This window comes from Streptomyces flaveus (genome assembly GCF_014647675.1).
In the GTDB taxonomy this organism is placed as follows: domain Bacteria; phylum Actinomycetota; class Actinomycetes; order Streptomycetales; family Streptomycetaceae; genus Streptomyces; species Streptomyces flaveus.
This window is the reverse complement of sequence record NZ_BMPQ01000045.1, coordinates 1-55,660: the sequence shown is the minus strand read 5'-3', so window position 1 is coordinate 55,660 and position 55,660 is coordinate 1. Positions and strand designations below refer to the sequence as shown.

Annotated in this window: 51 protein-coding genes and 1 pseudogene; 38 read left to right on the top strand and 14 right to left on the bottom strand. The window is 70.9% G+C overall.

The window, feature by feature from the left end:
* Positions 1-619: 619 nt before the first annotated feature.
* The 3 genes and pseudogenes from IEZ21_RS49195 to IEZ21_RS47010 all read left to right on the top strand — a co-directional run.
* Positions 620-1,108: pseudogene (locus tag IEZ21_RS49195) on the top strand (DEAD/DEAH box helicase); the annotation flags it as partial.
* Positions 1,008-1,604: a hypothetical protein gene (locus IEZ21_RS48565; RefSeq protein WP_194528583.1), complete on the top strand. Its 597-nt coding sequence runs from the start codon at positions 1,008-1,010 to the stop codon at positions 1,602-1,604. The pseudogene IEZ21_RS49195 and the gene IEZ21_RS48565, both read left to right, overlap by 101 nt.
* Positions 1,496-2,302, top strand: a complete 807-nt coding sequence (locus IEZ21_RS47010; protein ID WP_194528581.1) for a tetratricopeptide repeat protein — start codon at positions 1,496-1,498, stop codon at positions 2,300-2,302. The genes IEZ21_RS48565 and IEZ21_RS47010 overlap by 109 nt, the downstream gene beginning before the upstream one ends.
* A 69-nt stretch (positions 2,303-2,371) precedes the next feature.
* On the opposite strand, the gene IEZ21_RS43215 is transcribed toward IEZ21_RS47010, so the two are convergent.
* Complete coding sequence (locus IEZ21_RS43215; RefSeq protein ID WP_189327278.1) at positions 2,372-3,661, bottom strand: DUF1015 domain-containing protein; 1,290 nt, start codon at positions 3,659-3,661, stop codon at positions 2,372-2,374.
* A 72-nt stretch (positions 3,662-3,733) separates the two neighbouring features.
* On the opposite strand from IEZ21_RS43215, the gene IEZ21_RS43210 reads away from it, so the two are divergent.
* The 4 genes from IEZ21_RS43210 (at position 3,734) to IEZ21_RS43195 (ending at position 7,930) form a co-directional block, all read left to right on the top strand.
* The gene (locus IEZ21_RS43210) at positions 3,734-4,762 is read left to right on the top strand and encodes an HAD hydrolase-like protein (protein ID WP_189327277.1); all 1,029 of its coding nucleotides are present in this window, start codon (positions 3,734-3,736) and stop codon (positions 4,760-4,762) included.
* Between the two features lie 131 nt (positions 4,763-4,893).
* Positions 4,894-5,937 (top strand): FecCD family ABC transporter permease, encoded by a 1,044-nt coding sequence (locus IEZ21_RS43205; protein WP_189327276.1) that lies wholly within the window; start codon positions 4,894-4,896, stop codon positions 5,935-5,937.
* Positions 5,934-7,007, top strand: coding sequence for a FecCD family ABC transporter permease (locus IEZ21_RS43200; RefSeq protein ID WP_246568791.1), 1,074 nt, complete (start codon positions 5,934-5,936; stop codon positions 7,005-7,007). The genes IEZ21_RS43205 and IEZ21_RS43200 overlap by 4 nt, the downstream gene beginning before the upstream one ends.
* A complete protein-coding gene (locus IEZ21_RS43195; protein ID WP_189327275.1) occupies positions 7,004-7,930 on the top strand; it encodes an ABC transporter ATP-binding protein in 927 nt (308 codons plus the stop codon). The genes IEZ21_RS43200 and IEZ21_RS43195 overlap by 4 nt, the downstream gene beginning before the upstream one ends.
* Positions 7,931-7,952: 22 nt before the next feature.
* On the opposite strand, the gene IEZ21_RS43190 is transcribed toward IEZ21_RS43195, so the two are convergent.
* Positions 7,953-8,300, bottom strand: a complete 348-nt coding sequence (locus IEZ21_RS43190; protein WP_189327274.1) for an SCP2 sterol-binding domain-containing protein — start codon at positions 8,298-8,300, stop codon at positions 7,953-7,955.
* 42 nt (positions 8,301-8,342) lie between these two features.
* Between IEZ21_RS43190 and IEZ21_RS43185 the strand changes: the two genes are divergently transcribed.
* The 5 genes from IEZ21_RS43185 (at position 8,343) to IEZ21_RS43165 (ending at position 13,756) form a co-directional block, all read left to right on the top strand.
* The gene (locus IEZ21_RS43185; RefSeq protein ID WP_189327273.1) at positions 8,343-8,708 is read left to right on the top strand and encodes a hypothetical protein; all 366 of its coding nucleotides are present in this window, start codon (positions 8,343-8,345) and stop codon (positions 8,706-8,708) included.
* 7 nt (positions 8,709-8,715) lie between these two features.
* The gene (locus IEZ21_RS43180; RefSeq protein WP_189327272.1) at positions 8,716-9,531 is read left to right on the top strand and encodes a TlyA family RNA methyltransferase; all 816 of its coding nucleotides are present in this window, start codon (positions 8,716-8,718) and stop codon (positions 9,529-9,531) included.
* The gene (locus IEZ21_RS43175) at positions 9,528-10,433 is read left to right on the top strand and encodes an NAD kinase (RefSeq protein ID WP_189327271.1); all 906 of its coding nucleotides are present in this window, start codon (positions 9,528-9,530) and stop codon (positions 10,431-10,433) included. Before IEZ21_RS43180 ends, IEZ21_RS43175 begins: the two co-directional genes overlap by 4 nt.
* A gap of 247 nt (positions 10,434-10,680) precedes the next feature.
* A complete protein-coding gene (recN, locus tag IEZ21_RS43170; protein WP_189327283.1) occupies positions 10,681-12,399 on the top strand; it encodes a DNA repair protein RecN in 1,719 nt (572 codons plus the stop codon).
* Between the two features lie 214 nt (positions 12,400-12,613).
* On the top strand, positions 12,614-13,756 hold the full coding sequence (locus IEZ21_RS43165) for a glycosyltransferase family 4 protein (RefSeq protein ID WP_246568789.1): 1,143 nt from the start codon (positions 12,614-12,616) through the stop codon (positions 13,754-13,756).
* Between the two features lie 4 nt (positions 13,757-13,760).
* Here the strand turns inward: IEZ21_RS43165 and IEZ21_RS43160 are convergent, their stop codons facing one another.
* The gene (locus IEZ21_RS43160; protein ID WP_373302370.1) at positions 13,761-15,401 is read right to left on the bottom strand and encodes a PucR family transcriptional regulator; all 1,641 of its coding nucleotides are present in this window, start codon (positions 15,399-15,401) and stop codon (positions 13,761-13,763) included.
* 56 nt (positions 15,402-15,457) lie between these two features.
* Entirely contained in the window at positions 15,458-17,266 is a 1,809-nt protein-coding gene (locus IEZ21_RS43155) for a glycoside hydrolase family 15 protein (protein ID WP_189327281.1), read from the bottom strand.
* Positions 17,267-17,756: 490 nt separating this feature from the next.
* Between IEZ21_RS43155 and pyrG the strand changes: the two genes are divergently transcribed.
* The 15 genes from pyrG to IEZ21_RS43080 all read left to right on the top strand — a co-directional run bounded on the left by pyrG (position 17,757) and on the right by IEZ21_RS43080 (position 34,628).
* A complete protein-coding gene (gene pyrG, locus IEZ21_RS43150) occupies positions 17,757-19,406 on the top strand; it encodes a CTP synthase (protein ID WP_189327269.1) in 1,650 nt (549 codons plus the stop codon).
* Positions 19,407-19,487: 81 nt separating this feature from the next.
* Positions 19,488-20,114: an NUDIX domain-containing protein gene (locus IEZ21_RS43145; RefSeq protein ID WP_033324005.1), complete on the top strand. Its 627-nt coding sequence runs from the start codon at positions 19,488-19,490 to the stop codon at positions 20,112-20,114.
* Between the two features lie 197 nt (positions 20,115-20,311).
* Entirely contained in the window at positions 20,312-22,435 is a 2,124-nt protein-coding gene (locus IEZ21_RS43140) for a tetratricopeptide repeat protein (protein ID WP_189327268.1), read from the top strand.
* Between the two features lie 149 nt (positions 22,436-22,584).
* Positions 22,585-23,709, top strand: a complete 1,125-nt coding sequence (gene ald / locus IEZ21_RS43135) for an alanine dehydrogenase (RefSeq protein WP_189327267.1) — start codon at positions 22,585-22,587, stop codon at positions 23,707-23,709.
* 402 nt (positions 23,710-24,111) lie between these two features.
* Positions 24,112-25,248 carry a ParA family protein gene (locus tag IEZ21_RS43130; protein ID WP_078492046.1) on the top strand — a complete coding sequence of 379 codons (1,137 nt, stop codon included), beginning with the start codon at positions 24,112-24,114 and terminating at the stop codon, positions 25,246-25,248.
* Positions 25,233-25,838, top strand: coding sequence for a hypothetical protein (locus IEZ21_RS43125; RefSeq protein WP_189327266.1), 606 nt, complete (start codon positions 25,233-25,235; stop codon positions 25,836-25,838). The genes IEZ21_RS43130 and IEZ21_RS43125 overlap by 16 nt, the downstream gene beginning before the upstream one ends.
* A 19-nt stretch (positions 25,839-25,857) precedes the next feature.
* On the top strand, positions 25,858-27,090 hold the full coding sequence (locus IEZ21_RS43120) for a segregation and condensation protein A (protein ID WP_189327265.1): 1,233 nt from the start codon (positions 25,858-25,860) through the stop codon (positions 27,088-27,090).
* Positions 27,087-27,737 carry an SMC-Scp complex subunit ScpB gene (gene scpB, locus IEZ21_RS43115; RefSeq protein ID WP_033324012.1) on the top strand — a complete coding sequence of 217 codons (651 nt, stop codon included), beginning with the start codon at positions 27,087-27,089 and terminating at the stop codon, positions 27,735-27,737. Before IEZ21_RS43120 ends, scpB begins: the two co-directional genes overlap by 4 nt.
* Entirely contained in the window at positions 27,737-28,813 is a 1,077-nt protein-coding gene (locus IEZ21_RS43110) for a pseudouridine synthase (protein WP_189327264.1), read from the top strand. The genes scpB and IEZ21_RS43110 overlap by 1 nt, the downstream gene beginning before the upstream one ends.
* A 107-nt stretch (positions 28,814-28,920) precedes the next feature.
* Positions 28,921-29,976 carry a sigma-70 family RNA polymerase sigma factor gene (locus tag IEZ21_RS43105; protein WP_189327263.1) on the top strand — a complete coding sequence of 352 codons (1,056 nt, stop codon included), beginning with the start codon at positions 28,921-28,923 and terminating at the stop codon, positions 29,974-29,976.
* Positions 29,973-30,557 (top strand): TIGR03086 family metal-binding protein, encoded by a 585-nt coding sequence (locus IEZ21_RS43100; RefSeq protein ID WP_189327262.1) that lies wholly within the window; start codon positions 29,973-29,975, stop codon positions 30,555-30,557. Before IEZ21_RS43105 ends, IEZ21_RS43100 begins: the two co-directional genes overlap by 4 nt.
* Before the next feature lie 24 nt (positions 30,558-30,581).
* A complete protein-coding gene (locus IEZ21_RS43095; RefSeq protein ID WP_189327261.1) occupies positions 30,582-32,012 on the top strand; it encodes an MFS transporter in 1,431 nt (476 codons plus the stop codon).
* Between the two features lie 82 nt (positions 32,013-32,094).
* The gene (locus IEZ21_RS43090; RefSeq protein ID WP_189327260.1) at positions 32,095-32,853 is read left to right on the top strand and encodes an NUDIX hydrolase; all 759 of its coding nucleotides are present in this window, start codon (positions 32,095-32,097) and stop codon (positions 32,851-32,853) included.
* Complete coding sequence (locus IEZ21_RS43085; RefSeq protein WP_189327259.1) at positions 32,850-33,869, top strand: ADP-ribosylglycohydrolase family protein; 1,020 nt, start codon at positions 32,850-32,852, stop codon at positions 33,867-33,869. The genes IEZ21_RS43090 and IEZ21_RS43085 overlap by 4 nt, the downstream gene beginning before the upstream one ends.
* 3 nt (positions 33,870-33,872) lie before the next feature.
* Positions 33,873-34,628: a nucleotidyltransferase domain-containing protein gene (locus IEZ21_RS43080; RefSeq protein ID WP_189327258.1), complete on the top strand. Its 756-nt coding sequence runs from the start codon at positions 33,873-33,875 to the stop codon at positions 34,626-34,628.
* Here the strand turns inward: IEZ21_RS43080 and IEZ21_RS43075 are convergent.
* Genes IEZ21_RS43075 through IEZ21_RS43060 form a run of 4 tightly spaced genes read right to left on the bottom strand, consistent with a single transcriptional unit; the run spans position 34,548 to position 37,050 of the window.
* Complete coding sequence (locus IEZ21_RS43075) at positions 34,548-35,297, bottom strand: nucleotidyltransferase domain-containing protein (RefSeq protein ID WP_189327257.1); 750 nt, start codon at positions 35,295-35,297, stop codon at positions 34,548-34,550. The genes IEZ21_RS43080 and IEZ21_RS43075 overlap by 81 nt on opposite strands.
* A 22-nt stretch (positions 35,298-35,319) precedes the next feature.
* On the bottom strand, positions 35,320-35,763 hold the full coding sequence (locus IEZ21_RS43070; RefSeq protein WP_189327256.1) for a Rieske (2Fe-2S) protein: 444 nt from the start codon (positions 35,761-35,763) through the stop codon (positions 35,320-35,322).
* A complete protein-coding gene (locus tag IEZ21_RS43065) occupies positions 35,760-36,341 on the bottom strand; it encodes a DUF6529 family protein (protein ID WP_189327255.1) in 582 nt (193 codons plus the stop codon). Before IEZ21_RS43065 ends, IEZ21_RS43070 begins: the two co-directional genes overlap by 4 nt.
* 34 nt (positions 36,342-36,375) lie before the next feature.
* Positions 36,376-37,050, bottom strand: coding sequence for a hypothetical protein (locus tag IEZ21_RS43060; RefSeq protein ID WP_189327254.1), 675 nt, complete (start codon positions 37,048-37,050; stop codon positions 36,376-36,378).
* Positions 37,051-37,311: 261 nt separating this feature from the next.
* On the opposite strand from IEZ21_RS43060, the gene aroH reads away from it, so the two are divergent.
* From aroH to der, 5 genes are all read left to right on the top strand, one after another.
* The gene (gene aroH, locus IEZ21_RS43055) at positions 37,312-37,674 is read left to right on the top strand and encodes a chorismate mutase (RefSeq protein ID WP_033324028.1); all 363 of its coding nucleotides are present in this window, start codon (positions 37,312-37,314) and stop codon (positions 37,672-37,674) included.
* Positions 37,671-38,756, top strand: coding sequence for a prephenate dehydrogenase (locus IEZ21_RS43050; protein WP_189327253.1), 1,086 nt, complete (start codon positions 37,671-37,673; stop codon positions 38,754-38,756). The genes aroH and IEZ21_RS43050 overlap by 4 nt, the downstream gene beginning before the upstream one ends.
* Positions 38,757-38,972: 216 nt before the next feature.
* Complete coding sequence (gene cmk, locus IEZ21_RS43045) at positions 38,973-39,668, top strand: (d)CMP kinase (protein WP_189327252.1); 696 nt, start codon at positions 38,973-38,975, stop codon at positions 39,666-39,668.
* Positions 39,626-40,342: a lysophospholipid acyltransferase family protein gene (locus IEZ21_RS43040; RefSeq protein ID WP_189327251.1), complete on the top strand. Its 717-nt coding sequence runs from the start codon at positions 39,626-39,628 to the stop codon at positions 40,340-40,342. Before cmk ends, IEZ21_RS43040 begins: the two co-directional genes overlap by 43 nt.
* 74 nt (positions 40,343-40,416) lie before the next feature.
* On the top strand, positions 40,417-41,886 hold the full coding sequence (gene der / locus IEZ21_RS43035) for a ribosome biogenesis GTPase Der (protein ID WP_033324036.1): 1,470 nt from the start codon (positions 40,417-40,419) through the stop codon (positions 41,884-41,886).
* Between the two features lie 87 nt (positions 41,887-41,973).
* Here the strand turns inward: der and IEZ21_RS43030 are convergent, their stop codons facing one another.
* Complete coding sequence (locus IEZ21_RS43030; protein WP_189327250.1) at positions 41,974-42,297, bottom strand: hypothetical protein; 324 nt, start codon at positions 42,295-42,297, stop codon at positions 41,974-41,976.
* Between the two features lie 88 nt (positions 42,298-42,385).
* Positions 42,386-43,186: a DUF8842 C-terminal domain-containing protein gene (locus IEZ21_RS43025; protein WP_189327249.1), complete on the bottom strand. Its 801-nt coding sequence runs from the start codon at positions 43,184-43,186 to the stop codon at positions 42,386-42,388.
* A gap of 539 nt (positions 43,187-43,725) precedes the next feature.
* Here IEZ21_RS43025 and IEZ21_RS43020 point away from each other — a divergent pair.
* Both IEZ21_RS43020 and IEZ21_RS43015 read left to right on the top strand, forming a co-directional pair.
* Positions 43,726-44,346: a LysM peptidoglycan-binding domain-containing protein gene (locus tag IEZ21_RS43020; protein WP_189327248.1), complete on the top strand. Its 621-nt coding sequence runs from the start codon at positions 43,726-43,728 to the stop codon at positions 44,344-44,346.
* 119 nt (positions 44,347-44,465) lie between these two features.
* The gene (locus IEZ21_RS43015) at positions 44,466-45,092 is read left to right on the top strand and encodes a LysM peptidoglycan-binding domain-containing protein (RefSeq protein ID WP_189327247.1); all 627 of its coding nucleotides are present in this window, start codon (positions 44,466-44,468) and stop codon (positions 45,090-45,092) included.
* Here the strand turns inward: IEZ21_RS43015 and IEZ21_RS43010 are convergent.
* From IEZ21_RS43010 to IEZ21_RS43000, 3 genes are read right to left on the bottom strand one after another with little or no spacing between them, the layout of a single operon-like run.
* Entirely contained in the window at positions 45,034-45,711 is a 678-nt protein-coding gene (locus IEZ21_RS43010) for an ATP-binding cassette domain-containing protein (RefSeq protein WP_189327246.1), read from the bottom strand. The genes IEZ21_RS43015 and IEZ21_RS43010 overlap by 59 nt on opposite strands.
* A complete protein-coding gene (locus tag IEZ21_RS43005) occupies positions 45,708-48,701 on the bottom strand; it encodes an ABC transporter permease subunit (protein ID WP_189327280.1) in 2,994 nt (997 codons plus the stop codon). Before IEZ21_RS43005 ends, IEZ21_RS43010 begins: the two co-directional genes overlap by 4 nt.
* Positions 48,702-48,714: 13 nt before the next feature.
* Positions 48,715-49,203: a hypothetical protein gene (locus IEZ21_RS43000; RefSeq protein ID WP_189327245.1), complete on the bottom strand. Its 489-nt coding sequence runs from the start codon at positions 49,201-49,203 to the stop codon at positions 48,715-48,717.
* Between the two features lie 137 nt (positions 49,204-49,340).
* On the opposite strand from IEZ21_RS43000, the gene IEZ21_RS42995 reads away from it, so the two are divergent.
* The 4 genes from IEZ21_RS42995 (at position 49,341) to IEZ21_RS48705 (ending at position 53,094) form a co-directional block, all read left to right on the top strand.
* Positions 49,341-49,910 (top strand): MTB12 C-terminal domain-containing protein, encoded by a 570-nt coding sequence (locus tag IEZ21_RS42995; RefSeq protein WP_189327279.1) that lies wholly within the window; start codon positions 49,341-49,343, stop codon positions 49,908-49,910.
* Positions 49,885-51,186 (top strand): ABC transporter substrate-binding protein, encoded by a 1,302-nt coding sequence (locus IEZ21_RS42990; protein WP_189327244.1) that lies wholly within the window; start codon positions 49,885-49,887, stop codon positions 51,184-51,186. The genes IEZ21_RS42995 and IEZ21_RS42990 overlap by 26 nt, the downstream gene beginning before the upstream one ends.
* 181 nt (positions 51,187-51,367) lie before the next feature.
* Complete coding sequence (locus IEZ21_RS42985; protein WP_189327243.1) at positions 51,368-52,636, top strand: glycosyltransferase family 4 protein; 1,269 nt, start codon at positions 51,368-51,370, stop codon at positions 52,634-52,636.
* Positions 52,633-53,094, top strand: coding sequence for a hypothetical protein (locus IEZ21_RS48705; protein WP_308429711.1), 462 nt, complete (start codon positions 52,633-52,635; stop codon positions 53,092-53,094). Before IEZ21_RS42985 ends, IEZ21_RS48705 begins: the two co-directional genes overlap by 4 nt.
* A 406-nt stretch (positions 53,095-53,500) precedes the next feature.
* On the opposite strand, the gene ctaD is transcribed toward IEZ21_RS48705, so the two are convergent.
* A complete protein-coding gene (gene ctaD, locus IEZ21_RS42975) occupies positions 53,501-55,192 on the bottom strand; it encodes an aa3-type cytochrome oxidase subunit I (protein WP_189327242.1) in 1,692 nt (563 codons plus the stop codon).
* Positions 55,193-55,660 lie beyond the last annotated feature (468 nt).

Below are 55,660 nucleotides of genomic sequence, written 5' to 3'. Positions count from 1 at the left end.
GCCGAACAATATTTGGAGGACCTCTGGTCCCAGCGACTCGCTGGGACCAGAGGTCCTTTTTTGTTTTTCCGAAGCGCGCAGGGTACCCGTTTCTGCGCGAGAATGACTTGCGGTATCAATGACAGGAGTCACCATGTCCACCAACTCTCCCGACGAGCGACCGGAGCGCGATCAGCGCCGCCGGGACAGTGGTGACCGCGGCGCCTCCCGCGGGGGGCCGCGGCGCGACAACGACCGTGGCGGCTACGGTCGTCGTGATGACAGTCGGGGTGGCGGTGACCGTGGTGGTTTCCGTCGGGACGACAGCCGGGGTGGCCCCCGGCGTGAGGGCGACCGGCCGGCGTTCCGTCGTGACAACAGTGGTGGCGGTGACCGGCCGGCCGTACGCCGTGACGACCGTCGCGATGGTGATCGCGGCGATCGTGGTGGCTTCCGTCGGGACGACAATCGTGGCGGTGGCGGCTTCCGTGGGCGTGACGACCGGGATCGTGGAGACCGTCCGGCGTTCCGTCGTGACGATCGTCCTGGTGGGCCGCGGCGCGATGACCGTCGTGATGACAGTCGGGGTGGCGGTGACCGTGGTGGTTTCCGTCGGGACGACAGCCGGGGTGGCCCCCGGCGTGAGGGCGACCGGCCGGCCGTACGCCGTGACGACCGCCGCGATGATGGCCGCGGCGATCGCGGTGGCTTCCGTCGTGACGATCGCAGGGACGGCGAGCGTGGTGGCTTCCGTGGTGATGACCGGCGTGGTGGCGGTGATCGTGGTGGGTTCCGTCGGGACGACAGCCGGGGTGGTGGGGACCGCCCGGCGTTCCGGCGTGACAACAGTGGTGGCGGTGACCGGCCGGCCTTCCGGCGGGATGATCGCCGCGGTGAGGACCGTGGCGATCGCGGTGGCTTCCGTCGGGATGAGAACCGTGGCGGAGGGTTCCGTCGCGACGAGCGGCAAGGCGACGATCGTGACCGGGGTGGGTTCCGGCGTGAGGGGGACCGTCCGGCGTTCCGTCGTGACGATCGTCCTGGTGGGCCGCGGCGCGATGACCGTCGTGATGACAGTCGGGGTGGCGGTGACCGTGGTGGTTTCCGTCGGGACGACAGCCGGGGTGGCCCCCGGCGTGAGGGCGACCGGCCGGCCGCAAGCCGTGACGACCGCCGCGATGGTGATCGCGGTGGCTTCCGTCGTGACGATCGCAGGGACGATCGGCGTGATGAGCAGCGGCAGGGTGACCGCGGCGGTTACGCACGCCGTGACGATCGGCGGGACGGGGACCGTGGCGATCGCGGTGGGTTCCGGCGTGATGACGACAGCCGCGGTGGCTTCCGTGGGCGGGATGAGCGCGGACGGGACGAGCGTGGTGGCCGTGGGCCGCGGCGTGAGGACAGCCGTGGGGGGCCCGGTGGTTTCCGGGGGCGGGACGACCGGCGGGGTGATGACCGGCGTGGTGGCGGGCGCTTCCGTGAGGAGCGTGAGCGGGACCGCGAGCCGATCAAGCGGCTGCCGATCCCCGAGGACGTCACCGGCGAGGAGATCGACAAGGACGTACGGCAGGAGCTGCAGAGTCTGCCGAAAGGGCTTGCCGAGGATGTCGCCAAGAACCTGGTGATGGTGGCCAGGCTCATCGACGAGGACCCCGAGGGCGCGTACGGCTACTCCAAGGTCGCCCTGCGGCTGGCGTCGCGTGTGGCCGCCGTGCGCGAGGCGGCCGGCTTCGCGGCGTACGCGAACCAGAAGTACAGCGAGGCGCTCGCCGAGTTCCGGGCCGCGCGGCGGATGACCGGGAACGTGGACCTGTGGCCCGTCATGGCGGACTGCGAGCGGGGTCTCGGTCGGCCTGAGAAGGCGATGGAGATGGCCGGGGCGCCCGAGGTGCAGAAGCTGGACAAGGCGGGTCAGGTCGAGATGCGGCTCGTGGCGGCCGGGGCGCGGCGCGACATGGGGCAGCTCGACGCCGCCATCGTGACGCTGCAGAGCCCTGAGCTGGCGTCCAATTCGGTTCAGCCCTGGACGGCGCGGCTGCGCTACGCGTACGCCGACGTGCTGCTCGCGGCCGGGCGTGAGGACGAGGCGCGCGAGTGGTTCGCGAAGGCCGTCGAGTCCGACAAGGACGGCACCACGGACGCCTCGGACCGGCTCGCCGAGATGGACGGCGTCGAGTTCGTCGACGTACTCGCCGACGAGAGCGAGACGGACAGCGAAAGGGACAGCGAGAGCGACATCGCGCCCGCGTCGGCCGAGGATGACTCCGAAAAGTCCGAAAGGGATGACTCCGAAGAGGACGAGGGCAGCGGCCTGGAGCGCTGACTGGCGCCCGCGCAGGAGGCGTACGTGCATGATGGGCGGGGTCCCCACGGGGTCCCGCCCATCCGCGTATCAGCGCTCGAGTGCGCGCAGCACCAGGCCCGATGCCGGCTTCGGGCCGAACGATGTCGACTTGCGGGGCATCGTGACGCCCAGGCTCGCCAGGTCGCGTACGACTTCTTCGCAGACCGGGTGCATCAGAACGGCCGTGCCGCCCTCGTGTTCGGCCTTGCTGACTGTGGCGGCGGTGTCGTGGATGTACGCGATGTGCTCCGGGACATCCGGGATGCGCCAGATGTGGTCGAGGAGCGCGGAGTGCAGAACCGTTGCGTCGAGGGTGCGCCAGGCCTCCGGGCGGTCGGCCGGGACCGTACGGGCGAGAAGGTCCGGGGAGGGGTGATCGACCAGGTGGAAGGCACCATCGCCGGCAAGGAGGAAGGCATTTCCCTCGGCGGCCGCTACAGAGAGGGCCTCCAGGGCTTCGGACAGGGGGCCTTCGACGGGGCGTACGCGGAAGGAGTCGCCGAGGGCGGCCAGGGCGTCCGCGACGGGAAGGTGGTGCAGGAGGCGGTGGATCGCGCGGACGCGGAGCGGGTAGCGCGCGGTGTCGACCAGGAGCACTAGACCGAAATCCCAGGAGCTGGGGGAGGGGTGTTCGGCGCGCAGGCGCAGATACGTGGCCCAGCGGTGGTGGCCGTCCGCGATGAGGGCCTGGCGGCGGGCCAGGCCCTTCTGGATCGCCGTCAGGTCCTCGGGGTCGGTCACCGACCACAGGCGGTGGCTGAAGCCGTCCTCCGTGGTTGTGGCCAGGAGCGGCGGATGCTGGGCCGTGCGTTCGATGATGGCGGTCGCGTCGGCGGCGGAGCCGTTGCCGCGGTAGGTCAGGAGGAGGGGTTCGAGGTTCGCGGACGTGGCGCGCATCAGGTCCGCGCGGTCCGCGACGATGTGCGGCATGACGTCCTCGTGCGGCAGGACCACGCCCTCCGACGGCTCCGACAGGCGCAGGGCGCCTATGAGGCCGCGCTGGAGCATGCCGTCGTCGGCGCGCTGTTCGTAGACGTACAGGCCCGGCTCGGAGTCGGCGGCCAGGACGCCCTCGGCGAGCCAGCGTTGGAGGGTGTCCGCCGCCTTCTTGTTGCGGGCGGCGGGCGTGGTGGCCTGGGGGAGGATCAGACGGACGATGTTGTGCGGGTCGGACGATTCGAGGTGGTGTAGTCCGTCGGGGCGTACGACCACGTCGTACGGCGGGGATGTCACGGCGGAGAGGCTGCCGACCCGGTCGGGGTCGTAGCGCAGGCCCCGGAACGGGGTGAGGTCAAGGCCCATGCGGGCCGGTACGTCCGCGGGACCTGCAGTATTCATTGATGCATCGTAAGAGTGTCAGTGGCATGCGCGATGATCGGGGCAATGGGATCGAACGAGGAGCGATACGAAATGAGCCAGACCGTGAGGACGCGGCCCGAGGGGAGTGACCGGCCCCTGAGCGAGGCGTACGACACGGCGCTGCTCGATCTGGACGGGGTGGTGTACGCGGGCGGGGAGGCGATCGCGTACGCCGTCCAGTCGCTCGGCACCGCTCGGGCGGGCGGGATGCATCTCGCATACGTCACGAACAACGCACTGCGGACACCCGACACGGTGGCCGCGCACCTCACGGAGCTGGGGATACCGGCCGAGGAGTCGGACGTCATCACCTCGGCGCAGGCCGTGGCCCGACTGATCAGCGAGCAAGTGTCCGCGGGAGCGCGGGTGTTGGTGATCGGCGGGGACGGGCTGCGGGTCGCGCTGCGCGAGCGTGGGCTCGTGCCGGTCGAGTCGGCCGAGGACGAGCCGGTGGCGGTCGTGCAGGGGTACGGGGGGCCGGAGCTGCCCTGGGGGCGTTTCGCGGAGGCCTGTTACGCCATCGCGCGCGGGGTGCCGTGGTTCGCGTCGAACACCGACCTGACGATTCCCGGTGCGCGGGGGATCGCTCCGGGTAACGGGGCGGCCGTGCAGGTCGTACGGATCGCGACGGGTGCCGAGCCGCAGGTGGCCGGAAAGCCGCTGCCGCCCATGCACCGGGAGACGATTCTGCGGACGGGGGCGGTGCGGCCGCTGGTGGTCGGGGACCGGCTGGACACGGACATCGAGGGGGCGTTCAACGGCGAGGTGGACTCGCTGCTGGTGCTGACCGGGGTCACGGACGGCGCGCAGCTCCTTGCCGCGTCGCCGGAGCACCGGCCGACGTATGTGGACGCCGATCTGCGGGGGCTGTTGACCGGGCAGCCCGAGGTCGTCGAGGTGGGCGAGGGGTTCCGCTGTGGGGGTTGGACCGCCACGGCCGGCGATGAGCGGTTCGAGCTGGAGGGTGAGGGCGAGGCGCTCGACGGGCTGCGGGCGCTGTGCGCCGCCGCCTGGACGGCGGCCGGGGACGGGACATGCGAGCTGGACGGGGGCAAGGCACTGGCACGGCTGGGACTTTGAGCCGCAGGCCACCTGGGACGCCGCTGCTCGCGGGCTCCGGGAGCGAGCGTACGTGCAGGTCCGCGAGGTCCGACGGAGTCCTGCGGGCACACGAATCGAGCCAAATAGGGAGGGTAGGCTAACCTAACTGCGTGTTGGTCGACAGTCCCCCGGAACCGAACGCAGAGACCGCCCCCGCGCCCCCCAAGCGCCGGGCGATACGGGCCGCCGGGCTCCTCGTGTCCCTGGCCGTGCTGGTGCTCATCGCGCTGGCGAGCATCGCGATCGGCGCGAAAGACCTGTCCCTGAGCCAGGTCTGGCACGGCCTGTTCGACGACTCGGGCACGTACGGCGACGTCGTGGTGAACGAGCGGCTTTGGCGTACCGTCCTCGGGCTGCTCGCCGGCTCTGCGCTCGGCCTCGCCGGAGCCGTCCTCCAGGCGCTCACCCGCAACCCGCTGGCCGATCCCGGACTGCTCGGCATCAACGCGGGCGCGTCCGCGGCCGTCGTCACGGCCATCACCTACTTCGGCGTCACCTCGCTGAGCGGCTATGTGTGGTTCGCCTTCGGAGGCGCGGCCGTGGTCGGGGTCCTGGTGTACGTACTCGGCGGCAGCCGGGGCGCGACGCCGGTGCGGCTCGCGCTCGCGGGCACCGCGCTCAGTGCCGCGCTCTACGGCTATCTACAGGCCGTGATGATCATGGACCAGGCGGCACTCGGCAAGATGCGCTTCTGGACGGTCGGTTCGCTGTCCTCGGCCAACGACAGGACCATCGAGCAGGTGCTGCCGTTCCTCGCGATCGGTACGGTCCTGGCGCTGGCTCTTGCCCGGCCGCTGAACGCCATGGCCATGGGCGACGACACCGCCCGTGCGCTCGGCGCGCATCTGGGCCGTACCCGCGCGCTGTCCATGGCGGCCGCGACCTTGCTGTGCGGGGCCGCGACGGCGGCCTGCGGGCCGATCGTGTTCGTCGGGCTGATGGTCCCGCACGTCGTACGGTCCTTCACCGGGCCCGACATGCGCTGGATCCTGCCGTACGCCACCGTGCTCTCGCCGGTGCTGCTGCTCGGCGCCGATGTGGTCGGCCGGATGGTCGCGCGGCCCGCCGAGCTCCAGGTCGGCATCGTCACCGCGATCCTCGGCGGCCCGGTCTTCATCTTTCTCGTACGACGGCGGAGGACGGCGCAGCTGTGAAGGTCCTGACCAAGCAGGCCGGTTCTGCCCGGCCGTTCCGCGCCCGGCCCGTCCGTACCCGCGGCGGGCTGTCCGTTCGTATCGACGTCCGCTCGCTCACAGTTGTCGTCCTGCTGCTGGTGGCCGCGCTCACCGCGAGCGTCGTCCTCATCGGCACGGGCGACTTCCCGATCCCGGTCGGCGACGTGCTCAAGACGCTGTTCGGCGACGGCGACGTGGGGCAGGAGTTCATCGTCAACGAACTGCGGCTGCCGCGGGTTCTCGTCGGTCTCCTGGTGGGGGCCTCGCTCGGGCTCGGCGGTGCGCTCTTCCAGGCCATCTCCCGCAATCCGCTGGGCAGTCCGGACGTGCTCGGTCTCGCGCAGGGCGCGACGGCCGGCGCGCTCACCGTGATCGTGCTGTTCTCTGGGAGTGCGGCCGAGGTCACCCTCGGGGCGCTCTTCGGCGGTCTGGTGACCGGACTTGCCATCTATGTGCTCGCCTGGAAGCGGGGTGTGCACGGGTATCGACTGGTCCTGGTCGGTATCGGTGTCTCCGCGATGGCCGTGGCCGTGAACGGTTACCTGCTCACCAAGGCCGACATCGTGGACGCGACCCGTGCGGTCGTCTGGATGACGGGTTCGCTCAACGGCCGTGACTGGGACCAGGTCTGGCCGCTGCTCGCGCTGAGCGCCGTCCTCGTACCGCTCGTCCTCGGCAATGCGCGCGGGCTGTACATGCTCGAGATGGGCGACGACGTCGCGTACGCACTCGGGGTGCGGGTCGAGCGGACGCGGATGCTGTTGATGCTGGCCGCCGTGCTGCTCACCGCGGCCGCCACCGCCGCCGCGGGCCCGGTCGCCTTCGTCGCGCTCACCGCGCCGCAGCTCGCCCGGCGCCTCACTCGCTCGCCGGGGCCGAACCTGCTGCCCGCGATGTGCATGGGCGCCACGCTGCTGGTCGTCGCGGACTGGGCCTCGCAGCGGGCCTTCGGCGCCGACCAGCTACCCGTCGGGGTGGTGACCGGAGTGCTCGGCGGCATCTATCTGCTGTGGCTCCTCTTCACCGAGCGCAAGGCGGGCCGGATATGAACACCGACGGCAAGACGAGTACGGGCGCCGATGGCGGGCCGCACACGAAGACCCAAAGGAGCACTGGCACTGTGAACCGCCCGTCCGCTAACGGCCCGTCCACGAACCGCCTGTCCGCCGAGAACGTCACCCTCGCCTACGACCAGCGGGTCATCGCCGAGCAGCTGTCGGTCGAGATACCCGACAACTCCTTCACCGTCATCGTCGGCCCGAACGCCTGCGGCAAGTCCACCCTGCTGCGCGCCCTGTCCCGGATGCTGAAGCCGAGCCAGGGCCGGGTGCTGCTCGACGGGCAGGTCATCCAGTCGATGCCCGCGAAGAAGGTGGCCAGGACGCTCGGGCTGCTGCCGCAGTCGTCGATCGCGCCCGACGGGATCACGGTCGGCGACCTGGTGGGCCGCGGGCGCTATCCGCACCAGGGGCTGCTGCGGCAGTGGTCGTCGGAGGACGAGCGGGTCGTACGGGAGTCGATGGCCTCGACCGGGGTCGCCGAGCTGGCCGACCGCTATGTCGACGAACTCTCCGGAGGCCAGCGTCAGCGCGTCTGGATCGCCATGGCACTCGCGCAGCAGACGCCGCTGCTGCTGCTCGACGAGCCGACCACCTTTCTCGACATCCAGCACCAGATCGACGTACTCGACCTGTGTGCCGAACTCCACGAGGAGCAGGGCCGGACCCTGGTCGCCGTGCTGCACGACCTCAACCACGCGGCCCGGTACGCGACGCATCTGATCGCCCTGCGAGAGGGGTCGATCATCGCGCAGGGCGCGCCGGCAGACATCGTCACCGCCGAGCTGGTCGAGGAGGTCTTCGGGCTGCGCTGCCAGGTCATCGACGACCCGGAGACGGGTACGCCGCTGGTGGTGCCGGCGGCGCGGAAGGCGCGTACGTCCGCTGCTGTCAGCGTCGCGAAGGGCTCCTGAAGGTCCTGAACCGGGTGATGGGTCAGAGCAGCTTTCTGAGCCGGAGAAGGTCGCGCAGGCTCGCTTCGAGCCTGACCCGGCCCGAGCCCCAGGCCTTCGCGAAGTGCAGCTCGCCGTCCACCAGGGAGACCAGATCGTCACCGCTCATCGCGAGCCGGATCTGGGCCTTCTCTGGCGGAGGGCCCTGCACGGTGTCGAGCACCTCGATGCGGCCGTCCTTGAGACGCCCTACGAAGGTGATGTCGAGGTCGGTGATGCGGCAGCTCAGCGAGCGGTCCAGGGCGGCGGCACTGCGCACGCCGCCCTCCGCGCCCGCCATGTTGTCCGAGAGCTTGTCGAGTGCGCTGCGGCACTCCTCAATCGTGGCCATCGCGGACGACGGTACCCCAGCGCTTCGCGGTAGCGTCGGGGCATGAACGACTGGGAGCTTCCCGCCGAACCGGCGTCCGAACCCGAGGCCGGCCCGGAGACCGAATCCGAGGCCGGATCCCAGGGCGGACCCGAAGCCGGCCGGGAGACCGGATCCGCGTACGACCCCGCCGCCCCCGCCCCGCTGAACGTGCCGCGTACCCCCACCGGGAATGCCGAGGTGGACGCCCAACTCGACCGCCTGGCCGATGCCGACCACCTCGCCGCGGACGGGCACATCGAGGTGTACGAAGATGTGCACCGGGGGCTGCGCGACGCGCTCACCGCACTCGACGCCCGCCCGGGACCCCAGGGACCCTCGGGATCTCCGGGGCCCCCGGCGCCGTACGGCATGAACAACAGGAGCTGAACCGAACGTGGCAGGAGTGGCACGACGCCGCCTCGACGCCGAGCTGGTCCGCCGGAAGCTCGCCCGCTCGCGGGAGCACGCCGGCCAGCTGATCGCCGCCGGGCGGGTCTCTGTCGGCAAGACCCTCGCGACGAAGCCCGCCACCCAGGTGGAGACCGCCGCCGCCATCGTGGTCACCCGCGACGACAGCGACCCCGACTACGTCTCACGCGGCGGCCACAAGCTGGCGGGGGCGCTGAAGGTCTTCGCGCCGCAGGGCCTGAAGGTCGAGGGGCGGCGGGCGCTGGACGCCGGCGCCTCGACCGGCGGATTCACCGATGTACTGCTGCGCGCGGGGGCCGCCCACGTCGTCGCCGTCGACGTCGGCTACGGGCAGCTGGCATGGTCACTCCAAAGCGATGAACGGGTCACCGTCAAGGACCGTAAGAACGTACGCGAGTTGACGTTGGAGGCGATCGATGGGGAGCCGGTGGATCTTATTGTCGGTGACTTGTCCTTCATCCCGCTCGGACTGGTGCTGCCCGCCCTCGTGCGGTGCGCGGCGCCCGATGCCGATCTGGTGATGATGGTCAAGCCGCAGTTCGAGGTGGGCAAGGAGCGGCTGGGGAGCGGCGGTGTCGTACGCAGCCTCGAACTGCGGGCCGAGGCCGTGCGCGGGGTGGCCCGGCACGCGTGGGGGTTGGGGCTCGGGGTGAAGGGCGTCACGGCCAGCCCGCTGCCCGGGCCCTCGGGGAACGTCGAGTACTTTCTGTGGCTACGAGCCGGTGCACCCGAACTGGACCCGGCCGACGTAGACCGTGCAGTGGCGGAGGGGCCGCGTTGACCGATACCCGAGCTCGTACTGTTTTCCTGCTGGCCCACACCGGGCGGCCCGCGGCCATCCGCAGTGCCGAGCTCGTCGTCCAGGGGCTGTTGCGCTCCGGGCTCGGCGTGCGGGTGCTCGAGTACGAGGCGGCCGATCTGCCGTTGCCGCCGGCGGTGGAACTCGTCAAGGAGGCGACTCCCGAGTGCCTCGACGGGTGTGAGCTGCTGATCGTGCTGGGCGGTGACGGGACGCTGCTGCGTGGCGCCGAGTTCGCGCGCGCCTCGGGGGTGCCGATGCTCGGCGTCAACCTGGGGCGTGTCGGCTTCCTCGCGGAGGCCGAGCGCGACGATCTCGACAAGGTTGTCGACCGGGTTGTGACCCGGGCGTACGAGGTCGAGGAGCGGATGACCGTCGACGTCGTCGTGCACAGCAACGGTGATGTCGTGCACACCGACTGGGCGCTCAACGAGGCCGCCGTGCAGAAGGTTTCCGCCGAGCGGCTCCTTGAGGTGGTTCTCGAGATCGACGGGCGGCCCGTCACCGGGTTCGGGTGCGACGGCATAGTCTGCGCGACTCCTACCGGGTCTACGGCGTACGCCTTTTCCGCCGGTGGGCCTGTGGTGTGGCCGGAGGTCGAGGCGCTGCTCATGGTGCCGATCAGTGCGCATGCGCTGTTCGCGAAGCCGTTGGTCACCTCGCCGGATTCGGTGCTTGCTGTGGAGGTTCAGCCGCACACTCCGCATGGGGTGTTGTGGTGCGATGGGCGGCGGACGATCGAGTTGCCGGAGGGGGCGCGGGTGGAGGTTCGGCGGGGGGCTGTGCCGGTGCGGCTGGCTCGGTTGCACCATGCGTCGTTCACGGACCGGCTGGTTGCCAAGTTCGCGTTGCCTGTGGCTGGTTGGCGGGGGGCGCCGCACTAGCGGTTGGGGGCGGGTGGGTTTTCTTTCCCCAGCCCCGCCCCTTCCCGAAACTGGGGGCTGCGCCCCCAGGCCCCCCAGGGGTCGTATGTTCGCTGCGGGTGCGTCGTGGCTGGTCGCGCCCACGCGGCGGAGCCGCACATCGATACAGCCCCGCGCCCCTGAAAAGCCTGCGCCTTCACGCAACGAACACAGGGGGCGTCGCACCGGCCCAGGGAAACCTCGTAAGGTCGTGTCCGTGTTGGAGGAGATGCGGATACGGTCGCTCGGAGTCATCGATGACGCCGTTGTCGAGTTGTCGCCCGGCTTTACCGCCGTGACCGGTGAGACCGGGGCGGGTAAGACGATGGTGGTCACCAGCCTTGGGCTGTTGCTGGGCGGGCGTGCGGATGCGGGTCTCGTGCGGATCGGTGCCAAGAACGCTGTGGTGGAGGGGCGGATCACTGTTCCCGAGGGTGCCTCTGCGGTCGTACGGGCCGAGGAGGCGGGGGCCGAGCTCGACGACGGGGCGCTGTTGATCAGTCGTACCGTGTCCGCCGAAGGGCGCTCTCGGGCGCATTTGGGCGGGCGTTCCGTGCCCGTGGGGGTGCTCGCCGAACTCGCCGACGAGCTTGTCGCCGTGCACGGGCAGAGCGATCAGCAGGGGCTGCTCAAGCAGTCCCGGCAGCGGCAGGCGCTCGACCGGTACGCGGGGGACGCGGTCGCTGTGCCGCTCGCCAAGTACGCGAGCGCCTACCGTCGGTTGCGGGCCATCTCGGCCGAGCTGGACGAGATCACCACGCGCGCGCGGGAACGTGCCCAGGAAGCCGACATGCTGCGCTTCGGGCTCGACGAGATCGCGGCGGTGGAGCCGCGGGCGGGCGAGGACGTGGAGCTGGCGGCCGAGGCCGAGCGGCTGGGGCACGCGGAGGCGCTCGCGTCCGCGGCCACGGCGGCGCACGCGGCGCTGGCCGGCAACCCCGAGGACCCCGAGGGCATCGACGCCACGACACTCGTCGCGGGCGCGCACCGGGCCCTGGAGTCGGTGCGTTCCCACGACTCCGCGCTGGCCGCGCTCGCCGAACGGCTCGGGGAGATCGGGATTCTGCTGGGCGATGTGGCGGGGGAGTTGGCGGGGTACGCCGATGACCTGGACGCCGATCCGCTGCGGCTTGCGGCGGTCGAGGAACGGCGGGCCGCGCTCACCGCGCTGACGCGCAAGTACGGCGAGGACGTGGCTGCCGTGCTGGCCTGGGCCGAGCAAGGTGCCGCGCGGCTCCTGGAGTTGGAGGGGGACGACGACCGGATCGGTGAGCTGACGGCCGAACGGGACGCGTTGCGGGCCGAACTGGGCGGCTTGGCGCAGGCGTTGACGGATGCTCGTACGGAGGCCGCCGAGCGGTTCGCCGCTGCCGTGACCGCCGAGCTCGCCTCGCTCGCCATGCCGCACGCGCGTGTGTCGTTCGCGATCCGGCAGACGGAGGACCCGGACGGCGTGGAGGTGGGCGGTCGTACGGTCGCGTACGGGCCTGCCGGCGTGGACGAGGTCGAGTTGCTTCTCGCGCCGCACCCGGGGGCGCCGCCGCGGCCCATCGCCAAGGGCGCGTCCGGTGGTGAGCTGTCGCGCGTGATGCTCGCGGTGGAGGTCGTGTTCGCGGGTACGGATCCGGTGCCGACGTACCTCTTCGACGAGGTCGACGCGGGCGTCGGCGGCAAGGCCGCGGTCGAGATCGGCCGCCGGCTCGCCCGCCTCGCCAAGACCGCACAGGTCGTCGTCGTCACCCACCTGCCCCAGGTCGCCGCCTTCGCCGACCGGCAACTCCTCGTCGAGAAGACCAGCGACGGCTCGGTCACCCGCTCCGGTGTGAAGGCCCTGGAGGGCGAGGACCGCATCCGCGAACTGTCCCGCATGCTGGCGGGCCAGGAGAACTCGGAAACGGCCCGCGCCCACGCGGAAGAACTGCTGGCGACGGCTCGGGGAGACGGGTAACTGCCGCTCCGCGGCGTGGCCTTGACGGCTCCGCGGTCCCGTCTCCCACCGGTTGGGCGGGCCCACCGCCACATCTGTGGTCCTGGAAGTCCCTGCGTCCTGGCATCCTTAGGGGTAGGAGAACGCGCCGTACACCCCAGCGGAGCGTTCCCGTGTGCGTTGTCTCTGTACTTTCTTCGTGACCGCCCGTCGCTGAACCAGGAGCCCCGGCCACGTGAGCACCACTGTGAGCAGCCAGTTGTCGCATGGTCGATCGGCGCTGCGTACCGTGCAGGTGCTCGGCGGCGGCAGTGCGGGGAGCAGTGCGCATGTGCGGTCGTTGGCGTCGGGGCTTGTGGCGCGAGGCGTGCGCGTGACCGTGTGCGCACCGGTCGCGGCGGACCGGGCGTACGACTTCAGCGGTGTCGGTGCCCAGCATGTGCACGTGCCGCGGCGGAGTGACCCGGCTTCCGTGGCCGCGTTGCGGGCGGCCTGTGCGGATGCCGATCTTGTGCACGCGCATGGGCTGCATGCCGGGATGAGGGCGGCCATGGCGCTCGGTGGGCGGCGTGTCCCGTTCATCGTGACCTGGCACAGCCGCGCGCACACCGAGGGGGCGCGGGCGCATCTGCTGCGGCTGCTGGAGCGGCGGGTCGCGAAGGCCGCTTCGGTGGTCCTGGGGACCTCGTCCGACCTGGTGGAGCGGGCCCGGCGCAGCGGGGCGCGTGACGCCCGGCTCGCCGCGGTCGCGCTGCCGGGGGCGCGGCGGCCCGCCTTCGAGGGCGAGGAGCTGGAGCGGATGCGTCCCAAGGCGCGGGCCGAACTCGGTGCCACGGACCGGCCGTTGCTCATGGCGGTCGGCTCGCTCGAGCGGCACCGGGGGTACGACACGTTGCTGGACGCCGCGCGCGCCTGGCGGCGGCTGGATCCCGTACCGCTGCTCGTGATCGCCGGGGAGGGGCCGCTGCGCGGGGAACTTCAGGGGCGTATCGAGGACGAAGGGCTGCCGGTACGTCTGGTCGGGCGGCGTGACGACGTCGGTGAGCTGCTGGCGGCAGCCGATCTCGCGCTGCTGCCCGGCGGTGGGGAATCGCGCTCCGTGCTCGCCCAGGAAGCCCTCCACGCGCGCGTGCCGCTCGTCGCGGCCGAGATGGACGGGATCCCCGAACTGGTCGGTGACGCCGCGGAACTCGTACCGCACGCAGATGCGGAAGCGCTCGCCGGCGCCGTCGTACGCCTCCTTGCAGATCCGGAACGGCGTGAGGTCCTGAAGGACAAGGGCACGCTCCAGACCGCCTCCTGGCCGACCGAGGACGAGACAGTCGCCCAGGTCCTCAGCGTCTACGACGAGTTGACGAAGCCGTTGCCCTTGCCGTAGTCGGCTAGGGGACCAGCCTGCGGGCCCGCAGCGCCAGACTCAGTGCCAGTACCGTCTGCGGGTCTTCGAGGTCGGTCCCCAGCAACTCCCCGATGCGGGCGAGGCGGTTGTAGAGCGTCTGCCGGTTGAGGTGCAGTTCGCGTGCCGTCTCCGCCTTGCGGCCGGCATGGGCCAAGTACGTCTCCAGGGTGGGCAGGAGCGGCGGCCTGGAACGGTTGTCGTGGTCCAGGAGAGGGCCGATCGCGCGGTCCACGAAGGCGGCGAGGTCGGAGTGGTCCCGCAGCCGCCACAGCAACAGGTCGATGTCCAGGCGCCGGGCGTCGTACCAGGGGCGGTCGGACAGCCCCTGCGCCGCCGTCGCCGCCTCGGCCGCGTGCCGCAGGCCCGCCGACGCCGCCGCCCAGCCACCGGCCATGCCGACCACCACGACCGGCGGCTGCGCCCCGGGCCGCAGCACGCTCGCCCGGTCCACACCGGCCCGCAGTGCCGCCGCCACCCGGTCCGCGACGGCCCGGCGTTCGGACTCCGCGCGCAGGCCCAGAAGCAGCGGTACGCGGCCCTCGACGGGGCGTACGCCCACCAGGACCGGCACCCCCACCGAGGCCAGCTCCTCGGCGACCGCGCGCGCCAGGACGGCCCAGCCTCCCCCTTCGGGGGACAAACCGTCGGCCAGCCGCATCACCACCGGCAGCAGCGGGCCGCCGCCCGGCTTGAAGCCGAGTACGCGGGCCTGCGCGGGCGCGTCCTCGGCGGTGACCCGGCCCTCGGCGAGATCGGTGAGGAAGTCGCCACGACCGCGCGCCGCCAGCTCCTCCTCCTGACGGGCCTGCATCAGCACCACGGCGAGGATGCCCGCGGCCCGCTCCGCCGCCATCCGGTGCACGGGCGCGAGCGGGGCGGCGACGGGCAGAAGCACCAGCCGGGCCCGCACCGAGCCGGTGCCGGGCCCGCCACCGGGGACGTCGACGAGTACCGAACCCGTGGGCGGTTCGTCCTTGTGCCGGCCGCGCAGGCCCTCCCACACCTGGAGCGGATCCGTGTCGGCGGGCCCGGCCCCGGCCGCGTACAGGAGCTGCCGGTCCGGCGTCTCCAGGAACACCGGATTTGTGCTGAAGTCGGCCAGAATGCCGAGTACTTGAGGGATCCCGCCCCCGCCGAGCAGCGCCTGGGTGCAGCGGCGGTGCACCTCCTCGGCCCGCTGGAGCAGCGCGTAGTGGCCGTTGACGATCTCGGTGTGCACTTCCTCGGTGACCGCCACGAACGGCACCTCGCGGTGCAGCTGGACCAGCGGCAGACCGGCCGCGCGCGCGGTGTCCACGAGCGCCGCCGGCAACCGTGTGAAGCGCGGACCGAGCTCCACGACGAGCGCCGCGATCCCGCGCTCGGCGAGGGTACGCACGAACGCCCGCTGCTCGGCCGGGCGGGCGCCGAGCCCGTACCCCGTGGTCAGCAGCAGCTCGCCGCCCTTGAGCAGCGAGGCGATGTGCGGCACCTCACCCGCGTGCACCCAGCGCACGGTACGGTCCAGCCGGTCGGCGCCCGCCAGGACCTCCGGCAGGCCACCGCGCAGCCCGGGCAGCTCCAGGGCCCGCCGCACGGTGATCCCGCCACCGGGCGCGTCCGGCGTGTCGACACCGCTGTCCATGAGCCCGCTGTCCATGGGGCGGACGCTACCGGCGCCCGCCGAACGGCGACAGACGATCAGCCGCCGTACGCCCCCGAAGCCGTCAGCCGCAGTGCCGTGTCGATCAGGGGCACGTGGCTGAACGCCTGCGGGAAGTTCCCCACCTGGCGCTTCAGGCGCGGGTCCCACTCCTCGGCCAGCAGGCCGAGGTCGTTGCGCAGGGCGAGCAGCTTCTCGAAGAGCTTGCGGGCCTCGTCCACGCGGCCGATCATCGCCAGGTCGTCCGCCATCCAGAACGAGCAGGCGAGGAACGCACCCTCGTCACCCTCCAGGCCGTCCACGCCCGCGTCCTCACCGGCGGTGGGGTAGCGCAGGATGAAGCCGTCCGTGGTCGACAGCTCCCGCTGGATGGCCTCGATCGTGCCGATCACCCGCTTGTCGTCCGGCGGCAGGAAGCCCATCTGCGGGATCAGCAGCAGCGAGGCGTCCAGCTCCTTGGAGCCGTACGACTGCGTGAAGGTGTTGCGCTCCTTGTCGTAACCCTTCTCACACACATCGCGGTGGATGTCGTCGCGCAGCTCGCGCCACTTCTCCAGCGGACCGTCCGCGTCGCCGGACTCGATGAGCTTGATGGTGCGGTCGACGGCGACCCAGGCCATCACCTTGGAGTGCACGAAGTGCCGGCGCGGACCGCGGACCTCCCAGATGCCCTCGTCCGGCTGGTCCCAGTGGTTCTCCAGGTACCGGATCAGCTTGAGCTGCAGCAGGGACGCGTAGTCGTTGCGGGCCAGGCCCGTCATGTGCGCCAGGTGCAGGGCCTCGGTGACCTCGCCGTAGACATCCAGCTGGAGCTGGTGCGCGGCGCCGTTCCCGACGCGTACCGGCGCGGAGTTCTCGTACCCGGGCAGCCAGTCGAGCTCCGCCTCGCCCAACTCCCGCTCGCCCGCGATGCCGTACATGATCTGCAGGCTCTCCGGGTCGCCCGCGACCGCGCGCAGCAGCCACTCGCGCCAGGCGCGCGCCTCGTCGCGGTAGCCGGTGCGCAGCAGTGAGGAGAGAGTGATGGCCGCGTCGCGCAGCCAGGTGTAGCGGTAGTCCCAGTTGCGGACGCCGCCGATCTCCTCCGGCAGCGAGGTGGTGGGCGCGGCGACGATGCCGCCGGTCGGCGCGTACGTCAGCGCCTTCAGGGTGATCAGCGAGCGGACCACGGCCTCGCGGTAGGGCCCGTGGTACGTGCACTGCTCGACCCACTCGCGCCAGAACTCCTCGGTGGCCTCCAGGGCCTGCTCCGGCTCGGGCAGCGCGGGCGGCTCCTTGTGCGAGGGCTGCCAGGAGATGGTGAAGGCGATCCGGTCGCCCGGTGCCACCGTGAAGTCCGCGTACGTGGTCAGCGACTTGCCGTAGGTCTCGGCCGTCGTGTCGAACCACACGGAGTCGGGCCCGGCGACGGCCACCGTCCGTCCCTCGTGCTTGTGCACCCAGGGCACGACACGGCCGTACGAGAAACGCATCCGCAGCGCGGAGCGCATCGGCACCCGGCCCGAGACGCCCTCGACGATCCGCACCAGCTGGGGTGCGCCGTCACGCGGGGGCATGAAATCGGTCACACGGACCGTTCCACGTGGGGTATCCCACTCGGATTCGAGGATGAGGGAGTCGCCGCGGTAGCCGCGGCGGACCGCTCTGGGCGGTTCGGCGTCCGCCGAGTGGGCTGGGCCAAGGCGCCAGAAGCCGTGCTCCTCGGTGCCGAGCAGTCCGGCGAAGACGGCGTGGGAGTCGAAGCGGGGCAGGCACAGCCAGTCCACCGTGCCGTCCCGGCAGACCAGCGCTGCGGTCTGCATGTCTCCGATAAGTGCGTAGTCCTCGATGCGCCCGGCCACGTGCATCTCCAGTCGAACGGCCACGTCGCCCCCCGAGGGGCGGTTGCTCTTTGCGGTCAGGGGAATGGGTCAATACAGCGTCGTTGCATGACGTCAATGGTCGCAGTGATTGTTGGTGCGAAACGAACTGACGAGCTCTGTGTCCGGAGAATACGGGCGGGGTGGTGCCGTTGTTCGGCCCGGCTCGGCAGCGATCGTCCGAGCAGGATACGACGCAGGATGGTGATCCGCGCGCCCCTCCCTGGAAAGCGATTGCGCCGGATGAGTGGGAAGAGTGACCGCCACTGTGCCCCGTGTCGGTCCGTGTGCGGAGCGTGGCCGGAAGCGGCCTCCCTCGGGCGCTGATACCCTGGTAGCCCGTGGACCGGTGGGCGCCCCCGAAGCAGAAACCGACGCGAGGGGTCCCCCGAACCGCAGCGACGGCACCTCCCGAAACGCCCGGGTCAGGCAGCCGGCCCGCACTCCGAACCGCGACCACGGGAGCCCCGTCTTGGCCATGCCCTCCAAATCCTCGACGACCAAGCACATCTTCGTCACCGGGGGTGTCGCCTCCTCCCTCGGCAAGGGCCTGACCGCGTCCAGCCTGGGCGCACTGCTCAAGGCGAGGGGGCTGCGGGTCACGATGCAGAAGCTCGACCCGTATCTGAACGTCGACCCGGGCACCATGAACCCGTTCCAGCACGGTGAGGTGTTCGTCACCAATGACGGCGCCGAGACGGACCTGGACATCGGTCACTACGAGCGTTTCCTGGACGTGGACCTGGACGGCTCCGCCAACATCACCACCGGCCAGGTGTACTCGACGGTGATCGCCAAGGAACGGCGTGGCGAGTACCTCGGCGACACCGTGCAGGTCATCCCGCACATCACCAACGAGATCAAGCACCGTATCCGGCGCATGGCCACGGACGACGTGGACGTGGTGATCACGGAGGTGGGCGGCACGGTCGGCGACATCGAGTCGCTGCCGTTCCTGGAGACCGTCCGTCAGGTCCGTCACGAGGTCGGCCGCGACAATGTGTTCGTCGTCCACATCTCGCTCCTTCCCTACATCGGACCGTCGGGGGAGTTGAAGACGAAGCCGACGCAGCATTCGGTTGCGGCTCTGCGCAACATCGGTATTCAGCCAGATGCGATCGTGCTGCGCGCCGACCGCGATGTGCCGACCGCGATCAAGCGCAAGATCTCGCTGATGTGCGACGTCGACGAGGCGGCCGTGGTCGCCGCCATCGACGCCAAGTCGATCTACGACATCCCCAAGGTCCTGCACACCGAGGGCCTGGACGCCTACGTCGTCCGCAAGCTGGACCTCGCTTTCCGCGACGTGGACTGGACGGTCTGGGACGACCTGCTCGACCGGGTCCACAACCCGCAGCACGAGATCAACCTCGCGCTCGTCGGCAAGTACATCGACCTGCCCGACGCATACCTTTCGGTCACCGAGGCGCTGCGCGCGGGCGGGTTCGCCAACAAGGCGCGCGTGAAGATCAAGTGGGTCACCTCGGACGACTGCAAGACCCCGGCGGGTGCCGCCCAGCAGCTCGCCGACGTCGACGCGATCTGCATCCCCGGCGGCTTCGGCGACCGCGGCGTCTCCGGCAAGGTCGGCGCCATCCAGTACGCCCGCGAGAACAAGATCCCGCTGCTCGGCCTGTGTCTCGGTCTGCAGTGCATCGTGATCGAGGCCGCGCGCAATCTCGCCGACATCGCGGACGCCAACTCCACGGAGTTCGACGCCGCCACCGGTCACCCCGTCATCTCCACCATGGCCGAGCAGCTCGACATCGTCGCCGGCGAGGGCGACATGGGCGGCACGATGCGGCTGGGCATGTACCCGGCCAAGCTCGCCGAGGGCTCGGTCGTGCGCGAGGTGTACGGCGGCAAGGAGTACGTCGAGGAGCGCCACCGTCACCGCTACGAGGTGAACAACTCCTACCGCACCGAGCTGGAGAAGAAGGCCGGTCTGCTGTTCTCCGGCACGTCCCCGGACGGCAAGCTCGTGGAGTACCTGGAGTACCCGCGCGACATCCACCCCTACCTGGTCGCGACCCAGGCGCACCCCGAGCTGCGCTCGCGCCCGACGCGTCCGCATCCGCTGTTCGCGGGCCTGGTGAAGGCCGCTGTGGAGCGGAAGACGGCCAAGTAACACGAGGTTGTACGGTTGCCGGGGTGCGGGTCCTTTGGGACGCGTGCCCCGGTTTCTGTGGACGTGGGAGGACAAGTCGACATGACCATCAAGGACACCGCCGAGGAGTGGCAGGTCAGGGCGACCGAGACTCCGTTCACGGGGAACAAGACCTCCGTGCGCACGGACGACGTGGTCATGCCCGACGGGACGGTCGTCCGCCGCGACTACCAGGTCCACCCCGGTTCGGTGGCGGTCCTCGCCCTCGACGACCTGGGCCGCGTCCTGGTCATCCGCCAGTACCGGCACCCCGTACGCCAGAAGCTGTGGGAGATCCCGGCCGGTCTGCTCGACATCCCCGGCGAGAACCCGCTGCACGCCGCCCAGCGCGAGCTCTACGAAGAGGCCCACGTCAAGGCCGAGGACTGGCGGGTGCTCACCGACGTGTACACAACGCCGGGCGGCTGCGACGAGGCCGTACGGATCTTCCTCGCCCGGGATCTGTCCGAGGCCGAGGGCCAGCGCTTCGAGGTCGAGGACGAAGAGGCCGACATGGAGCTCTCACGGGTCCCCGTCGAGGAACTCGTCCGCGGTGTGCTCGCCGGTGAGCTGCACAACAACTGCCTTGTCGTGGGCGTCCTTTCGCTGGTCGCGGCCCAGAACGGCGAGGGTCTCGACGCGCTGCGCCCGGCCGAGGCGCCGTGGCCCGCGCGGCCCTTCGAGGTGTGACCCTCGCCCGGTCGCGAGGCCGGACACGCACAGTCCTGTCGCCGGTGTGACGATCACCTGATCCGATCTAGGGATGTGCCCGCCGTGCCGGGCGGCGTGGGGGCGTGCCTCACCTCCTCGAGGCCGCTTAGGCTCTGGAAACGCCCCGTCCGGAGTCCCGGCGGGCTTGCGCGTGTGGTGGGACGGGAGTGTGGCCCGTGACGGATCAGGCGGTGGACACCGAGGGCACGAAGGTGTCGGCCGAGGAGCAGCGCCCGGCCGCCGGGGCCTCCTCCACTCCCGGCTTCGCCCGAGCGGGGGGATCCCCATCCATGAAGGGTCGGTTCCTCGGCCGTACAAGAGAGTTGAAGGAACTCCGCGCTGACATCGAGCGTGCGGGCCTGGACACCCTCGCGGGCCGGAAAGCACCACGCGCGCGCGTGCTGCTCATCGCGGGCAAGCCCGGCTTCGGCCGCACCGCGCTCGCCGAAGAACTCGTACGGCAGGTCGCGGACGATTACCCGGACGGCACGCTACGAGCCCGCCTCACCGAACCCGACGGCACGCCCGTACCCACCGAGCGCACCGCCCGCGACCTGCTCGCCGCCCTGGAACTGACCGCCCCGCCCGGAGCCGCCGAGGACGACCTCGTCGAGGCGCTGCGCGAGGCCCTCGCCACCCGCCGGGCACTGCTCCTGCTCGACGACGCGGCGGACGCGGAACAGGTCGACGCGCTTCTCCCCGACACCCCGGAGTGCCTGGTCGTCGCCGTCTCCGACGGACCCCTGACCGGGATCTCCGACGTCCGCCCCTGCACCCTCGGCGGCCTGGACACCAAGTCCGCCGTCGAACTCCTGGGCCGGTACACCGGTTCGGTGCGCATCACCGTCGATCCGCGCGCCGCCGAGGGGCTCGTCGAGCTCTGCGCCGCCCAGCCCGCCGCACTCGTGCTCGCCGGCGGCTGGCTGGCCCGCCGGCCCAAGGCGGCCCTCGCCGACCTCGCCAAGCAGCTGTGCACCGAGGGTGACGAGGGCCTGGGCCCGGTACTCGACCGCGTCTTCCACCTCGTGTACGCCGAACTGTCCCCGGCCCGCGCACAGATGCTCCGCCTGTTCTCCCTCGCCCCCGCGGGCCTCGTCGACCCGCACACCGCGTCCGCGCTGGTCGGCTGCTCGGTGGTCGCCGCCGAGTCCGCCCTCGACGACTTCGCCGGGCTCGGCCTCCTGCGGCGCGTCGAGTCACCGCTCGCGCAGTACGAGGTGCCCGGCTGTCTGCTGCCGCTGCTGCGCTCGCTCACCGAGAGCGAGGACCGGCCGGCCGAGCTGCAGCTGGCCCGCGCCCGGATGCTGGAGCGGACCGTGCGGCTGCTGGTCTCCTGCCGCGCGATCACCGAGACCGACAGCTCGCCCGCCCGCGAGAAGCTCGCCGGGATGCCCAGCACCCTGCGCTTCAAGAACCCCCGCGCGGCGGCCGACTGGCTGCGCATCCGGCAGCCCGCGCTGCTGGCCTCCGCCCGGCTCGCGGCCGCCGACGGGGAGCTGGACACCCTCGCGCGCCGCCTGATGACCGCGCTGGTGCGGGCGATGGCCGCGCACTTCGGTACGCGGGCGATGGCGCCCGAGCTGTACGGCATCCACCGGCTCGTCCTCGATGTCGCCGAGCGGCGGAAGCTGCCCCGCGAGAAGGCCGCCGCGCTGCTGAACCTCGCGGACCTGGACGCCCGGACCGGCCGTATCCGTGAGGCGCTCGCCCGCTACCGCGCCGCTCTGGATGCCGGACGGGAGGCGAACGAGCCGTATGCGACCGGCCGCGCGATGGAATCCGTAGGCGGGGCGCATCAGGAGCTGGGGGACTGGGACCGGGCCGCCGACTGGTACGGGCGGGCGCTCGCGCAGCGGCTCGCGCGCGACGAGCGCGTGGACGCGGCCCGGCTGCACGGCCGTATCGCCACCGTGCACACCTTCGCGGGCCGCTACGACGAGGCGCTGCGCAGCTGGCGCTCGGCGGTCACCGGCCATCGCAGGAACGGTGATGTGGCAGGCGTGGCAAGGGCGTTGAGCGAGCTGGCGCGGGTGCAGGAGTACTCCGGCCTGTCCGAGGAGTCGCTGCACACCTGCCAGGAGGCGATCGAGTGGGCGCGCCGCGCCGAGGACGTACGACTGCGGGCCGCTCTGCAGCTCCGGCTCGCCGACACCCTGGACCGGCTCGGCGACCCGGTGGCCGCCCGGCTGCACCGTGACGCGGCCGAGCGCATGCTGGGGGACGAGCTCCCGGAGGACCTGTCCGCCAGGGAACATGACGCTAACGCCTACGAAATCCGTAGTACATCCGCAGAAGATTGAAGCATTGAAAGGCTAGACACGGGGAATCCCTTCATTAGACTGGCTCCGCCGCATTCTTTCGCGGTGTCTGCCGGTGCGCTCCCGTGCATCCGGATATGTCTGGCATCGTCCGGGCAGGCGTCACCCCACAACCCCCTGAGCCAAGGACCGTGATCGACGTGAAGGTCGGCATCCCCCGCGAGGTCAAGAACAACGAGTTCCGGGTGGCCATCACCCCCGCCGGAGTGCATGAGCTGGTGCGCCACGGCCACCAGGTCGTCATCGAGCAGGGTGCCGGTGTCGGCTCCTCGATCACGGACGACGAGTTCGTCGCCGCCGGTGCGCAGATCCTCGGCACCGCGGACGAGGTGTGGGCCTCCGCCGACCTGCTGCTGAAGGTCAAGGAGCCGATCGCCGAGGAGTACCACCGCCTCCGCAAGGACCAGATCCTCTTCACCTACCTGCACCTGGCCGCGTCCAAGGAGTGCACGGACGCGCTCCTGGAGTCCGGCACCACGGCGATCGCGTACGAAACGGTCGAGCTGCCCAGCCGCGCGCTGCCGCTGCTCGCCCCGATGTCCGAGGTCGCGGGCCGCCTGGCCCCGCAGGTCGGCGCCTACCACCTGATGCGCGCCAACGGCGGCCGCGGGGTGCTGCCCGGCGGTGTTCCGGGCGTGCTGGCCGGGCGTGCCGTCGTCATCGGCGGCGGTGTCTCCGGCTGGAACGCCGCGCAGATCGCCATCGGCATGGGCTTCCACGTGACCCTGCTCGACAAGGACATCAACAAGCTCAAGGAAGCGGACAAGATCTTCGGCACGAAGATCCAGACCGTCGTCTCCAACGCCTTCGAGCTCGAGAAGGCCTGCCTGGAGGCCGACCTCGTCATCGGTGCCGTCCTCATCCCGGGCGCCAAGGCGCCGAAGCTGGTCACCAACGAGCTCGTGTCCCGGATGAAGCCGGGAAGTGTCCTTGTCGACATCGCGATTGATCAAGGCGGTTGCTTCGAGGATTCGCGTCCGACGACACACGCCGAGCCGACTTTCCCGGTTCACGGCTCGGTCTTCTACTGCGTCGCCAACATGCCCGGCGCGGTGCCCAACACCTCCACGTACGCGCTCACCAACGCCACGCTCCCGTACATCGTGGAGCTCGCGAACCGCGGCTGGGTCGAGGCGCTGCGCCGCGATGCCGCGCTGGCCAAGGGCCTCAACGCGCATGAAGGCAAAGTGATTTACCGCGAGGTCGCGGAGGCTCACGGCCTGGAGCACGTGGAGCTGGAGACACTGCTCGGCTGACCCGCGCCGGCCCATCTCTCCACCGACAAAAGGCGATACGTCAACACGAGTCGTCAACGGCGTACACCCGGCCGGACCTTGGGGAACCAGGTCCGGCCACCTGTGTGTCGAGACCCTTTGCGAGACTCGTTCAACTCGTCTCGAACGTAACCCTTCGACCGTTTCGCACACCCGCGAAACCTGCCGTGCGACGCCCTTACGCCCTTGACAGAGGGGTGTTCCGTTGCCGACACATCGGGCCGGGTCCGGCGGATTGTGTTGCTGCGGACCGGTGACACGCCATAGAGTCGCCAACCGTCGGCATGGTGCCACGCTGACCTATCTAGAAGTTTCCTGGTCACCAAGGAGGTAAGACGACTTGTGAATGAGTCGACATTTACTCCCGGGGGTGGTCAACCAGGAATGCCTGCGCAGGGCCCGAGGCCCACGGGGCTCGAGGCTGTCGGCTCCGTAGCTGTGCGCACCTTCGCAGCCCACCAAAGTCCGCACAGTCCGCATAGGGCACAGACAGTCCACCAGAGCATGGATGGCCATCACGTGAACGCCATGGCCGGCAACGGAAGTGGCGAGAATCGCACCCACTTCGCCGACTACGACGACCTGCCCGAAGGGCACTTCTACGACCCCGACGCCGAGTACGAGCCCGATCCGGAGTACGCGGCCACGCTCGCGCCCGACGCGGCCCGGCAGCGTCGTGAACGCATCGGCCCGACCGGGCGCCCGCTGCCGTACTTCCCGATCCCGGGCCCGCTGACCGACCACGGCCCCGCGAAGATCATCGCGATGTGCAACCAGAAGGGCGGCGTCGGCAAGACGACGTCGACCATCAACCTGGGGGCCGCGCTCGCGGAGTACGGACGACGGGTCCTGCTGGTCGACTTCGACCCGCAGGGCGCGCTCTCGGTCGGCCTCGGTGTCAACCCGATGGAGCTCGATCTCACCGTCTACAACCTGCTCATGGAGCGGGGCATGGCGGCCGACGAGGTCCTCCTGAAGACCGCGGTCCCGAACATGGACCTGCTGCCCAGCAACATCGACCTGTCGGCCGCCGAGGTCCAGCTGGTGAGCGAGGTCGCGCGCGAGTCCACGCTGCAGCGCGCCCTGAAGCCGCTCATGGCCGACTACGACTACATCGTCATCGACTGCCAGCCCTCGCTCGGCCTGCTCACCGTGAACGCCCTCACGGCCGCCCACAAGGTGATCGTGCCGCTGGAATGCGAGTTCTTCGCGTTGCGTGGTGTCGCGCTGCTCACCGAGACCATCGAGAAGGTCCAGGAGCGGCTCAACCCCGAGCTGGAGCTCGACGGGATCCTCGCCACGATGTACGACTCGCGCACGGTGCACAGCCGCGAGGTGCTCGCCCGTGTCGTCGAAGCCTTCGACGATCACGTCTACCACACGGTCATCGGGCGCACGGTCCGCTTCCCGGAGACCACGGTCGCCGGTGAACCGATCACCACGTACGCCTCCAACTCCGTCGGTGCCGCCGCCTATCGTCAGCTCGCCAGGGAGGTGCTCGCCCGGTGTCACGCCGAGTGAGTCTGCCGGGGGCCGACGAACTGTTCCGTACGACAGGGGGAATGGCGCTCCAGTCGTCCAGTCCCAGGCGCCAGGCCAACGGCCAGTCCAACGGTGAGGCCCGGGTGCCGGCTCCTGCGGGCGAAGGCGATACGGCTGCCTCCGGGTCGGGGTCCGGATCCGGGTCCGCGGAGGACGCGCCGCAGGCCGTGCCCGCACAGGGCGGGGACGGTGACGGGGCCGAGCATGTGGCCGCGGACTCCGAGTCCGCCGATGCCGGGGAGTCCCGCACCCGTGCCGCCGGGGCCGAGCGCTCCGGGCGACGGCAGGGACCGCAGGAAGGTTCTGCCGCCGCCGCTCAGACACGTAAGCGCGGGCGGGCCGCCGCGCGGCGGCCCAGTGGGCGGGAGCGGCACGACGAGAAGATCACCGTGTACGTGTCCGCCGAGGAGCTCATGGACCTCGAGCACGCTCGGCTGGTGCTCCGTGGGGAGCACGGGCTCGCGGTGGATCGCGGGCGGATCGTGCGTGAGGCCGTCGCCGTGGTGCTCGCGGACCTTGAGTCGCGGGGGGACGCCAGCATTCTTGTCCGTCGGCTCCGGGGGCGGTAAGCGGTAGCCTGCGACGGCTATGACCTCGTACGACGGCTCCGTCCCCGCATCCGGCTCCGCCGGTCGTCGGCGTGCGCTGGGGCGGGGGCCGCTGCCTCCGGCGGAGGTTGGGGAGTCCGCGCCTCCGGAGGCGGTGGAGGCGCCTGCGCCTCCGGTGGAGATTGAGCCGCCTGCGGCGGAGCCGGACCCACCTACGGCGGAAGCCGTTTCGCCTTCGGCGGAGAGCGAGTCGCTGGTCGAGGACGGTTCTTCGACTGCGGACCGTGGGGCGTTGGGCTCACCCTCCCCCACTCTCGACTCCGTTCGAGCGGGGGGACCCCCATCGCCCCGCCGAACGACTGCCCACAACGCCGGCGAACCGGCCGCCGTGGAACCCGCAGCGTCTGCTGGGCCCGCCGATCCCGGCGCGCCCCGCGAAGTCGCCGAACCCGATGACGGGACCTTCAAAGTTCGGCTGGCCAACTTTGAAGGTCCTTTTGATCTGCTGCTTCAGTTGATCTCGAAGCACAAGCTGGATGTGACCGAGGTGGCGCTTTCCAAGGTCACCGATGAGTTCATGGCGCATATCCGGGCGATGGGGCCGGACTGGGATCTCGATGAGACGACCGAGTTTCTCGTCGTCGCCGCCACCCTGCTCGATCTCAAGGCCGCTCGGCTGTTGCCGTCCGCCGAGGTGGAGGACGAGGGGGATCTGGCTCTGCTGGAGGCGCGGGATCTGCTGTTCGCGAGGCTCTTGCAGTACCGCGCGTACAAACAGATCGCCGAGATCTTCAGCCGGCGACTCGAGGAAGAGGCCCGTCGGTATCCCCGCACCGTCGGACTGGAGCCACATCACGCCGAGTTGTTGCCCGAGGTCGTCATCAGCATCGGGGCGGAGGGGTTCGCGAAGCTCGCCGTGAAGGCGATGCAGCCCAAGCCCAAGCCGCAGGTGTACGTCGATCACATCCACGCCCCGCTGGTGAGCGTGCAGGAGCAGGCCGGGATTGTCGTGGCACGGCTGAGAGAGCTCGGGGAGGCCACCTTCCAGGCACTCGTCGAGGACACGGACGACACGCTGACCGTCGTGGCCCGGTTCCTCGCCCTGCTGGAGCTCTACCGGGAGAAGGCCGTCGCGCTCGACCAGGAGGAGGCGCTGGGGGAGTTGCTGGTGCGCTGGACGGGCGGGGACAGCGAGGAGGAGCCGAGGGTGACGGACGAGTTCGACAGGCCCCCGGAGCCGGCCCAGGACGAAGCCAAGGAGGAGAAGGCGTGACCGAGAACACCACCGAGGCCCCGGCAGGGCTGCGTACCGTCGCGGATCTCGACCTCAGGCCCGCCTTGGAGGCCGTACTCATGGTCGTGGACGAACCCGCGACCGTGGAGCACCTCGCGAAGATCCTGGAGCGGCCCCGGCGGCAGATCGCGGACGCGCTGCGCGCGCTGGCCGACGAGTACACCGTGCAGGGCCGTGGCTTCGAGCTGCGGCTTGTCGCGGGCGGCTGGCGGTTCTACAGCCGGCCCGAGTACGCGGCGGCCGTCGAACGGTTCGTACTGGACGGGCAGCAGGCGCGGCTCACACAGGCCGCCCTGGAGACGCTGGCGGTCGTGGCGTACCGGCAGCCGGTCAGCCGTTCCCGTGTCTCGGCCGTACGAGGAGTGAACTGCGACGGTGTGATGCGCACCCTCCTGCAGCGCGGTCTGGTCGAAGAGGCGGGCGCGGAACCCGAAACAGGTGCGATCCTGTACAGGACGACGAACTACTTCCTGGAGCGGATGGGCCTGCGCGGCCTGGACGAGCTTCCGGAGCTCGCGCCCTTCCTCCCCGAGGCGGAGGCGATCGAGGCCGAGACACAGGAAGGCGTACCGTCGTTCGATCCGGATGCACCGGACCCCGATGACGACACGACGACGGAACTTTGATGCGAAGCAGCGGCAGCGGCAAGAGCGGCGGGCGCGGTAACTACCGCGGCGCCGGCAACAGCAGGGACCAGAAGCAGGGGCAGGAGCAGGGCCGCCCCCGCAAGCCCCGCCCCGAGGAGCGCCGCTACGACGTGGGCCCTGACGCCACCAAGGAAGGCCCCAAGTCCGGGCGTGGCAGCTCCGCGCGCGGCGGGGCCAAGGGCGCTCCGAAGAAGGGCCAGCAGGGCGGCGGGCGCGGCCGTACGGCCCCCGGGCGCTCTCGCGAGTTCGAGACGCGGACCGAGGAGCGCAATCGCGACCGGTACGCGGAGAAGAAGGACGTCAAGCCCCCGAAGACCTTCCCGGGCGCCGAGCAGGAGGGCGAGCGGCTGCAGAAGGTGCTCGCGCGTGCGGGATACGGTTCGCGGCGCGCCTGTGAGGAACTGGTCGATCAGGCCCGCGTCGAGGTCAACGGCGAGATCGTCCTCGAACAGGGGCTGCGCGTCGACCCGGAGAAGGACGAGATCAAGGTCGACGGGCTGACGGTCGCCACACAGGCGTACCAGTTCTTCGCGCTGAACAAGCCCGCCGGTGTCGTCTCGACGATGGAGGACCCGGAGGGGCGCCAGTGCCTCGGGGACTACGTCACCAACCGTGAGACGCGGCTCTTCCACGTGGGACGGCTCGACACCGAGACCGAGGGCATCATCCTGCTCACCAACCACGGCGAACTGTCCAACCGGCTGACCCACCCCAAGTACGGCGTCAAGAAGACCTACCTCGCGCACATCGTGGGCCCGATCCCGCGCGACCTGGGCAAGCAGCTCAAGGACGGCATCCAGCTGGAGGACGGGTACGCGCGCGCGGACCACTTCCGCGTCGTCCAGCAGACCGGCAAGAACTACCTCGTAGAGGTCACTCTCCACGAGGGCCGCAAGCACATCGTGCGGCGCATGCTCGCCGAGGTCGGCTTCCCGGTCGACAAGCTGGTGCGCGTCGCCTTCGGGCCGATCACGCTCGGCGACCAGAAGTCGGGCTGGCTGCGCCGGCTGTCCAACACGGAGGTCGGGATGCTGATGCAGGAGGTCGACCTCTAGGCCGCCGTACTCGCCACGCTCGACGGCCGGTTCCGGAATTCGTCCGGAGCCGGCCGATGCGTTTTGGCCGCTCCTCCGGTCTGTACCCGTGACGGAAGGGAGCGGCCATGGCTGTGACGACGGATCGCGACGAGTTCGTACGGCTTACGGGGATGTACCGGCGCGAGCTGCTGGCGCACTGCTACCGGATGCTCGGGTCGGTCGACGACGCCGAGGACCTGGTGCAGGAGACGTATCTGCGGGCCTGGCGGTCGTACGACGGATACGAGGGCCGCGCCTCCTTGCGGACCTGGCTCTACCGGATCGCCACCAATACGTGTCTGACGGCGCTGGAGGGACGCGAACGGCGTCCGCTGCCCACCGGGCTCGGCGGGCCGTCAGACGCGCCCGAGGAGCCGCCGAGGACCCCTCCGACGGACATCCCGTGGCTCCAGCCGGTACCCGACACGCTCGTCGACCCGGCGGCCGTCGTCGCGGCGCGCGGCAGCCTGCGGCTCGCACTCGTCGCGGCACTGCAGAATCTGCCCGCGCGGCAGCGGACCGTGCTCATCCTCAGGGACGTGCTGGCCTGGCGGGCGCAGGAGGTGGCCGCCCTGCTCGGGACCACCACGGCGGCGGTGAAAAGCAGCCTCCAACGCGCGCGTGCCCGGCTCGACGAAGTGGCGCCGGACGAGGACCTGCTGGCGGAGCCGGACAGCACGGGCGACCGCGACCTGCTCGACCGATATGTGGCCGCCTTCGAGCACGCCGACATGGACGCGCTGCTCGGGCTGCTCCAGGAAGGCGTCGAGCTGGAGATGCCGCCCTACCTGGAGTGGTTCAGCGGGAGGAAGGACGTCATGCGGTTCCTGGAGGCGCTCGAGCACGAGAAGGGAGATCTGCGGATGATCCCCACGCGGGCGAACGGGCAGCCGGCCGTGGTGGCGTACATACGTGGTGCCGATGGGGTGCACCGGGCGCACTCGGTGCAGGTGCTCACCCTCGAGGGATCTGTCGAGGACCGGGAGGTCGCGCGGATCACCGTCTTCCTGGATCCGGAGCTGGCCGGGCGCTTCGGGATGCCGGAGGTGCTGTCATGCTGTGCTTTCCCGGGTGACAACCCCCGGACCCCCGGCCGACCTGAATGCGGGCCTCAGCCGACGAAGCAGGGGGAGCTTCGATGAACTCGGGGGAGCTGCTCGAGCGTTCGCTCGCGTACGCCCTGGGGAGCGTCGCCACCGTGCCACCCGGGAGTCTGCGGCGGGCCACGCCGTGCGCGCGGTGGAACCTGGGGGAGTTGCTCGGCCATCTCGACGACGCGCTAGACGCGCTGCACGAGGGGCTGACGGGCGGGCGGATCGGGCTCTTCCCGGCGGCGGAGGGCCGCGCGGACCCCGCGTGCGACTTCCGGCGGCGTGCCTGTGCGCTGCTCGGCGCCTGGGTGGCCCTGCCCGGGGAGGGGCGCTCCGTGACCGTGGGGGACCGCCCGCTGGACGTCCGCGTGATGGCCGCCACCGGCGCCGTAGAGATCGCCGTGCACGGCTGGGACGTGGCGCAGGCCTGCGGGCGGCCGCGGCCGATTCCGTCCGGGCTCGCGGCCGAACTGCTGTCCGTCGCGCAGTGCGTGGTCGGGGACGAGGACCGGGGAGTGCGCTTCGCCGAGCCGGTCGGCGTGCTGTCCCGGGCCGACGCCTCCGACCGGCTCGTCGCGTTCCTCGGGCGCGATTCCTTTTCCGGGCGGGGCTGGTCTGCCTTCCGTGAGTGACTCTCACGGAAGGGCTTATCCCTCATGGCTGACATCGACATCGCGGAAACTCTGCTCGCCCCCGCTCGCAAGGCACCGCCACCCACCGCGCCCCCGCGGCGCGTCTGGACGGTGGTCCTTGCCGGGCTGGGGGCGCTCCTGTGCGCGCTGGACGTGGTGGTCGTCGCCACCGCGCTGCCCGCGCTGCAGGCCGACTTCGGAGCGAGCCTGTCCCAGCTGGAGTGGACGATCAATGCGTACAACCTCGTCTTCGCCTGCCTGACCCTCACCGGTGCGGCGCTCGGCGACCGGTTCGGGCGGCGGCGGATGTACGTCGTCGGGCTCGCCGTCTTCACACTGGCCTCCGCGTGGGCCGCGCTCGCCGGTGGCGCCGGTGAACTCATCGCGGCACGTGCCGTCCAGGGCGCGGGAGCGGCCGTACTCCTGCCTCTCACGCTGACCCTGATCAGCGAGGCGTTCCCGGCCGAGAAGCGGGGCGTGGCGATCGGTCTGTGGGGCGGGGTGAGCGGACTCGGGGTGGCCGCCGGGCCGGTCCTTGGCGGAGCTGTCACGGATGGTCTGTCCTGGCAGTGGATCTTCTGGCTGAACGTGCCCCTGGGGCTTGTGATGCTTCCGCTCGCCGCGATGAAGCTGCGCGAGAGCTACGGTCCGCGGCCCCAACTCGACATCGTGGGGCTGGTGTTGGCGGCCGTGGGCCTGACCGGGCTCGCCTGGGCGCCGGTGCGGGCGCCGGAGGCCGGCTGGGGGAGTGCCGAGGTGCTGGTCGCCCTGGCCGCCGGGGTCGTGTTCGTGGCGGCCTTCCTCGGCTGGGAGCGGTCGGGGGCGAAGTACCCGATGCTGCCGCTCGCGCACTTCCGGCGGCGCGGCTTCTCCACCGCCAACGGTGCGGTCTTCCTGATGTTCATGTCGCTGCTCGGCGCGCTGTTCATGATCTCTCAGCTCTTCCAGGTGGGCCTGGGCAACTCCCCGTTGGAGGCGGGCCTGCGGATCCTGGTGTGGACCGGTACGCCGCTGCTCGTCGCGCCGGTCGCGGGTGCGCTCGCGGACCGGTTCGGGAACCGGCCCTTCATGCTGACGGGCCTTGTTCTCCAGGCGGTGGGGCTCGGGCTGATGGCCTGGCAGGTGGAGCCCGGGGTCGGCTACGACCGCCTGGTCGTGCCGCTGATCATCGCCGGAGTCGGCATCTCCATGGTCTTCCCCACCGTCGCGAACGCCGTGAGCTCGTCGGTGCCGCCCGCTGAGGTGGGCGTCGCGTCGGGCGTCAACAACGCGCTGCGCGAGCTGGGCGGCGTCTTCGGAGTCGCCGTCGCCGCGGCCGTGTTCGTCCAGTACGGGGGCTACGACTCGGCGGAGAGCTTCATCGACGGATGCGCCCCCGCGCTGTGGGTCTCGGCGGCGGTCTCGGCCGCCGGGGCGGTGGTGGCGTCGTTCGCGCCGTCCAAGCACGGGAGTTGACGTCCAAGGACGGGAGTTGAGGGGTTGCCACAGCCCGCCCGCCTCTTTATAGTCTGAGTGACTATTAAGGAGGTGGGTGGGCGTGACCACAGCAAAGGGCAACGCACCCGAAGCCCCCGAGGGGTACGACAAGCACGCCTTCGAGCCCTTCGCCGTCACTGTCGATCTCGCGGTGTTCACGGTCCGGGCGGCCGTACTCCAAGTGCTGCTGATCGAGCGCGGGCGGGAGCCGTACGCGGGCTGCTGGGCACTGCCCGGCGGTTTCGTCCTGCCCGACGAGTCCGCGGAGACGGCCGCCCGGCGCGAACTCGCCGAGGAGACCGGTCTGTCGGACGTCACCGGACTGCATCTGGAGCAGCTGCGGACGTACAGCGAGCCGGACCGCGATCCCCGGATGCGGGTCGTCTCCGTCGCGTACGCGGCGCTGCTGCCCGACGCTCCGGAGCCGCACGGCGGCTCAGACGCGGCACGCGCCCAGTGGCTGCCGTACGACGGGCTCGGACCGCTCGCCTTCGACCACGACCGGATCCTCGCCGACGCCCACGAACGGGTCGGCGCCAAGCTCGAGTACACCTGTCTCGCCACGGCCTTCTGCCCGCCCGAGTTCACGCTCGGGGAGCTTCAGCAGGTCTACGAGACGGTGTGGGGGACGGTCCTGGACCGGCCCAACTTCCGGCGCAAGGTCCTGGCCACGCCCGGCTTCGTCGAACTGATCCCCGGCGCCGCGCGCCTGACCGGCGGGCGGGGCAAGCCGGCGGCGCTGTACCGGGCGGGCAGCGCCACCACCCTCCACCCGCCCCTGCTCCGACCGTCTCCGTCCTGGGAAGGACCATCCTCATGACCACCACCGTCAGGAAGCGTGCTGCCACAGGGGCGTTGATCGGGCTGGCCCTCGGGGACGCGCTCGGCTTTCCGACCGAATTCAACGACGTACCGTCGATCCTCGCCAAGTTCGGGCCGTGGCGGGAGATGGGGCTGCCGACACCGGCGATCGTCACGGACGACACACAGATGACGCTGGCGTTGGGGTGGGGGCTGCGGACGGCCATGGACCGGGGGGTGCTCGCGCCCAAGAGGATGGAACGGCCCGTGCGCGAGGAGTTCGTGGACTGGTTCCAGTCGCCGGAGAACAACCGGGCGCCTGGCCGTACATGTCTGGTGGCCTGCGAGAAGCTGAAGCGCCCGGACCGGCCCTGGCAGGACGCCAGCCAGATCCACTCCAAGGGCTGCGGCGCCAACATGCGCGTCGCGCCCATCGGGCTGATCCCCGGCCTGAGCGACGAACAACGCGCCGGGGCCGCCCAGTTGCAGGCCGCACTCACACACGGCCACCCCACGGCGCTGGCCGCGTCCGACCTCACCGCGCATGCCGTACGCCTCCTCGCACAGGGCACCGAGCCGACCGGCCTCGTCGGACTGCTGCGCTCGTACGCGTACGAGAACCGCTCCCGCTACCACGACAACTGGCTCGGCGACCTGTGGACGCGCAGCCAGGACCCGACGCCCGCGCACTTCATCGAGCGGGGCTGGGACGAGTGCCTGGAGATCCTGGACCGGCTTCAGAAAGCCGTGCGCTCACACTCACCCGAGACGGACCCGTGCCTGGCCACCGGCGAGGGCTGGATCGCCGAAGAGGCCCTCGCCACCGGCCTGCTCTGCTTCCTGCTCTTCCTCGACGAACCGCTCACGGCCCTGCGCCGAGCGGCCTGCACCTCGGGCGACTCCGACTCGATCGCCTGCCTGACGGGCGCGTTCGCCGGGGCGTACATCGGGGCCGACGCCTGGCCCACGGAGTGGGCCGACAGGATCGAGTACCGGGGTGATCTCATGGCCCTGGGAGCGCTCTGGGACGCTTGATCGATGACCCACGACCTGGACATCGACCTTGCGCCCGTCGTGGCGGAACAGCCCGACCCCGTGCTCTTCGCCACTGTCTCCGGAGCGCATCTGTACGGTTTTCCGTCCCGCGACTCGGACGTCGACCTGCGCGGCGTCCACCTGCTGCCCACGGAAGCCCTCGTGGGGTTGCGCGAGCCGGAGGAGACCCGGTCGCGCATGTGGGAGCGGGACGGCGTGGAGATGGACCTGGTCACGCACGACCTGCGGAAGTTCGTGCGGCTGATGCTGCGCCGCAACGGCTATGTGCTGGAGCAGCTGCTCTCGCCGCTCGTCGTGCACACCACGGACGCCCACGCCGAACTCGTCGCGCTCGCGCCGGCCGCGCTCACCAGCCATCACGCGCACCACTACCGCGGGTTCGCCACGACGCAGTGGCGGCTCTTCGAGAAGACCAGTGAGCTGAAGCCGCTGCTCTACACGTTCCGGGTGCTGCTCACCGGCATCCACCTGATGCGGTCGGGCGAGGTGCAGGCCCATCTGCCCACGCTCATCGGTCAGCTCGGCGCCCCCGCGTATCTGCCGGACCTGATCGCCGCGAAGGTGGAGCGGGAGCACGGAGCTGCCGACGTCGCCCAGGCGCGCGTGCAGGACGATGTGGAGCGGCTGCACGTCGTGCTCGACGAGGCGCAGGCCGCTTCAGTGTTGCCGGACGCCCTCGCCGACACGACGTACGACGCTCTGCACCATCTGGTCGTCCGCGCCCGATTGCAGGGCTGAAGTGCGTCGGACGCGGATCAAGAAGTCCTCGACCCGGGCCCGGTCCGGCTCGGGCGGGAGCGGGGTGCGGGCGGCTGCCTCGTCCGTTTCCGTGGCGAGGCGGGCCATGCGGGACTCGATGGCCGGCCAGGGGATCTCGCCGCGTTTCACCGCGAGCAGGGGTTCCCGCTGGTCGCCGACGTCGAGGGCGAGGGTGCCCGTGCGGAGCAGGTCGCGGCAGCTCGTCAGGAGGCGCAGCAGGTGCATGGCGTGCTTCCAGCGGGGTGCGCCGTGGGTGCGGACGTCCGCTTCCAGTTTCTTGCGCTGGCCCAGTGCGTAGCGCGCGAAGGTGTCGTGCGCCTGGCGGGAGAGGAACGCCTTGCGCAGGGCGAGGAGTTCGCGGCCCGTGTCGTCCACGTGCGTGACGAGCGGGGAGTGCAGGCATTCCAGGATGTTCGGGTTGGCGCGCAGGGCCAGTGTGCAGAAGCGCTCCAGTTCCCAGCTGAACTGTTCGTCCGCGGGGCCGTCGACGTGCGTCGGCGGCTTCTCGAAGCGCCAGAAGAGCGGGGTGGGGGCCAGGAACACGCCCCGGACGTCTGTGTCGCTGGTGTCCGTGGCCAGGCCGAAGGCGCGGGAGCCCATGACGCAGGAGTAGATCGTGTGATCGCGGACCAGGTCCTCGGGGCTCATGCGGACGAGCGTAGGGTCCGGATCACGCCAGGCGAATCGAATTTCCCGTGACCGTGATCTTCTCCTCGGGGAGGGGTCTTGTCGCAGGGCCGTCGGCCACCGAGGCGTCGGATACGCGGAACTTGCTGCCGTGACAGGTGCAGTTGATCGTGCCGTCCGAGACGTTGGCGACTGTGCAGCGCTGGTGGGTGCAAATGGCCGAGAAGGCCTTGAACTCACCCTGTTCGGGCTGGGTGACGACGACCTGCTCGTCCTTGAAGATCTTGCCGCCGCCGACCGGGATGTCGGCCGTCTTGGCCAGTTCCTCGCCGCCCGGGGCCTCGCCGGACGTCGGCTCGTCCTGAGCCGGCGACTCCGCCTCGCCCCCGCCGTTCTCGTTCCCGTACTCGCTGCACCCCGCGAGCAGCGCGGCCGCGCCGGCCGCCCCCGCCGCGAGAACCGTGCGACGCGTCGAGCGGATCGTCATGTCGTCACTCCGAAGGTGCGGAAGAACCAGAGAGCCGAGGTCAGCCAGACCACCGTGAGCGCGGCGAAGACGAGCCCGCCGACGATGGGCAGCAGCCAACCGGGCAGTCGCTCCGAGCGAAGGAGCAGCATCTTGGCGCTGAAGGCACCGAAGAAGAAGCAGCCCAGGAGCGAATGCCACAATACGCGCGTTTCATATGTCTGGTAGCCCAATGCGTACAAACAGTGCACGGCGACCGGTACCGCGGCCAGGAACGCGACCCGCCCCGACCAGCGGTGCAGCACCCCTGCCCAGCTCGGGCCCGGCAGCTTCCCGTACACCATGAGCGCCGAGACGAACTGCACCACCGCGAAGCCCATCGCCCCCGTGGCCAGCCAGGACTTGACGGCACCCGTACTGCTGAACCCGGCCAGGTTGAAGGCCGTGCCCGCCGGTTCGTGCACCTTGCCGTACGCACCGAGGGCGAGGGCGACCGCCCCGGCGACCAGGGCCGGGACGAGGTAACGGGAAGCCTGTGGACGGCGGGCCGGTTCGGGCGAGGGGAAGTCCTGGGTGGCGGCGTTCGGGTCGACGGTCATGGTCGGCTCCCTGCGGTCAGGGCTGAACGGAGGACTACGGCTGCACGGGGCGGGCGGTGAGCTGCTGTCCGTCGACCGTCACGGCGCCGGTCTCGGGGTCGATACGGGGCGCGGCCGAGGGGGTGCCGTCACGCTTGACGATGCCGACCTGCTGACCGTCCGGCAGCACGATCCAGCCGCCGTCGATCTCGGCGCCGCGTACGGACTCGGTGGCCCGGTACAGCCCCGAGGGCTTGAGCGCCTTGTCGGCGGTGAACCCGTACTCCTGCTGACCCATGTCCACCGTGCCGCTGATCCGGTTGCCCTTCAGCTCGCCGTTCAGCACGCCGCCCTGCTGGCTGGTCAGCCGCATGGTGCCGTCGGCCTTGACGTCGCCCTTCAGCCAGGACTCCTGGTCCCGGCCGTCGCAGAAGTACGCGATCGCCTTGCCGTCGCGCAGTGAGACGGCGACCGCGGAGGAGTCGTCGTCCGTACGGCCCGCGTAGTCGGCGTTGGCCGGCGCGCTCGGCGGCGGTGGGCTCTTCGACGGGCCCGGTGACGCGGTCGGCTTCGTCGGCTCGGGTTCCGGGCTCGGTGACACCTTCGTGGCGGGTGGCTCGCCTCCGCCCGACGCGGTGGGGCTCGTCCCTGTCGTCGCGTTGAGCGACAGCATCACCAGGGCCAGCAGGAGCCCCCCGAGTAGCGTGAAAAGTGGTCCGGAGCGCTTCATTTGTTGCCTCCCCCGAGGCGTCGCGGACAGCGTCTCCATGCAAGCGGAAGCACGGGGGCGGCGTCCAGGGGCGGACCCGGACGGTTTCACTCCAAGTGGCGGGAACGTACGGTTCCGTGACAATGGCAAGGGCTTCGGCCGTGCCCGCGACAAGGGGATCGTCCCTCGTCTCGGCAGGCGGGCGCCGCGCACCCGTGCACCACGGGCTGACTACGCTGGATGTGCACAGAGCCGATACGTACATCAGCGAGGAGCGACACCGTGGCGGTACGAGCGGTCCGCGGCGCCGTCCAACTGGAGCGGGACGAAGCCGGGCACATGGACGAGCAGGTCAGCGAGCTGCTCACCGCCATACTGGAGCGGAACTCTCTGACCACCGAGGACCTCATCAGCATCTGGTTCACGGCGACGCCCGACCTGCACAGCGACTTTCCGGCAGCCGCCGCGCGCAAGCTCGGCATCGTCGACGTACCGCTGATCTGCGCTCAGGAGCTGGACATCGAGGGCGCGATGCCCAGGGTCGTACGCGTCCTCGCGCACATCGAGTCCGATCTGCCGCGCTCCGACATCGCGCACGTCTACCTCGGCGCCGCGGCCGCGCTCCGCAAGGACATCGCCCAGTGAGGACCGCACTCGTCATCGGTACGGGGCTCATCGGCACATCGGCGGCGCTGGCCCTGGTGGGGCGTGGCGTCGTCGTGCACCTCGCCGACCACGACCCGGAGCAGGCCCGTACGGCCGCCGCGCTCGGCGCCGGCACGGACGAGGAGCCCGCGGGCCCCGTCGACCTCGCGATCGTCGCGGCGCCGCCCGCGCACGTGGCCACGACGCTCGCCGACGCGATGCGGCGCAAGGTCGCGCGCGGCTACCTGGACGTCGCCAGCGTCAAGGGCGGGCCGCGTCGTGAGCTGGAAGCGCTGGGGCTCGACCTCTCCGCGTACATCGGTTCGCATCCCATGTCGGGCCGTGAGAAGTCGGGGCCGCTGGCCGCGACCGAGGACCTCTTCGAGGGGCGGCCCTGGGTGCTGACGCCCACCCGGGACACCGACACCGAAGTGCTCAACCTCGCCCTGGAGTTGGTGTCGCACTGCCGTGCCGTACCGGTCGTGATGGACGCCGACGCCCACGACCGCGCGGTGGCGCTGGTCTCCCACATGCCCCACCTGGTGTCCAGCATGGTCGCCGCGCGTCTGGAGAACGCCGAGGAGGCAGCCGTACGTCTCTGCGGCCAGGGCATCCGTGACGTGACCCGGATCGCGGCCTCCGAGCCCCGGATGTGGATCGACATCCTGTCCGCGAACCCGGGCCCGGTCGCCGACCTCCTCGCGGACGTCTCCGCAGACCTGGACGAAACGGTGCAGGCCCTGCGCGCACTCCAGTCCTCCGACGAGGCCAAGCGCCGCGAGGGCGCCTCCGGCATCGAGGACGTCCTGCGCCGCGGCAACGCCGGCCAGGTCCGCGTCCCGGGCAAACACGGCGCCGCCCCCACGGTGTACGAGAGCGTCGTCGTCCTCATCAACGACCAGCCGGGCCAACTGGCCCGCATCTTCGCGGACGCGGGCGCCGCGGGCGTCAACATCGAGGACGTACGGATCGAGCACGCGACCGGGCAGCAGGCGGGTCTGGTGGAGCTGATGGTGAAGCCGGCGGTGGCGCCGGTGCTGACGGCTGCGCTGCGGGAGCGTGGCTGGGCGATCCGGCAGTAGCGGCCGGGTGGGGGCCGGTGCCGCGAGTCGGCGGTCGGAGGCCGCCGCGGCCGTCCCGGAGCCCGGGAGGCGTTCTGGCGCCGAGTGGTGCGAGGGCGGCGTCGAGGGTGGGGCCGGAGGCCAGTAATACCGGGGTCGGGGAGACAGTAACCTTGTGCGGGGCGCGATCGTGCCCGTGTCAGTCCACCACCCCGTATCAGGAAGGTGCTCGCACCCGTGGAAACCAGCGCCGCCCGGACCGCACCGGCAGTGATCGTCGCCATTGACGGCCCCTCCGGCACGGGCAAGTCGAGCACCTCGAAGGCCGTCGCGGCCCAGCTCGGTCTGAGCTACCTCGACACCGGTGCCCAGTACCGGGCGATCACGTGGTGGATGGTGAACAACGGCATAGACGTCAGCGACCCCACCGCGATCGCCGCCGTGGCCGCGAAGCCCGAGATCGTGTCCGGTACGGACCCCTCGGCGCCGATCATCACGGTGGACGGCACGGACGTCTCGGGCCCGATCCGCACCCAGGAGGTCACCTCCAAGGTGAGCGCGGTCAGTGCCGTGCCCGAGGTGCGCGCCAGGATCACCGAGCTGCAGCGCTCGGTCGCCGCGGCAGCCGAGGGGGGCATCGTCGTCGAGGGCCGGGACATCGGGACCACCGTCCTGCCCGACGCCGACGTGAAGATCTTCCTCACCGCGTCCCCGGAGGCCCGCGCCGCCCGCCGCAGCGGTGAGCTGAAGGGCGCCGACCTCCACACGACCCGCGAGGCCCTGCTGAAGCGGGACGCGGCCGACTCCACCCGTAAGACCTCGCCGCTGGCCAAGGCGGACGACGCGGTCGAGGTGGACACCTCCGACCTCACGCTCCAGCAGGTCATCGAGTGCGTCGTCACCCTCGTCGAGGAGAAGCGGGCAGCGAAGTGACCGAGCCACCTTCGGCACGGGGTGCCGAGGTCGGGCGGCGCATCGGCGTCGGCCTGATGTACGGGCTGTGGAAGCCGCGCGTCCTGGGCGCCTGGAAGGTCCCCGCGACCGGCCCGGTGATCCTCGCCGCCAACCACTCCCACAACATCGACGGTCCGATGGTCATCGGCGTGGCGCCCCGGCCGTCGCACTTCCTGGTCAAGAAGGAGGCGTTCGTCGGCCCGCTCGGCCCCTTCATGCACGCCGTCGGCCAGCTGAAGGTGGACCGCTCGACCGCCGACCGCACCGCCATCACCCAGGCCCTCGGCGTCCTGGAGAACGGCGGAGTCCTCGGCATCTTCCCCGAGGGCAGCCGCGGCGAGGGCGACTTCGCCGCGCTGCGCGCCGGGCTCGCCTACTTCGCCGTACGCAGCGGAGCGCCGGTCGTTCCGGTCGCCGTGCTGGGAAGTACGGAGCGGCGCGGACGGTTGATAAAGGGGCTGCCTCCGCTGCGCAGCCGGGTCGACGTCGTCTTCGGAGACCCCTTCGAAGCGGGCGACGGCAGCGGGCGGCGTACGCGCAAGGCGCTCGACGAGGCGACCGGGCGCATCCAGAAGCAGCTCAGCGCGCACCTGGAAGACGCCAGGCGTCTCACGGGGCGCCTGGAAAACACAGAGCGTCTCACCGAGCGCTGAGCGACACTTGAGTAGTGGATCACCCGGAATCAGGGCGCTCCACCGATCACCACGATGAACGAGGTACGGACTTCATGAACGACCACATCCAGCCCGACGGCTCGGAGCACGAGCACGGGGCGCTTGGCGATGCCGAGTACGCGGAGTTCATGGAGCTCGCCGCGGAAGAGGGCTTCGACGTCGAGGACGTCGAGGGCGCGATCGAGGCGGCCGGACACGGCCCGCTCCCGGTCCTCGCCATCATCGGCCGCCCGAATGTCGGCAAGTCGACCCTGGTGAACCGCATCATCGGCCGCCGCGAAGCCGTCGTCGAGGACAAGCCCGGCGTCACCCGTGACCGCGTCACCTATGAGGCCGAGTGGGCGGGCCGCCGCTTCAAGATCGTCGACACCGGCGGCTGGGAGCAGGACGTCCTCGGCATCGACGCGTCCGTGGCCGCGCAGGCCGAGTACGCGATCGACGCGGCCGACGCGGTCGTCTTCGTCGTCGACGCCAAGGTCGGCGCGACCGATACCGACGAGGCGGTCGTCCGGCTGCTGCGCAAGGCGGGCAAGCCCGTCGTGCTGTGCGCCAACAAGGTCGACGGCCCGAGCGGCGAGGCGGACGCGGCGTACCTGTGGTCCCTCGGCCTCGGCGAGCCGCACCCCGTCTCGGCCCTGCACGGCCGCGGCACCGGCGACATGCTGGACGCCGTGCTTGAGGCGCTGCCGGACGCCCCGGCGCAGACCTTCGGCGTCGGCGTCGGCGGACCGCGTCGTATCGCCCTGATCGGCCGCCCGAATGTCGGCAAGTCGTCTCTGCTCAACAAGGTGGCGGGCGAGGAGCGCGTCGTCGTCAACGAGGTCGCGGGCACCACGCGTGACCCGGTCGACGAGCTCATCGAACTCGGCGGAATCACCTGGAAGTTCGTGGACACGGCGGGCATCCGCAAGCGCGTCCACCTCCAGCAAGGCGCCGACTACTACGCCTCGCTGCGCACGGCCGCCGCCGTCGAGAAGGCGGAACTCGCGGTGATCCTCATCGACGCCTCCGAGTCCATCTCCGTCCAGGACCAGCGCATCGTGACGATGGCCGTGGAGGCGGGCCGCGCGATCGTCCTTGCCTTCAACAAGTGGGACACCCTCGACGAGGAGCGCCGCTACTACCTGGAGCGGGAGATCGAGACCGAGCTCGCCCAGGTGGCGTGGGCGCCGCGGGTGAACGTCTCGGCGCTCACGGGCCGCCACATGGAGAAGCTGGTCCCGGCCATCGAGACCGCGCTGGCGGGCTGGGAGACCCGGGTCCCGACGGGCCGGCTGAACGCCTTCCTCGGTGAACTGGTCGCCGCGCATCCGCACCCGGTCCGGGGCGGCAAGCAGCCGCGGATCCTGTTCGGTACGCAGGCGGGCACGAAGCCGCCGCGGTTCGTGCTCTTCGCGTCCGGCTTCATCGAGCACGGCTACCGGCGCTTCGTGGAGCGCCGACTGCGTGAGCAGTTCAGCTTCGAGGGGACGCCGATCCATATCTCCGTACGCGTGCGGGAGAAGCGCGGCAAGAAGAAGTAACGGGCGCCGTCCGGGCGTTGAGGCGTTGAAAAGGGCCCCCTGCCAGGTGGTGCAAGAGGGCCCTTTTCGTACGTACGAGCTACCGCGTCAGCGTTCCTTGCGCGGCCGGGGCGGCAGCGCCGGGATCAGCCCCGAGGCGTGCTGCCGCGCGACCGGCTGCCAGACGCCGGTGGTGGTGCGGCCGCGTGAGGCCGGGCGTCCGCTCGTGTGCTGCACGGTGCCGAAGGCTGTGAAGCCCAGCTCCTCCTCGCCGCTGCGATCGCCCGGCGGGGTCCGGAAGGACCGGCGGAACTCCGCGTAGAGCGCGTCGTAGATCGGCGTGGCCGAATGACCGGAGGAGTCCTGCGCCGGCCGCATGGCCGGGATCGGTGACGTGTACGGCAGGCGGCGGGGGGCGTCGTAGGTGTGCACGTACGTGCCAACGACCCCGGACCCCAACAGATGCGCCCGACCTGGGCTGATGCCCGGGCCGGGCGCATTCGGGAACCGGTGCTCACACTCAGGTCCCGGCGAGCGGCATCGCGGCCGCCACCAGCTTGCCGTTGGCCGCCGCCTTGTCGAGGGCCTCGCGGAGCAGGTCCTCGCGGGGCTGGCGGCCGATCGAGCCTACGGGGGCCGCGAACAGCAGCACCTGCTGGTGCTTGTTGGCGGCCTGCCGCCAGCTGTCGGTGACCTGGAGCGGCTGGTGGGCCTGCCACCAGGCGACGGGCGAGCCGCCGCCGGTGCCGGGCTGCAGGACCGCGTGCAGCTGGCCCATGGCGAGCAGCACGGACCAGCCGTGCAGCACGGGCGGCACCTCGGTCAGCTGGGGCAGCGGCATGAAGCCCTGCTCGATGAGGAGCGGCAGGAAGTCGTCACCGTCGCCTCCCGTCGTGCCGGGGCGCGCGATGGGTCCGGTCGGCTCGACGACGAGCGCGGGGTGCAACTCTCCGCCGAGCAGGACGAGTCCGCTCGTGACACCGAGGACGGCCTGCTCGGGCATGGCCTCGGCGGGGCCGGGGCGCTCGTGCCCGGTGACCGACTCCTGGCCGGTGATCGAGCGGACGGCCCCCTGCAACTGCTCCTCGGTGACCTGGACGACCTGCGAGGGCAGGCAGGTGGCGTGGGCGAAGGCGAGGACGGCGGTCTCCTCGCCGATGAACAGGACGGTGCTGGTGCGCTCCTGTTCCGAGTCGCCCGGGGTGCGGCAGGACGTGCAGTCGTAACTGCCCGGGGCGTTCTCTCCGGCGAGCAGCCGGTCGGCTTCTTCGTCGCCGATCTCGGCGCGTACGTCGTCGCTGACGTCGAGCATGCGCGGCACGGGTGGCTCCTCGGGATGCGGTGCGTGGCGTCGCCGGGCGGCTCCCGGCTCATGAAGCGGGAGGGTTCCCGGTTCATGAAGAAGACAACGGGTGATCTGTGGCCGGAGTCACGCCCGGGAGCGAACGGAATCGAACCATCCTGCGCGCACGGTGAATCCCGCTGCGGAACCTGCTACTCCACGCCAACTTCTCGGATGTCCAAGGAAGTTGATCCGGTGAGGTGAGTCACAGATCGTCAGTGCGTCAGGTCGACAAATCACGATATCGGCGAATGAAGTGGGTGGCCGGAATTCGCCGATACTGTCGGTAACGGCGAACTGGCCTGGAATGACAAGCATTTGGTTGATATCGGACCGCGCGACTCTCTAGATTCCTCGGCCGTGTGCAACGAGCACCGCTCGGGTACGTCCGCCGGCCGCACCACAGCCAGCTCGAAGCACCACCGTCGGCGGACGGGGCGGACCGGAACGACTGCGGCCGAAGAGCGGCGAGTTCCGTCCCGCCTTGGGGGACCCCGAGTCCTTCGAGAGGGAACTACATGTCCGATTGTGCCGACAACACTCGCAAGGTTCGTACGACCGCGGTCTTCGCCGGGGCGGCACTGCTCGCCCCGCTCGGACTGCTCGCCGCCGGCGGCAACGCCGCAGCGGCTGACAGCGGAGTGTGGGACCGCATCGCCCAGTGCGAGAGCGGCAGCAACTGGCACATCAACACCGGTAACGGCTATTACGGAGGACTCCAGTTCTCCGCGGCCACCTGGCGCGCGTACGGCGGCACGGCCTACGCGTCGACCGCCGACAAGGCCTCCAAGGCGCAGCAGATCGCTGTGGCCACCAAGGTGCAGCGCGCGCAGGGCTGGGGCGCCTGGCCCACCTGCTCCTCACGCGCCGGAGCGTCCGGCAGCGCGCCCGCGGCGTCCACACCCAGCACCAAGGCCGCCCCGTCCAAGCCCGCGAAGCCGTCGAAGACGCCGGCCCGCTCGACGAGCCGCACCGGCCGCGACGCGTCCCGCGGCGACTACACCGTCCGCACCGGCGACACGCTGAGCGCCATCGCCGCGCGACACGGGACCACCTGGGAGCGGATCTACGCCGCCAACAAGGCAGCCATCGGCGCCGATCCCAACACGATCGTCCCCGGGCAGCGGCTCAACCTCTGAGCCCTTGACTCCTCTGCTCTCGAGCATTGGGCCCCATCCGGTCCTCCGACCGGGTGGGGCCCCACCCGCCTCAGGCGCGGCTGGGCGGACCGCCGTGGCCGACTGCTTAGCGTGGCCGAATGCTGATCAAGCGCACGTGGTACTCGGCTGTAGTCGCCGTAGCCCTGACTCTGCTCGCCCCTGCCGAGGCGGTCCCCGCGCCACCGCCTCCGGCGCCCGGTCCTCCGGGTGCGGCCCGGGCGGCGTACAACTGTGGGAAGGACCAGTGGCCCTGGGGCTGTGTCGCCGAGTGCGAGAGCAGTGGCCGCTGGCACGTGAACACCGGAAACGGCTACTACGGAGGGCTGCAGTTCCAGCAGTCCACCTGGGAGGCGTTCGGCGGGCTGAAGTACGCGCCGCGCGCGGATCTGGCCACCCGTCAGGAGCAGATCACCGTCGCCGAGAGGGTGCTGAGCGTCCAGGGATGGGAGGCGTGGCCCGTCTGCTCCAAGAGGTACGGACTCAGGGGCCGGGCGCATGTGGTGAAGCCCGGCGAGACGCTCTCGTCGATCGCCCACCGCTACAGGATCCGGGGCGGCTGGCAGGCGCTCTACCAGCTCAACAAGCAGATCGTCGGGAAGGATCCGAACCGGCTGACCACCGGCATGATGCTGAGCCTCCCCAGGGGAGCCGCCTCCGGCCGGGCGATCACTCCCGGTCCGGTGCTGATGGGTCCGCCGCTGCCCGCTCCGCCGCCTCGCCGCTGAACACGACCTCGCCACGCCGTAGTTCGTACACGACTGCCGCCCTGCCGCCCAGGCCGGGCGGCAGCCGCTGTTCGGCCACGATCACGCAGGCGTCGAGGCCGCCGAGCAGTTCGTACGTGCGGGCCGCGACCGGCGGTGACATGCCCTGCGCGGGTTCGTCGACGAGCACCACGCGCGCGCGTGCCAGGAGGGCGCGGGAGAGGGCGAGCATGCGTTGCTCTCCGCCGGAGAGGGTGCCGGCCTTTCTGGCGAACAGGGGACGCAGTGCGGGGTAGGCGTCGAGGGCGGGCTCGAAGTGGCCGCCGGTGGACGCGAGTTCGAGGTTCTCGCGGACGGTGAGCGAGCCGAAGACGGCCTGCCGTTCCGGCACCAGGCACAGTCCGCGGCGGGCCCGTTCGTATGCGGGCATCCACGTCACGTCGGTGCCGTCCCACAGCACGGCGCCACGGGACAGGGGGACGGTTCCGGCGAGGGCGCGCAGTGCGGTCGTACGGCCCGAGCCGTTGCGGCCGAGCAGGACGGTGAGGCCGGGGGCGGGCGCGTGGATAGTCACTCCGTGCAGGGCCTCCAGCGGGCCGTACCGCACGCGCGCGTGGCGCAGCGAAATGCCGGTGTTCATCGTTCGACCACCGTGTCGAGTCCTTCGAGGTTGTCGAGTACGTGGCGGGTGGGGCCGGAGGTCACGATGCGGCCCGCCGTCATGACGTGCACGGTGTGGGCCAGGTCGGCCACGAGGTCTAGGTCGTGCTCGACGACGAGCAGGGCCATGCCGTCGGCGGCCAGGGCCCGCAACACGCGGGCCAGCGCGGCCACTTCGCCCGTGTCGAGGCCCGCGGCGGGCTCGTCGAGGAGCAGGACACGCGGGCTGCCCGCCAGGGCGCGGGCGAGTTCGACACGCCGCAGGGTGCCGGTCGGCAGCCCCGCCGCGGGCAACGCCCGTACCGCCCCGTCGAGTCCGAGCAGCCGCGACACACGCTCCACGGCGCCCGGATCGACGACGCGCCCCTGCTCGGCGCCGACCCGCACGTTCTCAGCCACCGTCAACGTCGGGAAGACAGCGAGCTGCTGAAACGTCCGCGCCACGCCGAGGCGCGTACGGGCGTGTGCCGGGAGCCGGGTGACATCCCGCTCCCCGAACATGACACGCCCCGCGTCCGGCCGCACGGTCCCGGCGAGACAGTGGAACAGAGTGCTCTTTCCGGCCCCGTTGGGCCCGACGACCGCGGTGACCGTGCCCGGGGGAAGCTCGAGGTCGACACCGTCGAGGGCGGTGAAGCCGCCGTAGGTGACGCGCAGGCCGCGGGCGCGGAGGACGTGGCCGACCGGTGTGGCCCGCGGCTCCCGGGTCCGGCCGGGTGCCGCGTGTCCAGGGCCGGCGGCTGGTCCGCCTGGTTCCGGCGTCCCGCTCGGACCGTGGGCTGTGCCGGGGTAGGGTGCGCCTTCCGGGCCGCCTGGTTCGGCGGGGGCGCCCGCTTCGGCGGGGCTCGGTACTCCCGCCGCCCGCGGCTCCCCGGTCCGGCCAGGCGCCGCGCGGCCGGGGGCCGATCCGCCAGGCTCAGCCGTCCCGCTCGGGCCGTAGGCCGTGCCCCGCCGGGGCGTGCCACCCGGCGCATCCACCGGGGCGGCACCACCCGACCGGGCGGCACCAACCGACCCGGCGGGACCGCCCGCCCCAGCCGGGCCGGATGCCCTCGCCGAAACCGCCGAAACCCCGGTTGCCCCCGCCGCGACCCGCGCCCGGCCCGGCACGGGCGGCTTCGGACGGAGCCGTCTCCGTACCCTGGCCCCCAGCGGCGTGAGCTTCGCCTCGCGGCGCAGGCGGAGGCGGCCCGCCGCCAAGCGCAGCGCCTCGTAGGGCCCGCCGGGGAAGCGGCCCACCAGCACAGCCAGGAGGCCGATCAGCGCCGCCGCCACGCCGCCGCGGGTGCCCGCGTCCAGGCCCACCAGGAGCGCCGCGGCGGCCAGTGCGCCCAGGACGCTGTCGGCGCCGAGGACGACGATCGCGGCGAACCAGAGGAGGCCGCGCACGGGGTCGTACGCGGCGGGGTCGAAGGCGCGCAGGCCCATGCCGAGCATGCCGCCGCCGAGGGCGGCCAGGGCCGCGCCCGCCACGAAGGCCGTCAGCTTCAGCGCGGGCACGCGGACGCCCGCCGCCGACGCGCCCGCCTCGTGGTCGCGCATCGCGGCCAGGGCACGGCCGGTGCGGCCCCGGCGCAGTGCGTGCGCGGCGAGCAACGCGCCTGCCAGGAGGCCGAGTTCGAGTACGTAGTACGTGCGGTCGTTCTCGAAGCCCGCCGGGCGGCCCAGCGTCAGGCCCGCCGTCGCGTACGGCTGGGCGAAGACGAAGCGGCTGACACCGACGCCTACAGCGAAGGTCGCCAGGGCGAGGGCCAGACCGTGCCGGCTGATGGCGGGCCAGCCGGTCAGCAGGCCCAGCGGAGCCACCAGCAGGACGGCCACCACCAGCGCGGCCAGTTCGGGAAGCTCCGGCAGGCCCGGGAAGCGGCCCGCCGCCAGCAGTGCCGTGAAGAGGGCGCCGAGGCCCGCGTACGCCGCCTGGCCGAGCGAGATCTGGCCGCCGCGGCCCGTCACCACGACCAGCGAAAGCAGCACCACACCCAGCGCCGGGACCTGTACGGACGTATGCAGATCCCGGCCCGCGAAGCCCAGGGGGATCAGGAAGAGGACCACGGCCACGATCCACGCGCCCGGCGGAGTCGCCACCCGCGCCGTCGCGGTACGCGGCAGCGCGTCCCGGGCGCCGATCCCCGGCAGTGCCAGCGCCGCGATCAGCAGCGCGACGACGAAGAGGTTCGCCCCCAGTGCCTGCACCAGCGGCTCGCGCCAGCCCGGCGGGTGGAGCCGCGTCAGCTGGCTCTGGGCGACCCCGATGCCCAGCGCCACCACCACGGCCACGGGCAGGTTGCGCATCCGGGCGGCCACCGCGACCGCCACCACCTCCATGACCAGCAGTGGCAGACCGTACGGATCAAGGCGTACGTAAGGCGCCAGGAGCACCCCGGTCAGTCCCGCCGTGAAGGAGCCGAAGGCCCAGCCCGCCGCGGCCACCCGGTCCGCGTCGATGCCGCCGAGCACGGCGAGCGAGCGGTCGTCGACGACGGCCCGCAGCTCCCGCCCGAAGCGCGTCCAGCGGGTCATCGCCCCCACGCCCACGGCCAGGACCAGCGTCACCGCCAACTGCCCCCAGGGATCCGCCGATACGAGCGTCGGCGCGTCCGAGTGTGCGCCCGGCCCCCAGATCAGCGCCGCTCCGCCGACCAGCAGCACGAACACGCCGATCGAGGCGACCAGCGTCTGCGCCGGATCGCTGCCGAGGACGGACAGCGGACGGAAGACGAAGCGTTCCAGGACCAGGCCGATGCCCGGTGCCACCACGAGCAGGGTGAGGGCGGCGGCGAGCGGGAGCGGCCAGTCCCACTCGACCGTGAGCTGGCGCAGCAGATAGGCGCACACCATCGCGATCGCGCCGTGCGCGAAGTTGAGCACGCCGGTCGCCCGATGGGTGACGATCAGCCCGATCCCGGTGAGCGCGGCGGCAGCGCCGACGGAGAGCCCGGCGAGCGTGAGGTCGTACGTCAGCGACGCCATCAGCCGGGAGCCATCAGCCAACCGAGGAAACGTCCGAGGCGGACGGCCCGCAGATCGGGCAGGGAGCGAGCTCCCCGCGCGCGAGGACCCGCGAGTCGACCGGCAGGGCGTCCGTCTTCCCGGCGACCAGCGGGCAGTCGGCCCGGTGCCACAGCGTGCCGCCCGGCACCATCAGCAGCTCGCCGCTGACGGCGACGGGCGCCGTCACGGCCTGCCCGGACTCGTCTGCGTCGGCGGGCTCGGCGGCCACCAGGAGCCCGTACAGCTCCTCCACGCGCGCCGCCGCGAGGGCGTTCCTGCCGTGGGTGAGCAGCACGGCACCCGCGATGATCAGCGCGGCGCCGGGCACCGTGCAGGAAGCGAGATAGGGCAGTTGCCGCTCGGCGAACCGCTCGCCCGAGATCCCGTACCAGCCGATGACGCACAGCACCGCTCCGGCGGCGAGCGCCGCCCACCCGGCCCAGAGGACGGGGTGCACAGTCCGCAGTCGAGCAGTCCGCATCGGAGCTCCCACGTCATGTGTCAGTCCATGTCACGTATCTGTCCATGCCGGCCAATGGCTTGCACTATGCCCTGTGGAAGCTGACCCTGAAAGAACCGGGCGCACATGGCCCGGACCGACACCCGGTGGTGAGCCAGATGGTTCTCGGCAGCGACCTCAAGCGGGGGAGCGGCAAGCGGATGCGTGGTCCCGGACGGCGTACGGCGGCGTGGCTGGCAGCCGCGGTCCTGGTGGCGGGCCCGGCCCTCACGGCCTGCGGAGACGACAGCGGCGGCGACGACGTGGCGCCGCCCTCGCCCACGGTGGAGGAGCCCACCCGCGCCGCCGAAGAGAGCCCCACGGCGCCGGAGGACACCGCGGCGGCGGAGCGGGAGATCAAGGAGAACTGGGTGAAGTTCTTCGACCCGGCCACCCCCCTGAAGGACAAGCAGGCCTACCTGGAGAACGGCGACCGGATGGCCCCGGTCCTACAGGCCTTCAGCGGTGACGAGCGCGGTGGGCAGGTGCAGGCGGAGGTCAACAAGGTCGAGTTCACCTCGGCGACCGAGGCGAACGTGACGTACACACTCACCCTGAAGGGCGCCACGGTCATGCCCGACGCCACCGGGACGGCCGTCGAGCAGGACGACGTGTGGAAGGTCTCCGTCAAGACGCTGTGCGGCCTTGTCGGGCTGAGCGGCAATGCGTCGCCGCTTCCGGGCTGCTGAGTGCGCCGTCGCGGGCTTCCTGCTCCTGCTGAGCACGGCCTGCGGCAGCCGCCTCCCGGAGAGCGACTTCGAGAACCGGCCCGACGAGGGCACCCCCACACGGGCCGACGGCGAGCCGGTCCGCGTCGGCATCATCACCAGTGCCACCAGCCCGGTCGGCGGCGACGCGTTCACCGGCCCACGTGACGGCGCGAAGGCCTACTTCGAGCGGCTGAACGCGCGCGGCGGTATCGAAGGCCGCCAGGTCGAGGTCCGTACGTGCGACGACGGCGGCAGCGGCGTCGGCAACAACGAGTGCGTGCACAAGCTCGTCGACGAGGACAAGGTCGTCGCCCTCGTCGCCGGCTCGTCCCTCGACTACGCGGGCGCCTCCCGTGTCTCACGCGCGCGCGTGCCCGACATCGGCGGACAGCCCATCGGCCCGGCGTACGACACGTATCCGCACCTCTACAGCATCTACGGCAGCCTCGCGCCACGGAACGGGAAGCCCGGCTGGGACGGCAAGCTGTACGGCGGTACGGAGGTCTACCGCTACTTCAAGCGCGAGCAGGGCGCCCGTACGGCGGCGGTCGTCTCCTACAACCAGCCGGCGTCGGCCGCGTACGCGCGGCTCGTCACTCAGGGCCTTGAGGCCGAGGGCTACAAGGTGGTCACCGAGCAGGTCGATTTCTCGCTGCCCAACTTCCGCGCCGTGGCGGCCGATCTGAAGGAGCAGGGCGCCGATCTGGTCTTCGACGCCATCGACTCCTACGGCAACGCCCAGCTGTGCAAGGCCATGGACGACGTCGGCGCCGAGGTCCTCGCCAAGGTCACCAATGTGCAGAACTGGACGTCCAAGGTCCGCGAGGACTACAAGGACTCGCCGCGCTGCCGCAACGCCCTGTGGGCGACGGGCTCCAGCCGCAACTACGAGGACACGGACCACGAGGCCGTACGGGAATTCCGGGACGCCACCGAGGACTTGAAGACCCATTCCCAGTGGCAGTTGGAGGGCTGGGCGGCGGCGATGTGGTTCACGGACGCGGCCGAGTCCTGTGCGCAAACGGACATCACGCGCGCGTGTGTCGACCGCTTCCTGGCCGAGGGGGCCGAGGGGAAGCCGTATACAGCCGACGGCCTGCTGCTGCCCGTCACCTACGAGAACCTGTCCGAGCCCCCGAAGACCCGCAGGACCTGTGTGTCCGTGGCCCGTTGGGAGGACGCCGAGGGGTGGGTGAGCCAGGGCGACATGAACAGTAACTGTTTCGAGGTACCGCAGTTGTCTTACGAACCCTGAGACGGCACGACCGCTGCGAGGCCCTCAACCGGCCCGGATGCGTGAAAATGATGAAACGTTCCGTATATCAGTTCCCAAAACGGAAACCCTTTGGGAACAAGGTGATGATGGAGGTCAACCACACCCCAGGGGCTCGGGTCTAACCACGCGGCAGTGGACGAGGCAGGGGATTCGGGGACGCATGCATATCTCTTTCCTGATACACAACGCGTACGGGATCGGGGGGACGATCCGTACGACGTACAACCTCGCCGGTACCCTCGCCGAGCAGCACGACGTAGAGATCGTCTCGGTGTTCCGCCACCGCGACGAGCCGGTCTTCGCGCCCGACCCGCGCGTCCGCCTGCGCCACCTCGTCGACCTCCGCAAGGAGAGCCCGGGATACGAGGGCGAGCACCCGGAGAACAAGCGTCCGGCCCGGGTCTTCCCTCGTGCGGAGGGCCGCTACGACCAGTACAGCGCCCTCACCGACCGGCGCATCGCCGAGTACCTCTCGACGGTCGACGCCGATGTCGTGGTCGGCACCAGGCCCGGCCTGAACGTGCATCTGGCCCGTGAGACCCGGCGCGGCCCGATCCGCGTCGGCCAGGAGCACCTCACGCTCGACAGCCACTCGGCCGCCCTGCGCGAGGAGCTGCGCGGCGTTTACCCCAGGCTCGACGCGCTCACGACCACCACCGAGGCGGATGCCGGCGCGTACCGCAAGAAGATGCGGCTGCCCGGCGTACGCGTCGAGGCGGTGCCCAACTCCGTGCCCGCGCCCGGCATACAGCCCGCGGACGGCTCCGGTAAGTGGGTCGTGGCAGCCGGGCGGCTCGCCCCGGTCAAGCGGTACGACCTGCTGATCAAGGCCTTCGACCGGGTACGCGGAGAGCGGCCGGACTGGCGCCTGAGGATCTACGGCGGCGGTGAGCAGAAGGACAAGCTGCGCGCCCTCATAGACGACCTCGGCCTCTACAACCACGTCTATCTGATGGGCCCCGCCCACCCCCTCGAACCCGAGTGGACCAAGGGCTCCATCGCCGCCGTCACCTCCAGCCTGGAGTCCTTCGGCATGACGATCGTCGAGGCCATGCGCTGCGGTTTGCCTGTCGTCTCCACGGACTGCCCGCACGGCCCGCGGGAGATCATCGACAACGGCGTCGACGGGCGCCTCGTCAAGGCCGGCAGCATCAAGGCCATCGCCGACGGCCTCCTCGAACTGATCAACGACGACCCGCTCCGCCACCAGATGGCGAGCGCGGCCCTCAAGGACTCCGAGCGCTTCGACCCGGCCCGTATCGCCGAGCGCTGCGAGTCGCTGTTCGCCGGGCTGGTCCCGCGCGGCGGCGACTCGGGGCTCGGCCGGATGCACGGTTCACTGCACCGCACCCGTGGAGCGCTGCTCGGTGGTGCGCATGCCGTTCGGGATGCCGGACGCACGCTACTCAAGAAGGGGCACATCGCATGACGACGCTGGCTCCGCAGCCCGCGCCCCGGCACACCGACGAGTACGCCGCCACGCCCCCGCGCGCCGACTGCGTCGCCGACTCCGCGGGCGGGCTCACCTTCGACATCACCGGGTCCGCCCGGGCCGGCGCCGCGTACCTGGTGCTGCGCCGCCGCGGCAGCGAAGACGAGGTCTGCCTGCCGCTCACCCCCGCCGCCGACGGCCGACTGCGGGCCGTGCTGCCCAGCGGCGTCGAACTGCCCGAGGGCCGCTGGAACGCCTACGCCCAGCCGGCCGACGGCGCGCCGCAGCGCATGGTGCCCGGCGTCAACGACCTGCGCTCGCTCGTCGACCGTGTGCCCGACGCCGCCGCAGGCCACGTCGCCGTCCGTATCCCGTACGCCACCAGGCACGGCAACCTCACCGTCCGCAGCTGGCTGCGCGCCCCGCACGCCGAGGCGGGCGAACTGTACGTGTAGGAGGGGGAGTTGAGCGTCTCTGGAACTCTTGAGGATCCTGGGTCATCGCGTGGCCCCGAAGGGTGGAAGCGGTGACGAGCACGGACTGATCCGGGCCGATCCTTGGGCAGAGCCCGCATGCGGCGTCACTGGCGGTGACGCATCGCCGGCATCTGGACTGTGTCCGACCCGCTCGGGCCGGACACACCCTGGGATTGCCGCCCCGCCGGACGCTGGACCGGTCACCACGGCAGAACCGCGGCGCCGGTGGCGGGGACCGCGCGCATTTCGAGCACGCGGCGGGTATGCCAGGTACAACGACAGGCGGCTTGTGAGGTTACGACCAGATCATCATCGGCGAAGACGGAGCAGGGCCCGGCGCTGGCGGGGCCGTACTACACGGCGGACAACGACCTGTCGGTGACGGTCACTGCGGAGAGCTGAAGCCACGTTCCTGACCCGACCGGGTCTGGGGCGGCGTGATCGCCGCGTACTGAGGGTGGTGGAGGTCGAAGGCCGGGGATTCGGAGCGGACCTTGGGCAGCGTGAGGAAGTTGTGCCGGGGCGGCGGGCAGGAGGTCGCCCATTCCATCGAGCGGCCGAAGCCCCAGGGGTCGTCGACCCTCACCTTCTCGCCGTACCTGGCCGTTCTCCAGACGTTGTAGAGGAACGGCAGCGTCGACAGGCCGAGCAGGAACGAGCCGATCGACGAGACGGTGTTGAGCGCCGTGAACCCGTCGGCGGCCAGATAGTCCGCGTACCGGCGTGGCATGCCCTCCGCGCCGAGCCAGTGCTGCACCAGGAACGTGACGTGGAAGCCGACGAAGAGCGTCCAGAAGTGGATCTTGCCGAGCCGCTCGTCGAGCAGTTTCCCGGTGAACTTCGGCCACCAGAAGTAGAAGCCGCCGAAGGTCGCGAAGACGACGGTGCCGAACACCACGTAGTGGAAGTGCGCCACCACGAAGTAGGTGTCCGTGACGTGGAAGTCCAGCGGTGGTGACGCCAGGATGACCCCGCTCAGCCCGCCGAACAGGAAGGTCACCAGGAAGCCGGTGGACCACAGCATGGGGGTCTCGAAGGACAGGGATCCCTTGAGCATCGTGCCGGTCCAGTTGAAGAACTTCACGCCCGTCGGCACCGCGATCAGGAACGACATGAACGAGAAGAACGGCAGCAGCACCGCCCCCGTCGCGAACATGTGGTGCGCCCACACGACCACCGACAGACCCGTGATCGCCATCGTCGCGCCGATCAGCGTCAGATAACCGAAGATCGGCTTCCGGCTGAACACCGGCAGGATCTCGGTGACGATGCCGAAGAACGGCAGCGCGATGATGTAGACCTCCGGATGCCCGAAGAACCAGAAGAGGTGCTGCCACAGCAGCGCCCCGCCGTTGGCCGAGGCGAAGACCTGCGAGCCGAACCGTCGGTCCGCCTCCAGGACCAGCAGCGCCGCGGCGAGCACCGGGAACGCCATCAGGATGAGGATCGACGTGAACAGCGTGTTCCAGACGAAGATCGGCATCCGGAACATCGTCATGCCGGGGGCGCGCATCCCGACGATGGTCGTCAGGAAGTTCACCGCGCCGAGGATCGTGCCGAAACCGGCCAGCGCCAGCCCCATGATCCACATGTCGGCACCGATGCCGGGCGACCGTTCCAGGCTGTTGAGCGGGGCGTAGGCGAACCAGCCGAAGTTGGCGGGACCCTCCGGCACCAGCAGTGAGCCCAGCACGATCAGCCCGCCGAAGAGGAACAGCCAGTACGACAGCATGTTCAGCCGGGGGAAGGCCACGTCGGGTGCGCCGATCTGCAGCGGCATGATCTCGTTCGCGAAACCGGCGAAGGTGGGCGTCGCGAAGAGCAGCAGCATGATCGTGCCGTGCATCGTGAACATCTGGTTGAACTGGTTGTTGTCGATCAACTGCGTGCCCGGACGGGCGAGCTCGGCCCGCATCAGCAGCGCCATCAGGCCGCCGACCAGGAAGAACGCGAACGACGTGATCAGGTAGAGATGGCCGATCTTCTTGTGGTCGGTGGTGGTGAGCCAGTCGACGATCAACCGCCCGGGCTTCACTGGTACGGCCCGGACCGGTGCCTGCGCGGTCTCAGTGCCCATCGCTGCCCCCTCGCTCGTCGCGCCCTGGGCCTCCCGAAGCTCACGCCATGATGCTCGCGTCGCGCGGCGCTTCGACAGGGGGCGTACGTCGGTTCTGTGCTTGAACCATGTATTTCCTATGGTGTGTCACCTTTCGGGACGCACCGCGTATTCGGAACGGAAAGGCGTGCGCGCCGAGTACGTGCCACGTATTCCGCCGGGCCCCTCGGGCTTATTCGGATCGCCGTCAAGCTAGTCAGGAATTACGTTCGACAGTGCGCGAAACACGTCGGGAACCGCCCGTTCGTGTGACTTGGTTCGGCCAAATCGAGTGTCGTGGTCCTGTGACAGAAGCGTGACCGGAGAGGTACCGGTGACGGATCGTGGCGGGTATCGGGCTTCCCCGTCCGCATTCCGGCGCCTAACGTGGCGGTATGGCACCGATTCCCACCCCTTCCGCAGAGCCCCAGGACAATCCGGACGCGTACG

Bases quoted from the DNA above. Each gene is read 5' to 3' on its own strand.
- IEZ21_RS42995 (WP_189327279.1), top strand. From the start codon at position 49,341: ATGGTTCTCGGCAGCGACCTCAAGCGGGGGAGCGGCAAGCGGATGCGT.
- IEZ21_RS42985 (WP_189327243.1), top strand. From the start codon at position 51,368: ATGCATATCTCTTTCCTGATACACAACGCGTACGGGATCGGGGGGACG.
- IEZ21_RS43110 (WP_189327264.1), top strand. From the start codon at position 27,737: ATGCGAAGCAGCGGCAGCGGCAAGAGCGGCGGGCGCGGTAACTACCGC.
- IEZ21_RS43155 (WP_189327281.1), bottom strand. From the start codon at position 17,266: ATGCACGTGGCCGGGCGCATCGAGGACTACGCACTTATCGGAGACATG.
- IEZ21_RS43005 (WP_189327280.1), bottom strand. From the start codon at position 48,701: ATGGCGTCGCTGACGTACGACCTCACGCTCGCCGGGCTCTCCGTCGGC.
- IEZ21_RS43075 (WP_189327257.1), bottom strand. From the start codon at position 35,297: ATGAGCCCCGAGGACCTGGTCCGCGATCACACGATCTACTCCTGCGTC.
- IEZ21_RS43085 (WP_189327259.1), top strand. From the start codon at position 32,850: ATGACCACCACCGTCAGGAAGCGTGCTGCCACAGGGGCGTTGATCGGG.
- IEZ21_RS43070 (WP_189327256.1), bottom strand. From the start codon at position 35,763: ATGACGATCCGCTCGACGCGTCGCACGGTTCTCGCGGCGGGGGCGGCC.
- IEZ21_RS43080 (WP_189327258.1), top strand. From the start codon at position 33,873: ATGACCCACGACCTGGACATCGACCTTGCGCCCGTCGTGGCGGAACAG.
- IEZ21_RS43215 (WP_189327278.1), bottom strand. From the start codon at position 3,661: ATGAATACTGCAGGTCCCGCGGACGTACCGGCCCGCATGGGCCTTGAC.
- IEZ21_RS43105 (WP_189327263.1), top strand. From the start codon at position 28,921: ATGGCTGTGACGACGGATCGCGACGAGTTCGTACGGCTTACGGGGATG.
- IEZ21_RS43095 (WP_189327261.1), top strand. From the start codon at position 30,582: ATGGCTGACATCGACATCGCGGAAACTCTGCTCGCCCCCGCTCGCAAG.
- IEZ21_RS43010 (WP_189327246.1), bottom strand. From the start codon at position 45,711: ATGAACACCGGCATTTCGCTGCGCCACGCGCGCGTGCGGTACGGCCCG.
- IEZ21_RS48705 (WP_308429711.1), top strand. From the start codon at position 52,633: ATGACGACGCTGGCTCCGCAGCCCGCGCCCCGGCACACCGACGAGTAC.
- recN (WP_189327283.1), top strand. From the start codon at position 10,681: ATGCGGATACGGTCGCTCGGAGTCATCGATGACGCCGTTGTCGAGTTG.
- IEZ21_RS43210 (WP_189327277.1), top strand. From the start codon at position 3,734: ATGAGCCAGACCGTGAGGACGCGGCCCGAGGGGAGTGACCGGCCCCTG.
- IEZ21_RS43060 (WP_189327254.1), bottom strand. From the start codon at position 37,050: ATGAAGCGCTCCGGACCACTTTTCACGCTACTCGGGGGGCTCCTGCTG.
- IEZ21_RS43185 (WP_189327273.1), top strand. From the start codon at position 8,343: ATGAACGACTGGGAGCTTCCCGCCGAACCGGCGTCCGAACCCGAGGCC.
- IEZ21_RS43120 (WP_189327265.1), top strand. From the start codon at position 25,858: ATGACCTCGTACGACGGCTCCGTCCCCGCATCCGGCTCCGCCGGTCGT.
- der (WP_033324036.1), top strand. From the start codon at position 40,417: ATGAACGACCACATCCAGCCCGACGGCTCGGAGCACGAGCACGGGGCG.
- IEZ21_RS42990 (WP_189327244.1), top strand. From the start codon at position 49,885: ATGCGTCGCCGCTTCCGGGCTGCTGAGTGCGCCGTCGCGGGCTTCCTG.
- IEZ21_RS43065 (WP_189327255.1), bottom strand. From the start codon at position 36,341: ATGACCGTCGACCCGAACGCCGCCACCCAGGACTTCCCCTCGCCCGAA.
- ctaD (WP_189327242.1), bottom strand. From the start codon at position 55,192: ATGGGCACTGAGACCGCGCAGGCACCGGTCCGGGCCGTACCAGTGAAG.
- IEZ21_RS43195 (WP_189327275.1), top strand. From the start codon at position 7,004: ATGAACACCGACGGCAAGACGAGTACGGGCGCCGATGGCGGGCCGCAC.
- pyrG (WP_189327269.1), top strand. From the start codon at position 17,757: ATGCCCTCCAAATCCTCGACGACCAAGCACATCTTCGTCACCGGGGGT.
- IEZ21_RS43020 (WP_189327248.1), top strand. From the start codon at position 43,726: ATGTCCGATTGTGCCGACAACACTCGCAAGGTTCGTACGACCGCGGTC.
- IEZ21_RS43145 (WP_033324005.1), top strand. From the start codon at position 19,488: ATGACCATCAAGGACACCGCCGAGGAGTGGCAGGTCAGGGCGACCGAG.
- IEZ21_RS43000 (WP_189327245.1), bottom strand. From the start codon at position 49,203: ATGCGGACTGCTCGACTGCGGACTGTGCACCCCGTCCTCTGGGCCGGG.
- IEZ21_RS43160 (WP_373302370.1), bottom strand. From the start codon at position 15,401: ATGGACAGCGGTGTCGACACGCCGGACGCGCCCGGTGGCGGGATCACC.
- IEZ21_RS43100 (WP_189327262.1), top strand. From the start codon at position 29,973: ATGAACTCGGGGGAGCTGCTCGAGCGTTCGCTCGCGTACGCCCTGGGG.
- IEZ21_RS43190 (WP_189327274.1), bottom strand. From the start codon at position 8,300: ATGGCCACGATTGAGGAGTGCCGCAGCGCACTCGACAAGCTCTCGGAC.
- IEZ21_RS43130 (WP_078492046.1), top strand. From the start codon at position 24,112: ATGCCTGCGCAGGGCCCGAGGCCCACGGGGCTCGAGGCTGTCGGCTCC.
- IEZ21_RS43015 (WP_189327247.1), top strand. From the start codon at position 44,466: ATGCTGATCAAGCGCACGTGGTACTCGGCTGTAGTCGCCGTAGCCCTG.